The organism is Leeuwenhoekiella sp. W20_SRS_FM14, from assembly GCF_052119605.1.
Classification (GTDB): domain Bacteria; phylum Bacteroidota; class Bacteroidia; order Flavobacteriales; family Flavobacteriaceae; genus Leeuwenhoekiella.
This window is the reverse complement of record NZ_JBGQOK010000004.1, coordinates 115,344-173,014: the sequence shown is the minus strand read 5'-3', so window position 1 is coordinate 173,014 and position 57,671 is coordinate 115,344. Positions and strand designations below refer to the sequence as shown.

General features: G+C 37.2%; 57 protein-coding genes (1 of these 57 only partly in view). 21 read left to right on the top strand and 36 right to left on the bottom strand.

What is annotated here, in order from left to right; translation table 11 throughout:
• Positions 1–63: 63 nt before the first annotated feature.
• The 9 genes from ACEN25_RS09035 to ACEN25_RS08995 form a co-directional block, all read right to left on the bottom strand.
• Positions 64–981, bottom strand: coding sequence for a hypothetical protein (locus ACEN25_RS09035; RefSeq protein ID WP_441802622.1), 918 nt, complete (start codon positions 979–981; stop codon positions 64–66).
• A 170-nt stretch (positions 982–1,151) separates the two neighbouring features.
• Entirely contained in the window at positions 1,152–1,934 is a 783-nt protein-coding gene (locus tag ACEN25_RS09030) for an enoyl-CoA hydratase/isomerase family protein (protein WP_396510065.1), read from the bottom strand.
• A gap of 18 nt (positions 1,935–1,952) precedes the next feature.
• A complete protein-coding gene (locus ACEN25_RS09025; protein ID WP_441802621.1) occupies positions 1,953–3,416 on the bottom strand; it encodes an ATP-binding protein in 1,464 nt (487 codons plus the stop codon).
• A gap of 28 nt (positions 3,417–3,444) precedes the next feature.
• Entirely contained in the window at positions 3,445–3,993 is a 549-nt protein-coding gene (locus ACEN25_RS09020) for a CopD family protein (protein ID WP_441802620.1), read from the bottom strand.
• Positions 3,994–4,125: 132 nt separating this feature from the next.
• Positions 4,126–7,224, bottom strand: coding sequence for a VPS10 domain-containing protein (locus ACEN25_RS09015; protein ID WP_441802619.1), 3,099 nt, complete (start codon positions 7,222–7,224; stop codon positions 4,126–4,128).
• Between the two features lie 63 nt (positions 7,225–7,287).
• On the bottom strand, positions 7,288–8,628 hold the full coding sequence (locus ACEN25_RS09010) for an MATE family efflux transporter (RefSeq protein WP_441802618.1): 1,341 nt from the start codon (positions 8,626–8,628) through the stop codon (positions 7,288–7,290).
• Between the two features lie 53 nt (positions 8,629–8,681).
• Entirely contained in the window at positions 8,682–9,722 is a 1,041-nt protein-coding gene (gene hemH, locus ACEN25_RS09005; RefSeq protein ID WP_441802617.1) for a ferrochelatase, read from the bottom strand.
• A gap of 89 nt (positions 9,723–9,811) precedes the next feature.
• A complete protein-coding gene (locus ACEN25_RS09000) occupies positions 9,812–10,549 on the bottom strand; it encodes a ThuA domain-containing protein (protein WP_441802616.1) in 738 nt (245 codons plus the stop codon).
• A gap of 4 nt (positions 10,550–10,553) precedes the next feature.
• Entirely contained in the window at positions 10,554–11,441 is an 888-nt protein-coding gene (locus tag ACEN25_RS08995) for a helix-turn-helix domain-containing protein (protein WP_028377171.1), read from the bottom strand.
• Positions 11,442–11,632: 191 nt separating this feature from the next.
• Between ACEN25_RS08995 and hemA the strand changes: the two genes are divergently transcribed.
• From hemA to ACEN25_RS08930, 13 genes are all read left to right on the top strand, one after another.
• Positions 11,633–12,898 carry a glutamyl-tRNA reductase gene (hemA, locus tag ACEN25_RS08990; protein ID WP_441802615.1) on the top strand — a complete coding sequence of 422 codons (1,266 nt, stop codon included), beginning with the start codon at positions 11,633–11,635 and terminating at the stop codon, positions 12,896–12,898.
• Positions 12,899–12,901: 3 nt separating this feature from the next.
• Complete coding sequence (gene hemC / locus ACEN25_RS08985) at positions 12,902–13,819, top strand: hydroxymethylbilane synthase (RefSeq protein WP_441802614.1); 918 nt, start codon at positions 12,902–12,904, stop codon at positions 13,817–13,819.
• 14 nt (positions 13,820–13,833) lie between these two features.
• Entirely contained in the window at positions 13,834–14,544 is a 711-nt protein-coding gene (locus ACEN25_RS08980) for a uroporphyrinogen-III synthase (protein ID WP_441802613.1), read from the top strand.
• Between the two features lie 4 nt (positions 14,545–14,548).
• Positions 14,549–15,580, top strand: coding sequence for a uroporphyrinogen decarboxylase (gene hemE / locus ACEN25_RS08975; protein ID WP_441802612.1), 1,032 nt, complete (start codon positions 14,549–14,551; stop codon positions 15,578–15,580).
• Positions 15,577–16,068: a DUF6973 domain-containing protein gene (locus ACEN25_RS08970; RefSeq protein WP_441802611.1), complete on the top strand. Its 492-nt coding sequence runs from the start codon at positions 15,577–15,579 to the stop codon at positions 16,066–16,068. The genes hemE and ACEN25_RS08970 overlap by 4 nt, the downstream gene beginning before the upstream one ends.
• Positions 16,065–16,805 carry an EI24 domain-containing protein gene (locus ACEN25_RS08965; RefSeq protein WP_441802610.1) on the top strand — a complete coding sequence of 247 codons (741 nt, stop codon included), beginning with the start codon at positions 16,065–16,067 and terminating at the stop codon, positions 16,803–16,805. Before ACEN25_RS08970 ends, ACEN25_RS08965 begins: the two co-directional genes overlap by 4 nt.
• The gene (locus tag ACEN25_RS08960; protein WP_441802609.1) at positions 16,802–17,332 is read left to right on the top strand and encodes a GNAT family N-acetyltransferase; all 531 of its coding nucleotides are present in this window, start codon (positions 16,802–16,804) and stop codon (positions 17,330–17,332) included. Before ACEN25_RS08965 ends, ACEN25_RS08960 begins: the two co-directional genes overlap by 4 nt.
• A gap of 17 nt (positions 17,333–17,349) precedes the next feature.
• Positions 17,350–18,252 (top strand): oxygen-dependent coproporphyrinogen oxidase, encoded by a 903-nt coding sequence (gene hemF, locus ACEN25_RS08955; RefSeq protein WP_441802608.1) that lies wholly within the window; start codon positions 17,350–17,352, stop codon positions 18,250–18,252.
• 29 nt (positions 18,253–18,281) lie between these two features.
• The gene (gene hemB, locus ACEN25_RS08950) at positions 18,282–19,271 is read left to right on the top strand and encodes a porphobilinogen synthase (protein WP_441802607.1); all 990 of its coding nucleotides are present in this window, start codon (positions 18,282–18,284) and stop codon (positions 19,269–19,271) included.
• A 143-nt stretch (positions 19,272–19,414) separates the two neighbouring features.
• Positions 19,415–20,584, top strand: coding sequence for a CNNM domain-containing protein (locus ACEN25_RS08945; protein ID WP_028377161.1), 1,170 nt, complete (start codon positions 19,415–19,417; stop codon positions 20,582–20,584).
• Positions 20,581–21,054, top strand: coding sequence for a methylated-DNA--[protein]-cysteine S-methyltransferase (locus ACEN25_RS08940; RefSeq protein ID WP_441802606.1), 474 nt, complete (start codon positions 20,581–20,583; stop codon positions 21,052–21,054). The genes ACEN25_RS08945 and ACEN25_RS08940 overlap by 4 nt, the downstream gene beginning before the upstream one ends.
• A 127-nt stretch (positions 21,055–21,181) precedes the next feature.
• Entirely contained in the window at positions 21,182–21,895 is a 714-nt protein-coding gene (locus tag ACEN25_RS08935) for a 3'-5' exonuclease (protein ID WP_441802605.1), read from the top strand.
• 28 nt (positions 21,896–21,923) lie between these two features.
• Positions 21,924–23,615: an ABC transporter ATP-binding protein gene (locus ACEN25_RS08930; protein ID WP_441802604.1), complete on the top strand. Its 1,692-nt coding sequence runs from the start codon at positions 21,924–21,926 to the stop codon at positions 23,613–23,615.
• Between the two features lie 510 nt (positions 23,616–24,125).
• Here the strand turns inward: ACEN25_RS08930 and ACEN25_RS08925 are convergent.
• The 6 genes from ACEN25_RS08925 to ACEN25_RS08900 all read right to left on the bottom strand — a co-directional run bounded on the left by ACEN25_RS08925 (position 24,126) and on the right by ACEN25_RS08900 (position 30,257).
• Positions 24,126–24,782 carry a 3-oxoacid CoA-transferase subunit B gene (locus ACEN25_RS08925; RefSeq protein ID WP_441802603.1) on the bottom strand — a complete coding sequence of 219 codons (657 nt, stop codon included), beginning with the start codon at positions 24,780–24,782 and terminating at the stop codon, positions 24,126–24,128.
• On the bottom strand, positions 24,782–25,420 hold the full coding sequence (locus ACEN25_RS08920) for a peroxiredoxin (RefSeq protein ID WP_441802602.1): 639 nt from the start codon (positions 25,418–25,420) through the stop codon (positions 24,782–24,784). Before ACEN25_RS08920 ends, ACEN25_RS08925 begins: the two co-directional genes overlap by 1 nt.
• A 40-nt stretch (positions 25,421–25,460) precedes the next feature.
• Entirely contained in the window at positions 25,461–26,159 is a 699-nt protein-coding gene (locus ACEN25_RS08915) for a CoA transferase subunit A (protein WP_441802601.1), read from the bottom strand.
• A 119-nt stretch (positions 26,160–26,278) separates the two neighbouring features.
• Entirely contained in the window at positions 26,279–28,609 is a 2,331-nt protein-coding gene (locus ACEN25_RS08910) for a penicillin-binding protein 1A (RefSeq protein WP_441802600.1), read from the bottom strand.
• Between the two features lie 3 nt (positions 28,610–28,612).
• Positions 28,613–29,095 (bottom strand): gliding motility lipoprotein GldH, encoded by a 483-nt coding sequence (locus ACEN25_RS08905; RefSeq protein ID WP_441802599.1) that lies wholly within the window; start codon positions 29,093–29,095, stop codon positions 28,613–28,615.
• Complete coding sequence (locus tag ACEN25_RS08900; RefSeq protein ID WP_441802598.1) at positions 29,088–30,257, bottom strand: PSP1 domain-containing protein; 1,170 nt, start codon at positions 30,255–30,257, stop codon at positions 29,088–29,090. Before ACEN25_RS08900 ends, ACEN25_RS08905 begins: the two co-directional genes overlap by 8 nt.
• 310 nt (positions 30,258–30,567) lie before the next feature.
• Here ACEN25_RS08900 and ACEN25_RS08895 point away from each other — a divergent pair, with 310 nt between their 5' ends.
• Positions 30,568–31,686 carry a hypothetical protein gene (locus ACEN25_RS08895; protein WP_441802597.1) on the top strand — a complete coding sequence of 373 codons (1,119 nt, stop codon included), beginning with the start codon at positions 30,568–30,570 and terminating at the stop codon, positions 31,684–31,686.
• A 38-nt stretch (positions 31,687–31,724) separates the two neighbouring features.
• Here the strand turns inward: ACEN25_RS08895 and trhO are convergent, their stop codons facing one another.
• Positions 31,725–32,762 carry an oxygen-dependent tRNA uridine(34) hydroxylase TrhO gene (gene trhO / locus ACEN25_RS08890; RefSeq protein WP_441802596.1) on the bottom strand — a complete coding sequence of 346 codons (1,038 nt, stop codon included), beginning with the start codon at positions 32,760–32,762 and terminating at the stop codon, positions 31,725–31,727.
• A gap of 582 nt (positions 32,763–33,344) precedes the next feature.
• Here trhO and recA point away from each other — a divergent pair.
• The 4 genes from recA to ACEN25_RS08870 all read left to right on the top strand — a co-directional run bounded on the left by recA (position 33,345) and on the right by ACEN25_RS08870 (position 36,909).
• Entirely contained in the window at positions 33,345–34,355 is a 1,011-nt protein-coding gene (recA, locus tag ACEN25_RS08885) for a recombinase RecA (protein WP_441802756.1), read from the top strand.
• Positions 34,356–34,429: 74 nt separating this feature from the next.
• A complete protein-coding gene (locus tag ACEN25_RS08880) occupies positions 34,430–34,843 on the top strand; it encodes a hypothetical protein (RefSeq protein WP_441802595.1) in 414 nt (137 codons plus the stop codon).
• A 21-nt stretch (positions 34,844–34,864) separates the two neighbouring features.
• Positions 34,865–35,413, top strand: coding sequence for an RNA polymerase sigma factor (locus ACEN25_RS08875; protein ID WP_441802594.1), 549 nt, complete (start codon positions 34,865–34,867; stop codon positions 35,411–35,413).
• On the top strand, positions 35,410–36,909 hold the full coding sequence (locus tag ACEN25_RS08870; protein WP_441802593.1) for an outer membrane beta-barrel protein: 1,500 nt from the start codon (positions 35,410–35,412) through the stop codon (positions 36,907–36,909). Before ACEN25_RS08875 ends, ACEN25_RS08870 begins: the two co-directional genes overlap by 4 nt.
• Positions 36,910–37,010: 101 nt before the next feature.
• On the opposite strand, the gene ACEN25_RS08865 is transcribed toward ACEN25_RS08870, so the two are convergent.
• The gene (locus ACEN25_RS08865) at positions 37,011–37,757 is read right to left on the bottom strand and encodes a lysophospholipid acyltransferase family protein (RefSeq protein ID WP_028377145.1); all 747 of its coding nucleotides are present in this window, start codon (positions 37,755–37,757) and stop codon (positions 37,011–37,013) included.
• A gap of 121 nt (positions 37,758–37,878) precedes the next feature.
• On the opposite strand from ACEN25_RS08865, the gene trpS reads away from it, so the two are divergent.
• The gene (gene trpS / locus ACEN25_RS08860) at positions 37,879–38,847 is read left to right on the top strand and encodes a tryptophan--tRNA ligase (RefSeq protein WP_441802592.1); all 969 of its coding nucleotides are present in this window, start codon (positions 37,879–37,881) and stop codon (positions 38,845–38,847) included.
• Here the strand turns inward: trpS and dprA are convergent.
• Positions 38,844–39,944: a DNA-processing protein DprA gene (gene dprA / locus ACEN25_RS08855; RefSeq protein ID WP_441802591.1), complete on the bottom strand. Its 1,101-nt coding sequence runs from the start codon at positions 39,942–39,944 to the stop codon at positions 38,844–38,846. The two genes, trpS and dprA, sit on opposite strands and share 4 nt — an antisense overlap.
• Positions 39,945–40,039: 95 nt before the next feature.
• On the opposite strand from dprA, the gene ACEN25_RS08850 reads away from it, so the two are divergent.
• Together ACEN25_RS08850 and ACEN25_RS08845 are read left to right on the top strand one after the other, a co-directional pair.
• Positions 40,040–40,972 (top strand): SPOR domain-containing protein, encoded by a 933-nt coding sequence (locus ACEN25_RS08850; protein WP_441802590.1) that lies wholly within the window; start codon positions 40,040–40,042, stop codon positions 40,970–40,972.
• 98 nt (positions 40,973–41,070) lie between these two features.
• Positions 41,071–41,583, top strand: a complete 513-nt coding sequence (locus ACEN25_RS08845) for an acyl-CoA thioesterase (RefSeq protein WP_441802589.1) — start codon at positions 41,071–41,073, stop codon at positions 41,581–41,583.
• Between the two features lie 114 nt (positions 41,584–41,697).
• On the opposite strand, the gene ACEN25_RS08840 is transcribed toward ACEN25_RS08845, so the two are convergent.
• From ACEN25_RS08840 to ACEN25_RS08755, 18 genes are all read right to left on the bottom strand, one after another.
• Positions 41,698–42,954, bottom strand: a complete 1,257-nt coding sequence (locus ACEN25_RS08840; protein WP_441802588.1) for a murein hydrolase activator EnvC family protein — start codon at positions 42,952–42,954, stop codon at positions 41,698–41,700.
• Positions 42,954–43,724, bottom strand: coding sequence for a DUF4292 domain-containing protein (locus ACEN25_RS08835; protein WP_441802587.1), 771 nt, complete (start codon positions 43,722–43,724; stop codon positions 42,954–42,956). The genes ACEN25_RS08840 and ACEN25_RS08835 overlap by 1 nt, the downstream gene beginning before the upstream one ends.
• Before the next feature lie 4 nt (positions 43,725–43,728).
• Positions 43,729–45,072, bottom strand: coding sequence for a tetratricopeptide repeat protein (locus tag ACEN25_RS08830; RefSeq protein ID WP_441802586.1), 1,344 nt, complete (start codon positions 45,070–45,072; stop codon positions 43,729–43,731).
• A 10-nt stretch (positions 45,073–45,082) separates the two neighbouring features.
• A complete protein-coding gene (locus ACEN25_RS08825) occupies positions 45,083–46,093 on the bottom strand; it encodes a sugar phosphate nucleotidyltransferase (protein ID WP_441802585.1) in 1,011 nt (336 codons plus the stop codon).
• Positions 46,094–46,188: 95 nt separating this feature from the next.
• Positions 46,189–46,623 carry a dUTP diphosphatase gene (gene dut / locus ACEN25_RS08820; protein ID WP_028377136.1) on the bottom strand — a complete coding sequence of 145 codons (435 nt, stop codon included), beginning with the start codon at positions 46,621–46,623 and terminating at the stop codon, positions 46,189–46,191.
• Between the two features lie 7 nt (positions 46,624–46,630).
• A complete protein-coding gene (locus ACEN25_RS08815) occupies positions 46,631–48,070 on the bottom strand; it encodes an oligosaccharide flippase family protein (protein WP_441802584.1) in 1,440 nt (479 codons plus the stop codon).
• Between the two features lie 89 nt (positions 48,071–48,159).
• Positions 48,160–48,591, bottom strand: coding sequence for a hypothetical protein (locus ACEN25_RS08810; protein ID WP_441802583.1), 432 nt, complete (start codon positions 48,589–48,591; stop codon positions 48,160–48,162).
• Between the two features lie 117 nt (positions 48,592–48,708).
• Positions 48,709–49,581, bottom strand: a complete 873-nt coding sequence (gene atpG / locus ACEN25_RS08805; RefSeq protein ID WP_441802582.1) for an ATP synthase F1 subunit gamma — start codon at positions 49,579–49,581, stop codon at positions 48,709–48,711.
• A gap of 32 nt (positions 49,582–49,613) precedes the next feature.
• A complete protein-coding gene (atpA, locus tag ACEN25_RS08800; protein ID WP_028377132.1) occupies positions 49,614–51,194 on the bottom strand; it encodes a F0F1 ATP synthase subunit alpha in 1,581 nt (526 codons plus the stop codon).
• Positions 51,195–51,243: 49 nt separating this feature from the next.
• The gene (gene atpH, locus ACEN25_RS08795; RefSeq protein ID WP_028377131.1) at positions 51,244–51,783 is read right to left on the bottom strand and encodes an ATP synthase F1 subunit delta; all 540 of its coding nucleotides are present in this window, start codon (positions 51,781–51,783) and stop codon (positions 51,244–51,246) included.
• A gap of 15 nt (positions 51,784–51,798) precedes the next feature.
• Positions 51,799–52,299 (bottom strand): F0F1 ATP synthase subunit B, encoded by a 501-nt coding sequence (locus ACEN25_RS08790; RefSeq protein WP_028377130.1) that lies wholly within the window; start codon positions 52,297–52,299, stop codon positions 51,799–51,801.
• 88 nt (positions 52,300–52,387) lie between these two features.
• Positions 52,388–52,579: an ATP synthase F0 subunit C gene (gene atpE, locus ACEN25_RS08785; RefSeq protein WP_028377129.1), complete on the bottom strand. Its 192-nt coding sequence runs from the start codon at positions 52,577–52,579 to the stop codon at positions 52,388–52,390.
• Positions 52,580–52,626: 47 nt separating this feature from the next.
• On the bottom strand, positions 52,627–53,823 hold the full coding sequence (gene atpB / locus ACEN25_RS08780; protein ID WP_441802581.1) for a F0F1 ATP synthase subunit A: 1,197 nt from the start codon (positions 53,821–53,823) through the stop codon (positions 52,627–52,629).
• Between the two features lie 91 nt (positions 53,824–53,914).
• Positions 53,915–54,310 carry a DUF6168 family protein gene (locus ACEN25_RS08775; protein ID WP_441802580.1) on the bottom strand — a complete coding sequence of 132 codons (396 nt, stop codon included), beginning with the start codon at positions 54,308–54,310 and terminating at the stop codon, positions 53,915–53,917.
• Positions 54,310–54,525, bottom strand: a complete 216-nt coding sequence (locus ACEN25_RS08770; RefSeq protein WP_028377126.1) for an AtpZ/AtpI family protein — start codon at positions 54,523–54,525, stop codon at positions 54,310–54,312. The genes ACEN25_RS08775 and ACEN25_RS08770 overlap by 1 nt, the downstream gene beginning before the upstream one ends.
• The gene (locus tag ACEN25_RS08765; protein ID WP_028377125.1) at positions 54,494–54,898 is read right to left on the bottom strand and encodes a bactofilin family protein; all 405 of its coding nucleotides are present in this window, start codon (positions 54,896–54,898) and stop codon (positions 54,494–54,496) included. The genes ACEN25_RS08770 and ACEN25_RS08765 overlap by 32 nt, the downstream gene beginning before the upstream one ends.
• 4 nt (positions 54,899–54,902) lie before the next feature.
• A complete protein-coding gene (porW, locus tag ACEN25_RS08760) occupies positions 54,903–57,446 on the bottom strand; it encodes a type IX secretion system periplasmic lipoprotein PorW/SprE (RefSeq protein WP_441802579.1) in 2,544 nt (847 codons plus the stop codon).
• Positions 57,447–57,579: 133 nt separating this feature from the next.
• Positions 57,580–57,671, bottom strand: partial view of a hypothetical protein gene (locus tag ACEN25_RS08755; protein WP_441802578.1) — the final stretch only. Its footprint extends 427 nt past the window's final position; the window shows 92 of its 519 coding nt (coding positions 428–519); the start codon falls outside the window, past its right edge; it ends in the stop codon at positions 57,580–57,582.

Below are 57,671 nucleotides of genomic sequence, written 5' to 3'. Positions count from 1 at the left end.
TAAAAATTTGGCGACTTTCCAAATGAGCCTTAAATTCGGTTTAAGATACTGAATAGCAATGAGTTATACACGTTGTTGTAGCACGTTTTTTTCGCAACCACCACAACAGTCAAGTCCAAAATTTTCTAATGTTACATTATTAAAATCTTTATCATCAATTTTATAATTCCACTTGAAATATTCCAATAATTCCGCAATAACTTTGACTTTTAAATCTCTTGAAAACTTAAACTTTTCTTTTAGTTTTTTCATTCCATAATTTCCGATAAATTCAGGCGAAAAAACTTCACTTATTTTCTCTTCAATTTCTTGGTCTGACTTTCTCAACAGATAGTCAAACTTTGATATAATTCTTGAAACTTTACAAGAAAATTCATTGTAGTATTTAGTTTTTAGGTGAATTATTGTTTCTTGAAATGCTGTTAAGTCAAACTCTTGTTCTCGCATTACATTGTTCGAATTTGGTAAACGCTTTACAAGTTCATAATTCTCGTTTAATACAGGCACTTTATATTTCGGTGGAAATTTAACATTGTAATTAAACACGACCTTTTCTGTATCCAAAGTCCCATTGTAATATTCCTCTGCATAACCTTTGGATTTAAACCATTCTCTAAATTCGGTCACGACTTCGTTTCCTAATTCTTGAATTTCGGGTGGAATGTTGAAATCAATAAAATCCTTGTTAATAAATGCACAAGAATTATTTAAGTGATATTTTAATTTTCCAGCACGCTCAAAAACATAGGTTTGAGTGTCAACTCTTTCAGGCACTTCTTGATAATATTCTGCATAAAATTTGTCCTCGTCTTCGAGTAAAGTCCGATAGTTGAAAAGGTATTTTATTTCAAATTTATTTAAGATGTAATATATCTGTGGGTCTTCGTAAACATATTCCACAAAAAGGTCTAAATCAATATCTCGATTGATTTCCAATTTCTTGCAGAGTTTAGAAAATGTATAGTTTGTTAAATGTGCCACAGGTTTTTCTTAAATGTGCTACAACTCCTTATATCCAAACAAATATACTTGTTTACAGAAGTGATTAACGGGATATCAGAACTTTTTTGTGCTGATAATAAGGGCTTTTATCAAAATAGAAAAACCGCTAAAGAGCGGTTTTTTTAATACTTTATTTAAGATTGCCTCTTTTATTTCCCGGGAAATTCTGCCTTTCTTTTTTCTAAAAATGCTGAAGTTCCTTCTTTAAAATCTTCGGTACCAAAAGAAGCCCCAAAACCTTCAATCTCTACATCGTAACCGTTAACACCCGCTTTAAAACCTGCATTAACTGCTGTTATGGCTGTAGCAATCGCAACACCGGAGTTATCTAAAATCTTAGCAGCTAATTTTTCTGCGTGTGACATTAGCTCTTCTTGCATTGTTACATGATTCACAAGACCATATTGTAATGCTTGATCTGCATTAATCATACTGGCAGTCATAATCATTTCAAAAGCGCGGCCTTTACCTACTAACTGCGGTAAACGCTGTGTGCCCCCATAACCCGGTATTAAACCCAGCGAAGTTTCGGGCAGACCCATTCGTGCATTATCACTGGCGATACGTATGTGAGCTGCCATTGCCAATTCTAGACCGCCACCTAAGGCAAAACCGTTAATTGCAGCAATTACCGGTGTACTTAGGTTTTCGATAAAGTCAAATAATAATTTCTGACCTTTACGTGCTAAAAGAGCGCCTTGCTCTTCTTCAAAATCTGAAAACTCACTAATATCTGCGCCGGCAACAAACGCTTTTTCTCCGCTTCCGGTTAAGATAATTACTCCAATATTAGGATCGCTATCAGCTTCTGCAAACGCGTCGTGCAATTCCTGAATGGTTTCTTTATTGAGTGCGTTTAGTTTTTTAGGTCTGTTTATAGTTATGATAGCCAATTGATCATCGACTTCATAAATAAGATTTTCAAAATTCATGATTATACTATTTAGTTTTTAGACAATTGCCTGCGGAAAAGACACTTTAAAAACAGTTCCTCGTTCCGCTTTAGAAGTAAAGGTAATGGTTCCGTTATAGGTTTCCACGATATTTTTAACCATCGCCAGTCCCAGTCCCATTCCACTTGATTTTGTGGTGAATTTAGGTTCAAAAACTTTTTCTGCAAGATCTTCTGAAATACCATGACCATTATCGCAAACCAAAATACACACCATACCGTCTTCCCGCTTTACCTCAACCCGTATTTTAGGATCTGGAGTATCTTCGGTAGCCTGAGTAGCATTTTTAACAAGATTTGTAATCACCCGAATCAACTGGGTACGGTCAAATTTTGCGGTAATCTCTTCTTCTTCCGAAATAAAAGTCAAATAGGGTTCTGTAAAAATATCGAGCGCCAGCTTAGTTACAAAAACCACATTCAACGTTTCATTTTGCTGCGCAGGCATTTTAGCGAAGTTAGAAAAAGCCTCTGCTATAGAACTCATCGTGTCTATCTGCTGAATCAAGGTTTTACTGTACTCATCTAACTTTTTGTGAATATCAGGGTCTTCAGGATCAAATCTGCGTTGAAAACTTTGTACGGTTAAGCGCATAGGTGTCAACGGATTTTTAATCTCGTGTGCTACCTGTTTTGCCATCTCCCGCCAGGCTGCCTCCCGCTCGCTTTGTGCAAGTTGCGCAGCAGAGTTTTCGAGTTCGTCTATCATCCCATTATAAGACTGCACCAGGTTGTTAATTTCTTCACTGGCGTCGTCAATCTCAATACGCTGATTGCGCTTGTCAAGACGCGTCTCAATCATTTTATCACCTATGGTTTTTAAGCTACGTGTAATGTAACGCGATAGAAAATAGGATAAAGCTGTAGCAATAAGCAGCATAAACAAATAGCCTTCTGCAAGTCTACGCAGAAACTCATCGAGCTCGCGGGTTATAAAATCATCATCCTGTATATAGGGTAGATTCATTATTGCAAGCGGCTTAAACTTATTGTCGTTGATGTAGGTGTATGACGAGGTATATTTTACACCGTCTATCTCTAATTGTTCGACCCACCGTTTTGTGGGAGAATTAGCTAAACCGTCTAGAATTTTAGGTGTGAGCGCTGTTTCTAAGGTATCTGAAACAAAGCCGTCTTTAGATTTTAATAAAAGGTGTCCTTTTAGATCGTAGATATTAATAGGCAACTCGTGAACATCTGCAATGCGGTATATGTTCTGTTGCCATCTTAAAATATTAGGGAGGTTATTTGCGGTTATCTCATAAGAAGTCTGGTCCAAAACATAATCTATCTCTGCTCTAATCTGATCTTCTTTGCGCAACAAGCGATCGCGGTGATATTCTTTTGCTTCCTCTTTGTATTGTACAACACTAATAATCCCAATGAGAATCGAAGCTCCCAGAATGAGGAAAACCATCCCAAAAAAGATGCGCAGGCGTAACGAAAGCTTGTTAAATTTCATGGGTTAGAAGGTATCAAAAATCGCGCCGTCAGGCGTTCGGGTTTTTTTCGCGTATGCTTTTATATAGTTTTATTCCCAACATAAGAAGTATGGCAAGGGTTAATAACCCTGCTAAACCCCAAATCCAGTTGGTTGCACTTTTTGTTATTACTAAAAATACTACGGCAAAGAGAATAAGTGTAGGACCTTCATTCCAGATGCGCATAAATTTTGTGGTATACTTAAAATTACCGGCTTGCAACTGCTTATAAATCTGATGATTTTTGAAGTGATAGACATACAGCAAAACCACAAACCCCAGTTTAATCTGCATCCACGGAAGCTCTAAAAGTCCCGGGCTAATATGTAACATTGCCAAGGCAAAAATACTTGCTAAAATCATAGACGGCCAGGTAATAATCTTCCAAAGGCGCTTAGTCATTATGGCAAGTTGATCACCTAAAATACTGCGGTCTGGCTCCTGTTTTTCTGAAGCTTCAATCTGATACATAAACAGGCGCGGCACGTAAAAAAGTCCCGCAAACCAGGTTACTATAAAAATAAGATGCAGGGATTTTAGGTAATTGTAGTATTCCATAGGGTAAAAATAAACCTAATATATCGTTGAATAAAAAAGGGGAGCATCAAAATAGCTATAAACTAAACTGAACCCCCCCTCATTTTATTCAAAATTACTTCCCCATCATTTAAAGGAGGAAGTTCTCAAAAACTAATCTTCCTGTATAAATAAATAATTTAATTGCATCGCATTAAAGTCTGCGTTAAAGGCAGTCACCTCATCGCTTACAAGTTTATCAAACCTCGTTAACTGGGTGTTTATTTGCTGAGTAAGTTCGTTTTTAACAGCGATATCCTGATCTGTAGGTGCAAAATCACCCATACTTACCAGCGAATTTAAATGTGCCAGTTTGTTTGTTAATCTAATTGGGAAATTTAAAGGATCCTGACCGCTTCGGTTTTTAGTTTGATATAAAGCTTTCTCAATCTCTTCAAGATCTTCACGCAGCTTTTTAGACTTGTCTCGTAAATCTTTTGTTGTCTCGTTATCTTTATACTGCTTCTCAAAAGCGCTCAACTGACCGTTGATATTACGTATTTTCTTAATGCTTTGATGTGCTCGATCTACTGTTGCATTTACGTCACTAATAAAATCAAATTGTGCCTGCATATCTGCTAGTGTAGATTCGCTTCTGGGGTCTGCAATAACTTTATATGGCGCGCTATAATCTGTACCATTTACATTTAGTTTTACGGTGTAGTTTCCAGGAATTTGTTTGGGTCCTTCGGTACTTGCCCACCATAAGATCATACCATCAAGACGCTCTGCCCCTTTGTAAGTCATATCCCAGTTAAATTGATTAGCTCCTTTTTCTACTTCAAGCTTATCTTTTTTATCCTTGTTGTTATACGATTTAATAGTATCATTCTTAGCGTCAAAATAGGTAAGCGTAATACTATCTTTTTTTGCATCGTATTCCGGTAAATAAAAATAAGTCATTACTCCTGCAGGGTGATTTGTTCCTGAGTCATTAGCATTTTTACGACTTCCGCCATCCATTCTATAGGTGTCTTTCGGCTTAAATAATTTTACAGCATCAGTTTTTGAAGAACTATTTAACTGGTGTAAAACACTCAAGTCATCAATAATATACAGACTTCTACCCTGTGTTGCCACAATGAGGTTATTGTCTTTTAAGGCTAAGTCTGTAATAGGAACTATAGGCAAGTTTAATTGAAAGGGTTTCCAGTTTGCGCCTGCATCAAAGGATATATACATTCCGGTTTCGGTACCGGCGTATAATAATCCTTTCTGCTTGGGATCTTCTCTAACTACACGTGTAAAGTGTTCTCCAGCAATGCCGTTTGTAATTTTTTTCCAGGTTTTTCCGTAGTCTGTGGTTTTGTATAAATACGGAACAAAATCACCGGTCTTGTATTTTGTTCCTGCGATGTAGCAAGTGCCTTCTTCAAAATAGCTAGGCTCAATACTGTTTATCATCATCCACTCTGGCATTCCTTTAGGCGTCACATTCTCCCAATTTGCTCCACCGTCACGACTTACGTGTACTAAACCATCATCACTACCGGTCCATAGGAGTCCTTCTTTTATAGGGCTTTCATTAGCGGCGAAAATGGTACAATAGTATTCTACCGAAGTGTTATCCTGCGTAATTGGTCCGCCCGAAGATTTCTGTTTTGATTTATCATCTGTAGTTAAATCTGGGCTAATTACTTCCCAGCTTTGACCTTCGTTTGTGGTCTTATGCACTCTGTTGCTATACGTATATAAAACATCTGGATTGTGTCGCGAAAAGATAATCGGGAAATTCCATTGAAAACGGTATTTCATATCTTCTGCACCGTGCCCCATAGGGTTATCTGGCCATACTGAAACAGAACGTACACTGTTATTTTTATGATTTACACGAGTTAAAAACCCATCATAACTACCACCATAAACAATGTTTGAATCTTCTGGATCTACAGCAATGTGTGCAGATTCTCCTCCTGCGGTCTCATCCCAATCGTCTTCACCTATACTATAACCATCTGTTCGGTGCGGGATACGTACCGTAGAGTTGTCTTGCTGCGCCGCATAAATATGATACGGAAATTGATTGTCTGTCGTAACTCTATAGAATTGTGCGGTAGGTTGATTGTGATAGGTACTCCAGGTTTCTCCGCCATCATAAGTTACCTGAGCGCCACCATCATCACCCATAATCATACGTGTAGGATCTTCTGGGGCGATCCATAAATCGTGATGGTCGCCGTGCGGTGCATTATTACTTTCAAATGATTTACCGCCATCTGTACTCTTATGATAACTCACATTAAGTACATACACCACATCCTCATCCTGAGTATCTGCATATACTTTTGTATAATACCAGGCACGCTGTCTAATATTGCGATCGTCGTTAATCATAGACCAGTTTTCACCACCGTCTTCACTGCGATACAAACCCCCTTTTTCTTTATTTTCTACAATAGCAAAAACCCGTTCAGAATTTACCGGAGAAACTGCAACTCCTATAATCCCTAAAGTATCTGTAGGAAAGCCTTTATTTGCTGATATTTCTTTCCAGGTAGAACCACTGTCTGTACTTTTCCAAAGGGCAGATCCTGCACCACCACTGGTAAAATCGTAGGGTGTTCTGCGCGCATGCCAGGTTGAAGCATATAAAATACGCGGATTATTAGGATCGAAAGTTAAATCAATTGCGCCCGAGTCTTCATTTGCAAAAAGAACTTTAGACCAGTTTGCACCGCCATCTGTAGATTTATAAACACCGCGTTCTTGAGTAGGTTTATAAATATCTCCCAAAACAGCAGCGTACACGATATCAGGATTAGTAGGGTGAATACGTATTTTTGAAATATGCCTGCTTTTTGGTAACCCAGCTTGTTGCCAGGTTTTACCGGCATCTGTAGTCTTCCACATTCCGTAGCCAGAAGAAACGTTTCCGCGTAGCGTATTTTCTCCTCCACCTACATAAATAATATTAGGATCACTGTGGGCAACTTCTACGGCGCCAATACTTCCGCCAAAAAAACCATCTGAAATATTATCCCAGCTACGACCGCCGTCTTTTGTACGCCACACTCCGCCACCTGTTGCGCCAAAATAAAATAAATTAGGCTTACCAGGAACACCGGTGACAGCCGCACTGCGCCCACCTCTAAAAGGGCCTATAAGTCTATATTCTAAAGCATCGTAAAGTGATTCATCTATATCCTGAGCCTGTGTAGCAAAGGTTGAAATAAAGAGTGTTAGGCAAAAAGCGCTGAGTAAAAGTGATCGCATATTTTTAAAACTTAGTTTGTAGCTAACTAAAATACGCAATCGCATCAATACATGCGAGAAGCCTTACAATTTTGTACGTGTTTCCCGCCACAGAAAGTAAGCGGTGACGATTGTAGATAGCACGTCTGCTATGGGAAACGAGATCCACACACCCAATTCTCCAAAATAATTAGGCAAGATGAGGACCAGCGGAATAAAGAAAAAACCCTGCCTGGTTAACGTAAGTAAGAGTGCAGGAATCGCTTTACCTATCGCCTGATAGTAAGCCGAACCTATTAACTGAATGCCTATTACCGGCACAGCGGCAAAGACCCAACGCATAGCATTAGGTGTATCTCTTAAAACAGCAGCATCTTGTGTAAAAACCGAAACGATAGCTTCGGGAAAAATCATAATTAGCGCAAAAATTAAAAGTGCAACACCACAAGCGTATGTTATTGCGAGCTTTATACTTTCGCGTACGCGGTTATAATTTTTTGCCCCAAAATTATACCCGGCAATAGGTAGAAATCCCTGAGTTACTCCAAGTACAGGAAACAAAGCAAACATAAGCATACGACCTATTATTCCATAGACTGTAACAGATGCTTCGCCGCCAAGGTCAAACAGAATATTATTCATCAACAAATAGGTAACACTTACCACTGCCTGTCTCGCTAGTGTCACAAAACCTAAAGCAGACATCTCCTTAAGTATAGGCCAGTCGAGGCCAAAATGGCCGATATTAATTTTTAATTCTGAATGATCACTTAAAAAATACCAGACGATATAAAGAAAACAACAGATATATGAAGCTGTAGTTGCCCAGGCTGCGCCAGCCATCCCCATATCTAGCATATTGATTAAAATATAGTCGAGGATTAGGTTACCCACAGAAGGGATAATCATTGCGATCATAGCAAATTTAGGCTTCCCCTCTGCTCTAATAACGTTGTTACCCATCATCGAAAGCGCCAAAACCGGCACACCATAAAGAACAATACGGTAATACACTTTAGCCGGCTCAAAGATTTCTCCTTTACCCCCAAAAGCGGGAATAAGTTGGTTTATAAAAACCAACCCCAAAACAACCATTCCTACAGTGAGCAACACGGTTATGGTAATTTGGTTTCCGAAGGTTTTAAATGCTTTAGCTTTATTGTTTGCTCCTAACGCTCTTGAGATAATTGAAGAACCGCCTATCCCTATTGCCATTCCTAAAGCGGCTATAAAGAACGAGACCGGAAGAACAACATTAATAGCGGCGATGGCGATACTGCCTATCCAGTTACCCACAAAAATGGTGTCTACCAGGATATTAAGCGACATTACCAGAATACCTATTGAAGCCGGTAATGCTTGTTTTATAAGCAAGGTACTTATGGGTTCTGTACCTAAAACTTCAGATCTGTTTGGCTTTAACAAAAACGTATGTATTTAAATGAAAATTCCCCCAATTAAGAATTGAGGGAATCAAATTATGCTATTGCTTTAGAGGGTTCTACGAGTGCCCAGTCATTTATCCAGGTAGCTACTACATGCGCCCAGTCATCTCGATCATTTAAACAAGGTATGGTTGTGAATTCTTTACCGCCCATCTCGTGAAAGATCTCTTCCCCTTCCATGGCGATTTCTTCTAAAGTCTCCAAACAGTCACTTACAAATGCCGGTGTAACAATTGCCATTTTCTTTAAACCTTCTTTACCAAAACGTTCTATCGTGCGGTCTGTATACGGCTGTAACCACGGGTCAAAGCCTAAACGCGATTGAAACGAAGTAAAATAGGTTCCTTCTTTTAAATTTAACTTTTCAGCCACTTGACGCGTAGTCTCGTAACATTGATGGCGGTAGCAAAATTGATGTGCAGCAGAGGCCGTTTTACAGCATGAGCCATCTATTTTACAATGGCTTTTAGTAACATCACTTTTACGTATGTGCCGCTCAGGAACGCCGTGATAACTAAACACAAGCATCTCATAGTCAAGATCTGTAATTTTTTCTTCTATGCTACGCGAAAGCACTTCAATATATTCGGGTTTGTTATAAAATGCGGGAACATCTGAAAATCGCATATGCGGAAAATGCGCTGCACGTAACTCTTCAGCTAAAACTAAAATAGTTTCTGTTGTCGCCATCGCAAACTGTGGATATAATGGCAGTATTAATACCTCATCAACACCCTGATCATTGAGTTCCTGTAGCCCCTGCATCATAGACGGACTTCCGTAGCGCATAGCTAATACAACAGGCACGTCAACTTTATCAGCGACTTTCTCCTGAAGCATTTCACTTAATACGATGAGCGGAGACCCTTTTTCCCACCAGATTTTAGAATAGGCTTCAGCAGATTTTTTAGGACGTGTATTTAAGATAATCCCTTTCACTAGAAGGGTGCGTGCCCACAAAGGGAAATCAATCACGCGTTCATCCATCAAAAACTGCCCAAGGTACTTTTTTACATCTTTAGGGTCTGTGCTATCTGGTGATCCCAGATTAACCATAAGTACTCCTTTTTTCATTTTCTTTTTTTTGATTTACAAAACTACGACTTATCCACTTTTTAAAACCGAAAAGCTATAAGGGTTGTTAGGTGGTGTATTGATGTTTTCTATTGGTTAGAATAACTAATTAACCATTTCATTACATCTTCTAAATGCTGTCTAAATTGAGGTTCTGTGTATGATTCGTCAGTATGACCTCCTCCCGTGTAATACATTTCACCTTCCCCTACTTTATGAAACCAGGCGTGCGGGTGATACTCTCCATTTTTACCGCCTTTGTAAGAAGACTCGTCAAGTGTTAGCGTTACATGAACATTTGGATTCAGGTTTTTAAAATTGTACCACTCATCTACCCGCTCAAAAGACTCCGGAAATGCTTTAACCGTCTTATGATTTTCTATTTTTTTTATACGGGCTTTTTGAGTTTCAGGATGGCTTAAAAAATAGCCTCCTATAAATTCCCCATACCAGGGCCAGTCATATTCGGTATCAGATGCTGCATGAATACCAAAGAATTTTCCCCCGGTTTCCATATAATTCTGAAAAGCTACCTGTTGTTCTTCTCCCAGAATATCGCCGGTTGTGCTTAAAAAAACTATTAAATCAAAGTTTTTTAAATTTTCAGAATTAAATATTAATGAATCTTCAGAGTGCTGAACTGCCCAGTGATTTTCTGAAGCTATTTCTTTTAACGCAGTAACTCCGGGTTCTATCGAAGCATGTCTAAAACCATTAGTCTTTGTAAAAACCAGCACATTTTTTTTGGTCAGATAAACCCCATTTTTAGCCGAATTACAACTTAAAATCAATGAGGAAAGGAAAACTAGCAATAAAAGATTTTTCATAAAATTAGTTTAGAGATTGAATGTATTTTTTAGGCGTTGTACCGTATTGTTTTTTAAAGGCTGCTATAAAATGACTGGCGGTACTGTACCCTATTTTTAAACCTACTTCGTTTACATTATGCGAACCGGAAGCAAGTAATTGCCGGGCGACTTCCATCTTATAATCAAACAAAAAGCTGTAAACCGAGTCCCCATAGATTTGCTTAAAACCTTCCTTGAGTTTATTAATACTTAAGTTAATCTCATCTGCAAGCTCTTGTAGAGAGGGTGGCTCTGCCATACGCGCTATGATAATATCTTTTGCACGTTTTATTTTTGCAACATTATCTTCATCAACCAAAAACGGACATTGTTCTGTATCTGCTTCTGAAGGCCGGTTAAAATACAGGCTCAACAACTCGTAAGCCTTCCCTTTAAAATATAAAGCCTTGATTGAGGGATGCAAATTATAATTCATTAACTGATTTAAAACTATCGCCATAGATGGCGAGATATTTCCATCTTTATAGTATTTACGATCTCGGTTTTCATCACTTAAAAAGGTGATAAAATCTGCTTCTCGAGAAAAAAGAGAGTGAAATTTTTTAATTGATATAAATACCGAAATCACCCAGCTGTCTGGGGTAATCTCAAGATTTATGGGTAAATCCCGCTGCGGATTGTACAACAATAAAGAGTGCTCTTCTCCTAACGGAAGTTTATAATTACCTTCATTAAATTGAAAAACGGAAGAACCTTTTGCACAAAAGTGAAATTGTATATAACTGCTATCAACCTCGCGGGTTATTAATTGGTTTTCAGGAGTATCATTATTAAATTTTAAAATAAAAAAACCATCTTCAATATTGGTCTCACTATACAAACCTAGAGCGTTATTTTTTAATGCTTCCATATTCTAAAAAAGGAATTTTATTTAGATTTATTCTAAACAAAAGGGAAATCTTAAGTTTAGATTACTTCACTAAATTAGGGCATTTTGAGCATTTTATACTTAAAAACTACTTTTTGTTCGGGTATCGTTAAAAATGATACGTCTAGCGTTATTTTTTAAACAAGCTGCGGAATACTTTTGCCTGCGATATTATGAATACAAACGGCAAACGACATTTTTATCCGGCTTATCCCGGTGATTTTTTCGCCATTGGCTTAAGCTATTTAAAAGCAGATGCTGAGACGCGTGGTCATTTTAGCGTAGATACGGCAGTACAAGAACGTATTTTAGAACGCGCTCGCGAAGAAGGCATAGAGGGTCTAAGTATTATTTCTACGTGCAACCGCACTGAACTATATGGCTTTGCTCAAGAACCGCTAGATCTTGTAAAATTACTTTGTGAACATACGCAGGGAACGATTCAGGAATTTGAAAAGGTTTCTTATTCTTATAAAAATGAAGAAGCGGTAGACCATCTTTTTAAAGTAGGTACCGGTTTAGACAGTCAGATATTAGGTGATTTTGAAATCATCAGTCAGTTAAAAAATGGTTTTCGCAGAGCAAAAAAGTTAAAACTGGTTAATCCGTTTATGGAGCGTTTAGTAAACTCTGTAATACAAGCCAGTAAGCGTATAAAAAACGAAACCAACATTTCTAGTGGAGCAACTTCGGTAAGTTTTGCTTCGGTACAATATATTTTATCTCGTGTTCCTTTTATTTCAGAAAAGAATATTTTGCTTTTTGGTACGGGTAAAATAGGACGTAATACCTGTGAAAATCTCGTAAAGCATACGCGCAATGAAAACATTACGCTTATAAACCGCACCAAAGACAAAGCCGAAAAAATAGCTGGAAAATTTAATCTTATCGTTAAAGATTATGCAGATATACAATCTGAAATTGCTACAGCTGATGTTCTTATCGTAGCAACCGGGGCACAAAAGCCTACAATTTCAAAAGAGCTTTTATATACTAAAAAACCTTTGCTTATACTTGATTTAAGCATTCCTAAAAATGTGCATGAAAATGTTGAAGAGGTTGAAGGCGTTACATTAGTGCATCTTGACCAACTTTCAAAAATAACAAACGACACCTTAAATCGTCGTAAAAAGCAGTTGCCACAGGCAATAGCAATTAATAAAGAAATACAAGACGAATTTTACGAGTGGCTGACTACACGCCAGTTTGCGCCTACTATTAAAGCGCTTAAGATGAAACTTGCCCATATGAAAGATGGTGAGATTGACAATCAACGTCGTAAAATCGCAAACTTTAATGAAGAACAAGCTGAAATTATCAGCGAGCGCATTATTCAAAAAATTACTACTCAGTTTGCTAAACACTTAAAAACCGAAGATATTTCACACACCGAGAGTTTGGAATTAATTCAAAAAGTGTTCAAACTTCAAAATCATTAAGTTTTGGCAAAAACCATACGCATAGGTACCCGCGACAGCGAATTAGCGCTCTGGCAGGCACATACTGTACAGCATAAATTAGAAAATCTAGGCTATAAAACCGAACTCGTGTCTGTTAAATCTACCGGCGATCTTATTCTTGACAAACCGCTGTATGAATTAGGTATTACCGGTATTTTTACAAAAACTCTTGATGTTGCAATGATCAATGGTACCGTAGACATTGCGGTTCACTCTATGAAAGATGTGCCTACACAGTTGCCTAAAGGAATTATTCAGGGAGCTGTTTTAGAACGCGCTGCCAGTGAAGATATTTTTGTTTTTAAAGACGGAAAGAATTCTTCAAATTTTGATGCTAATGCTACTATTGCAACCGGTAGTTTACGACGTAAAGCCCAGTGGTTAAATAAATACCCCCATCATCAGGTCGTTGATTTACGCGGAAACGTAAATACCCGACTTCAAAAAGTTGCTGATAGCGATTGGGTAGGTGCTGTTTTTGCAAAAGCAGGTTTAGAACGCATAAACTTAAAGCCTGATAATCACATCGTGCTCGACTGGATGTTACCGGCACCGGCACAAGGCGCAATGGTTATTGCAGTAATGCAAAACGACTCGTATTGCAAAGAAGCCTGCGCACAACTTAATCATAAAGATTCTGAATTAGCAACTCATGTAGAACGTGAGTTTTTAAGAACTTTAGAAGGCGGCTGTACAGCACCTATTGGTGCCTTTGCAGAAATTAAAGAAGAGCGTATTCATTTTAAAGGAGTTCTATTTAGCTTAGACGGCACTCAAAAAATGGAAATAGAAGAGAGCGTTCCGGTTTCTGAATGTCAAAACTTTGGAACTCTTTGCGCACTCAAAATACTTGAAAGTGGTGGTCGCGAGTTGATGGAGTCCATTAAAAAAGAGTTGTAATACCCCATACTCTGATGAAATCTATACTCTCCACAAAAAAATTAACCCCTTCTCAAAAGAATTTAATTCTGGGTGCTGGTTTTTCTGTGGTTGAATACGATGCTATACAAATTGAGTATTTAGATTTTGAACTTTCGGATACTCTTGAATATCTAATCTTTACGAGCAAAAATGCCGTAAATGCATTTTTGAATAAAATGCATAAAGAACCCAATGAGTCCGCAGACATTAAAGGGCTCCTTTCTCTAAAGGCAGAACAGTTAGGTGTGCAAGATTACAAGTGCTTTTGCGTAGGTCCCAAAACCGAAGCTATACTTTTAGAAAACAGCTTCAAAGTGATCAACGCTTCAGATAATGCTAAGAAATTAGCTCATTTTATTGTGAATGCCTATAAAAATGAGCGATTTATCTTCTTTTGCGGTGAAAGCAGAAGAGCAGAATTACCTCAAATTTTTAAAGAAAATAATGTTGATTTTGAAGAGATTGAAGTTTACAAAACCCGTTTAAACACAAAAATCTTTAAACAGCATTTTGACGCTACACTCTTTTTTAGTCCGAGTGGTGTTCAGAGTTTTATAACTCAAAATACATTAGAAAATACGCTAGCCGTTTGCATAGGAGAAACCACTGCAACCGAAGCAAAAAAACATACTGAGCATTTTACCGTTGCTAACGCTACCACAGTAGAAAGTGTGATCGCCAGAGCAGTAAAAGCATTAAACTAACATTATGATCAAAAACGATTTATTTTTAAGAGCATTAAAAGGAGAAACTGTTGAACGACCACCGGTATGGATGATGCGACAGGCAGGAAGATATTTACCCGAATTTCAGGAAATAAAGGCTAAGTATGATTTTTTTACCCGTTGTCAAACTCCAGAATTAGCCAGTGAAATTACCGTGCAACCCATACGCCGTTATGGTATGGATGCTGCGATCTTATTCAGTGATATTTTAGTAATTCCGCAGGCGATGAATATTCACGTAGAGATGAAACCGGGTGTTGGGCCGTGGTTGCCAGATCCTATTCGGTCTCAAAAAGATCTGGATCGCGTGATTGTGCCCAATATCAACGACACCCTGGGTTATGTGATGGATGCTATAAAAATGACTAAAGAAAAACTGAATGACGAAATTCCGTTAATTGGTTTTGCCGGTAGCCCATGGACAATCTTATGCTACTGTGTGCAGGGACAGGGCTCTAAGAATTTTGATATAGCAAAGGAGTTTTGTTTTACACAGCCGCTTGCTGCACACGAATTGCTGCAGAAAATTACAGATACTACAATTCTTTATTTAAAAGAAAAGGTAAAAGCAGGGGTTAATGCGGTTCAGGTTTTTGACAGTTGGGGCGGCATGCTATCTCCTGTAGATTATCAAGAATTTAGCTGGCAGTATATGCAACAAATTATAGATGCTTTAAGAGACGAGATTCCGGTAATCGCATTTGGTAAAGGCTGCTGGTTTGCACTTGGCGAAATGGCTAAAAGTGGCGCTTCGGCATTAGGAGTCGACTGGACGTGTAGCGCACGCAATGCTCGTTATTTAACCGGAGGAAACATTACATTACAGGGAAATTTTGACCCTACACGCCTGTTTTCGCCCCCGAGCGAAATAAAACGTATGGTTACCGAAATGATTGATGCTTTTGGCAAAGACAAATATATTGTTAATCTGGGCCACGGTATTTTACCGAATATTCCGCTAGAAAATGCAGGTGCATTTATTGAAGCTGTAAAAGAGTATAAAGCCGAACGATGAAAATCTGGGCGCGCTTAAAATCATTTGATGCCCATCAGCTTTTTAAGCTTGTCAAATTATTTATTGTAAAGCCTTTTTATATCAAATTGACATTGCAGGCAACGCAACATGCAGTACAGCTGGCAAATAAACACTACGGCAATACACATCATAAAAGCAATGCTGCAAATGCATTTAGACATGCATTATGGACAATCTTATTAGCAAAAGCTGTATATGATAAGACCGGTAATGAAGCAACTGCAAAAAACTGGGCGCTAAAAGTTACTACAGCGCACGAAAATATTGCAGTTAATAAACCGCTAGAACGCGCGATGGATTTGCACAACAACAATGTAGGCATCTTATTGCTGGCAGAATTGATTAATAAAAAAGAAGACGAAATTGTACTTTTATTAATGAAGAAAGCACAGGAAGCACAGCAAATCTGTAAGCCGGAAGAGGTGGTAAATTTGAAAAATCAGCTTGTATACATTTCTGAAGAATGATAAAATCTATAGTTAAAGGACTTGCGGCTTACAAAGATTCCATAAGTTTAATTCACAAATTAAACCTCTGGAAATACTTTGCAATCCCTATGGTAATAAGCTTTGTTACCGCTCTATTAATAGGGATTACGGCATGGGGACTTTCTGATACTATAGGTGGTTTTATATCAGGTTTATGGGTCTGGAGTTGGGGAGCAGAAACTATGACAACCCTTAGTAACCTAATAGGTGCTCTAGTAATTATAGCTTTGGGGCTTTTGCTCTACAAACACCTAATAATGGCATTCTCGGCTCCTTTTATGAGCCCTGTTTCTGAGAAAATAGAAGCCTATTTACAGCCCGGAATTCATCAACATCGAGATACTTCAAATGCAAGCCAACTTATACGCGGTATACGTATAAACCTGCGTAATCTAGGTTGGGAATTACTTATGACAATGCCTTTATTGCTGTTGAGTTTAATTCCTGTTGTAGGTATCATTGCGACTTTGGTGCTATTTTTAATACAAGCCTATTACGCAGGTTTTGGTAATATGGATTATACGTTGGAACGGCATTTGCGCTACCGCGAAAGTGTTTCTTTTGTGAAACAAAATCGAGGTTTTGCGATAGGCAACGGTATTGTATTTATGCTTTTTCTTTTGATTCCGATCGTCGGAATAGTTCTGGTTTTGCCCATTTCGGTTACAGCGGCAAGCAAAACAACGCTCACCCTTTTAGATCAAAAAAACCAATGACCGAAGAATCTCAATTTGAAATTGCATTAATAAATGCAGAAGATGCTAAAGCGCTACACCTTCTTTTAAAGGATGATAATGATGCCTTTAAAGAATATTTCCCGATAACTTTAAGTGAGAATACTTCGCTTTCTGCTACTAAAAAATATATTGCGCTTAAAGAAAAGGAAGCAGCAAATAAAACAGATTTCACCTTTGCAATACATACCCTTATACATCCAGAGATTGCTGGATTGGTCATCTTAAAAGATCTTGATTTTGAAAATAATGAAGCAGAATTAGCGTATTGTTTGAGTCCGCGGTTTCAAGGAAGAGGATGGATAACACAAGCGGTATCTCAAATTGTAGATTTTGCTTTTTTAAACCACCAGATTTCAAGCTTTAAAATCATCACCCACAAAACAAATACAAAGAGTATAGCAGTCGCAGAACACAGCGGCTTTGTATGGCACAGCACTCTTGAAAAGGAATTTAAACCAGAAGGTAAAGAAGCTCAGGATATGGAGCTTTATATTTTAAAAAAATAAGAATAAGCAGTTACCCAATGAGAGAACAGTTTGTTAACTACATAAAGAATTTACAAGACACAATTACTTCAAAACTAGAAGCAATAGATGGTTCTGCAAGGTTTAAAGAAGATAATTGGGTTCGCAAAGAAGGTGGTGGCGGGCGTACGCGTGTGCTTGAGAATGGCGCTGTAATAGAAAAAGGAGGCGTCAATATTTCAGAAGTACATGGTGCCCTGGCTCCTGCTATGCAGAAGTATTTTAATGTAGGTGATTGTGATTTCTTTGCGTGTGGACTTAGTCTGGTTATTCACCCTAAGAACCCATATGCTCCTACCGTGCACGCAAACTGGCGTTATTTTGAGATGTACGAGAAAGACGGTACGCTGGTAGATTCGTGGTTTGGTGGTGGACAAGATTTGACACCATATTATCTTTTTGAAGAGGATGCTATTCATTTTCATCAGACTTGTAAAACAGCCTGTGATGCGCACGATCCAGACTTTTATAGTCATTACAAAGCGCGCTGTGATGAGTATTTTTACAACAGCCATCGTGGCGAAGCCCGTGGTATAGGTGGTTTATTTTTTGATTACTTAAAAGCTACTTCAGAGCGCTCCATGCAAGACTGGTACAATTTTGTAACTGAAGTAGGTAATAGCTTTCTAGATGCTTACGCTCCTATTTTAGAAAAAAGAAAAGCCTTGCCATACGGCGAAAAAGAGCGAGACTGGCAGGAAGTACGTCGCGGTCGCTATGTAGAATTTAATCTGGTACACGATAAAGGAACGCTTTTTGGCCTTAAAACAAATGGGAGAATAGAAAGTATATTAATGAGCCTTCCTCCTAATGTGCAATGGCGCTACGACCATCATCCCGAGCCGGATAGTGAAGAAGCAAAACTGGTAGAGGTTTTAGAAAACCCAAGAGACTGGGTTTAACTTGAAGAATAGAATTTAAAATTAATAATATGTTTCCATTAAGAAGAAATCGCAGATTACGTACTTCAGAAGCTATGCGCGCTTTAGTACGTGAAACTATCATATCGCCTAATGACTTTATTCTACCTGTTTTTGTGGTAGAAGGAAAAGCAGTTAAAGATGAAATTGCATCAATGCCGGGTTATTATCGCCTGAGTCTTGACAATCTTAAAAAAGAAGCTAAAGAAGTATGGTCGCTGGGTATTAAAAGCGTGTTACTTTTTGTAAAAGTAGATGATAAACTGAAAGATAATAAAGGTACTGAAGCATTAAATCCTGACGGACTTATGCAACGAGCTATAAAAGCAGTTAAAGATGCAGTGCCGGGTATGGTAGTTATGACCGATGTCGCCTTAGATCCCTTCTCATCTTTTGGGCACGATGGTATTGTAGGAGGTGGCAAAGTACTTAATGATGATTCTAGTGCAATTTTAGCTGAAATGGCGCTTTCTCACGCTAATGCCGGTGCAGATATGGTTGCTCCCAGTGATATGATGGACGGTCGTATTTTTGAAATGCGCACACTACTCGAAGATGAAGGGCATCACGATGTGGGTATTATGAGTTACTCAGCAAAATATGCTTCAGCTTTTTACGGGCCGTTTAGAGATGCGTTAGACAGTGCTCCTGTTGATCTTAAGGATGTTCCAAAAGATAAAAAGACCTATCAGATGGATTATGCTAATCGTGACGAAGCCATTAAAGAAACCCTCATGGATATTGAAGAAGGTGCAGATATTGTTATGGTAAAACCAGGTCTTTGCTACCTTGATATTGTACGCGATATTAAAAACACGGTAAATGTACCGGTTGCTGTATATCAGGTAAGTGGCGAATATGCAATGATAAAAGCGGCATCAGAGCGCGGCTGGTTAGATCACGACGCTGTGGTTCTTGAACAAACATATGCGATTAAACGCGCAGGTGCAGATCTAATTGCCAGTTATTTTGCTAAAGATGTAGTGAAGTTGATTTCATAATCGATCTTCAATATTATTAAATTTAAAAGAGGCTCGTTGAGCCTCTTTTTTTTCAAATAATTTTGAGTTTAACCTAAGCTTTTCTTAACCTGTTTGTAAGGTGTTTTGATTATGGTATCTTTATCTCAAATCAAACTAAACCAATGGGTCTACTAATCGCCTTTGCATTTATATCTATATTTTTCTCGTTTCTATGTTCTATCCTGGAAGCGGTTTTATTAAGTGTTACTCCAAGTTTTATACGCATTAAAACTAAGGAAGGTCATGCATACGCCAAGACATTGGCTAACTTTAAAAAAGACATAGACAAACCCCTAATTGCTATTTTAACTTTAAATACCATTGCGCATACTGTGGGTGCAATTTTAGTAGGGGATCAAGCAGGTACAATGGCTGCTGAGTCAGGTTGGGATTTTTCTGTTTTAGGACTCAATTTTGTCGCTATTGTTTCTACAATAATGACCTTATTAATACTTGTACTTTCAGAAATTATCCCTAAAACAATAGGTGCTACTTACTGGAAATCTCTGGGCAACTTTACAGCGAAGACCTTAACGCTTATTCTAATATTTCTAAAATATACCGGTATTTTATGGTTGTTGACTCAAGTAACTAAACTTGTGGGTAAATCTGCTCATGTAAGTACAATGAGCCGTGAAGAATTTTTAGCACTCACCGATGCAGCTGAAAAAGAAGGAGTTTTTGAAGATAATGAGACTACTGTAATTAAGAATCTACTGGTTTTTAAATCGGTGATGGCAAAAGATGTAATGACGCCTTTTCCAGTTGTGGTGACCGAAGATGAGACTAAAACTTTAAATCAATTTCATAAAGAACATCCACATCTTAAGTTTTCGAGAATACCTGTTTTCAGTAAAAAATCACACAACATAACCGGCTTTATTTTAAAAGATGATGTTCTCGAGGAAATTGTAGAAGAACAGGGAGAGAAATTGCTTTCAGATATAAAAAGAGATATTCTTATTGTAGATGCAGATCAACCCATACCTGCACTTTTTGACACTTTTGTCACCAGTCGTGGGCATATTGCATTAGTAACAGACCATTTTGGTAACACAATAGGTGTTGTCACTATGGAAGACATTATAGAAACGCTTCTGGGGCTTGAAATAATGGACGAGAGTGACACTATTGAAGATATGCAGGTGCAGGCTCGTAAAAACTGGGAACGCCGTGCAAAACGTATGGGAATCGTTCTAGACAAAATTCCAGAGAACTCTAAAACAGTTGAGTTATCTCCTCAGCACGATGTAAATGTAAAAAACGAGGATGTTGATAAACCTTCAGAATGAAAGAAGCCTATCTAGATTCTCCTTTGGGAACACTATTAATTAAAGGAGATCAAGAAGGATTGGTATCTGTAACGTTTTTAGATGAAAAAATTTCGCAAAGCGAGGCAATACCTAAAGAGCTTCAAGATGTAGTTTCTCAATTAGAACACTATTTTACAGGAGATTTAAAAGATTTTAATCTAAAATTGAATCTACAAGGCACCGATTTTCAAAAAAAAGTGTGGTTACAACTGGCTAAAATCCCTTTTGGGAAAACCACTTCCTATTTACAAATGGCCAAAGATCTTGGCGACCCAAAAGTAATACGCGCAGCAGCTACTGCAAATGGTAAAAACCCGATTGCTATTATTGTACCATGCCACCGTGTGATTGGCAGCGATCATTCTATGACGGGTTACGCTGGTGGCATCTGGCGTAAAAAATGGCTTCTTGAGCACGAAAGTCCGGTTACACAACAAACGCTATTTTAGAGTTTTTAAGCTCCTTACTTTTTTCATAAACTTTTGATTATATTTAGTTTACAACTAGGTTATCCTATGTGGATGATTGAATTTTTATCATTGACAGTTTTCAAAAATTGCAACAGAAATCTAAATTATGCTATCAAAAATACACTTAGAAAACATTTTATTTCTAGATATAGAAACCGTACCTCAACTCGAAAATTTTAGCGATTTAGATACAGATATGCAGGAATTATTTGCCGATAAAACTCAGTATCAGCGCAAAGATGATTTTACAGCAGAAGAGTTTTACGACAGGGCAGGTATTTGGGCTGAGTTTGGTAAAATCGTTTGTATTTCGGTAGGTTATTTTAAAGTTAAAGACGCCGTGCGTACATTTAGAACAACCTCCTTTCAAGGAGATGAACGTAACCTCCTGCTTGAATTTAAAAAACTTCTATCAGAACATTTTAATAAGCCGCAACACCTATTGTGTGCCCACAATGGTAAAGAGTTTGACTTCCCGTTTATCGCACGACGTATGATTATTAATGGGATTGCACTTCCGTTTAAATTAGATTTATTCGGCAAAAAACCCTGGGAAATTCCGCATCTTGACACCTTGGAAATGTGGAAGTTTGGCGATTACAAACACTATACTTCTCTAAAACTACTCACCAAAATCCTAAATATTCCTTCTCCTAAAACCGATATAGATGGTAGCCAGGTACGCGATGTATTTTATTTAGAAAATGATATTGCGCGTATTGTAGAATATTGCGAACGTGATGTCGTCGCCGTTGCACAAATTGTTTTGCGCCTGCGCAATGAAGCTTTATTACTAGAGACAGAGATCATTTCAGTTTAAATACTATAGGAAATTGTAAATTTAGGCTGTGAATACAACAGCCCTACTTTCAATAAAAGATCTTAGCCTCGGTTTCAAAACCGGAAAGCAAACGAATCAGGTTTTGCATAGTATTGATTTTAATATTATGCAGAACGAGATTGTAGGTGTAGTAGGAGAATCAGGGTCAGGCAAATCAGTTACAAATTTGGCTGTTTTGGGTTTACTTCCCAAGCGCATTACAGAAATTACTTCGGGAGGTATTTTATTTGAGGGAAGAGATTTACTTCAATTATCAGATAACGAACTCCAAAAAATACGCGGTAATAAGATTTCGATGATTTTTCAAGAACCTATGAGTTCCCTAAACCCTTCTATGCGTTGCGGGAAACAGGTTACCGAGATCTTAATAAGACATACAAATCTCTCTAAGAAAGCTGCGAAAGAAGAAACTCTAAAACTTTTTAATCAGGTAAAATTACCTAGACCCGAAGCAGCATTTAAAGCCTATCCTCACGAGATAAGCGGTGGGCAAAAACAGCGGGTAATGATTGCTATGGCAATTGCCTGCAAACCCAAATTATTAATAGCAGATGAGCCTACAACCGCGCTAGATGTAACGGTTCAAAAAGAGATTATCTTGCTTTTAAAAGAATTGCAGCAACAAACGGAGATGAGTATTTTATTTATTTCACACGACCTCTCTCTCGTAAGTGAGATTGCAGATCGTGTTATTGTAATGTATCGCGGTAAAATTATTGAGCAGGGCAGCGCTAAAACCATCTTTAAAGACCCTAAAGAAGACTACACAAAAGCTTTAATCTATGCCCGCCCTTCTACAAGCGAACGGCTTGCAAAACTACCTACTGTATCAGATTTTTTAAAGGGAAATGCACTTGCTAAACCAGTGACTAAGGCAGAACGGGAACTTGAACACGAGAAGATATACAGCAAAACCCCATTATTAGAAATCAAAAACGCTACAAAAGAGTATTATTCTAAGGTTTCATTCTTCGGAAAGACAGAAACTCTAAAAGCAGTAAATGAAGTAAGTTTTAAAATTTATGAAGGTGAGACCTTAGGCCTTGTTGGTGAGTCTGGCTGCGGAAAGTCAACTTTAGGAAATTTAATTCTTCAGTTAGACAAAACTACCAGCGGAGCAATTTTCTATAAAGGAAAAGACTTAACTCTGTTGTCTTCAAAAGAACTAAGAACACTTCGCAAAGATATTCAGATCATATTTCAGGACCCCTATTCTTCTTTAAATCCTAGGCTTACTGTAGGTCGTTCTATTACCGAAGCTATGCAGGTACATAAACTGTATAAATCTTCAGAAGAGCGTAAAGCAGAAGCCTTAAAATTACTTCAAGAAGTAGGTTTATTGCCTGAGCATTATGACCGGTATCCTCATGAATTTAGTGGTGGTCAACGACAACGTATAGGTATAGCACGCACTATTGCAGTAAGGCCTAAGTTTATAGTCTGTGATGAGTCTGTATCTGCACTGGACATCTCTGTACAGGCTCAGGTACTTAATCTGCTTAATACCTTAAAAACCTCATACGGTTTTACGTATTTATTTATTTCTCACGATCTGGCCGTAGTGAAATATATTTCAGACCGTTTGCTGGTTATGCGAAACGGTAGATTTGAGGAAAGCGGAGAAGCAGATGCTGTATACGAAAATCCTCAAAGCGATTATACTAAAGCCTTAATCGAGGCAATTCCTAAAGGAATTTAAAACATAAATAAAAAAACTTTTTTAAAGAGGTAGAGAATACTTCGTGTAGTTTGATAGGTATCTTGTAAAACTGCATTTAAGCCTTTAGACTTATGATTCTTAACGGGAGAAAGTGTTGGCATGGTCTTATTTCTTATTTTTCGTTAACGTGAATTTAACTTTTTTTATTTAGATATAAAAAAACCGCCGGGCTCCCCCTGCGGTTTATTAACAAATCATAACATCAAAACACTCCTGCTTTGAAATTAAGTAATAATTGAAAGGACTCCTCCTAAACTTTATATCTAAAAAATCCTGATTTGGGAGTGACTAAAGTAATTGTAATTTTCAGTTCGCGCAAGAATTTGAGTAACTAATTTTAAAAAACGTTAAAAAAAAGTGTTTTTCACCTGTTTTAACTTGCTTTTTAGCGTTGTTTTTAGTGACTTAATTCATTCAACGATTATTTTTGACACTAGGAAGATAAAAAAAAGAGCCCTAAGGCTCCTTATAAATTGATGTACAAAATCTTTAAGCGAGTATCATTTCCGGGACTTCTGCAGGGACTTCTAAATAACCTTCTGTTGCTTTAATAATTTCATCAACAGATACCCCTGGAGCACGTTCTAACAGCCTAAAGCCTTTAGGCGTAACCTCGATCACAGCAAGATTAGTAACGATTTTAGTCACACAACCTACACCCGTAAGCGGCAGAGAACAGCGTTTAAGAAGTTTAGATTCTCCTTCTCTATTAGTATGCATCATGGCTACAATAATATTTTCGGCACTGGCAACAAGATCCATTGCACCTCCCATACCTTTAACCATTTTTCCGGGAATTTTCCAGTTTGCAATATCACCATTTTCAGCTACCTCCATAGCACCTAAAATGGTAAGATGTACATGTTGACCACGTATCATTGAAAAACTTGTTGCAGAGTCAAAAAAAGAAGCGCCTTTAAGTGCTGTAATGGTTTGTTTACCTGCATTAATCAGGTCTGCATCCTCTTCACCTTCAAAAGGGAAAGGACCCATTCCTAATATTCCATTTTCACTCTGAAATTCAACTTCTATATCATCTCTAACATAATTAGCAACCAGCGTGGGAATACCTATACCCAGATTAACATAGAAGCCATCCTTAACTTCACGAGCTATGCGCTTAGCGATTCCGTTTTTATCTAGCATTATTTATTGGGTTGTGGTGTCATTCTTAAATACGGCTTAATCTCTGTATGCCCCTTCGGAAAAAATTCTGGTATTTGCTCATTACTTACGCTTGGTGAGATTACGCAATCTTCGCCATCTTTCCAGTTTGCCGGTGTTGCTACTTTATGATATGCAGTAAGTTGAAGAGAGTCTATTACCCGTATAATCTCGTCAAAATTACGACCTGTAGAAGGTGGATAGGTAAGTGTTAATTTTATTTTCTTATCTGGTCCAATGATAAATACCGAACGTACCGTAGCTTTCTCACTAGCATTTGGATGTATCATATCATATAATTCAGAAACCTTGCGGCTCTCATCACCTATGATAGGATAGTTCATCGTTGTATTTTGAGTTTCGTTGATGTCTTTAATCCATCCCATATGTTCTTCAACGCTGTCTACGCTAATTGCAATAGGCTTTACATTACGTTTTTTAAACTCTGGGTAATAATTTGCCACAGTACCCAATTCTGTTGTACACACCGGCGTATAATCTCCCGGATGCGAAAACAAAATTCCCCAGCTGTCTCCTAGCCATTCGTGAAAATTGATTTCACCTTCGGTAGTATTTGCTGTAAAATCTGGTGCTATATCTCCTAATCTTAAATGTGCCATTTTATTTATTTTTATTATTAATCGTGATTAATTTATTGGTTTATCGTTTTCTTACAGTAAGTTGTTCGATACGCTTCTCATAGGCAGATCCTTTAAAAATACGTTGAACAAAAATACCGGGAATGTGTATTTGGTTGGGGTCAAGTTCTCCAGCAGGTACGAGTTCTTCTACTTCGGCAACTGTAATTGTTGCGGCGCCACACATATTTGGGTTAAAATTGCGAGCTGTTCCCTTAAAAATAAGATTACCTGCGGTATCACCCTTCCAAGCTTTGACAAACGCAAAATCGGCTTTAAATGCTTCTTCAAGCACATACATTTTACCGTTAAACTCTCGGGTTTCTTTACCTTTAGCTACTTCTGTACCGTACCCTGCTGGAGTATAAAATGCCGGAAATCCTGCCTGAGCAGCCCGGCAACGTTCGGCCAAAGTTCCTTGCGGAATAAGCTCAACATCAAGCTCGTTACTCAACATTTGGCGTTCAAATTCTGCATTTTCGCCTACATAGGAAGAAATCATTTTTTTGATTTGCTTTTTCTGAAGTAGTAAGCCCAGTCCAAAATCATCAACTCCTGCATTATTAGAAATGCATGTTAACTCTTTTACACCCAGTTTAACTAATTGTGAAATAGCATTCTCAGGAATTCCGCTGAGGCCAAAGCCTCCAAACATCATTGTCATTGAATCAGTAACACCTTCAAGAGCTTCTGAAACTGAATGCACTGTTTTTATTATCATTTTCTGATTTTAGATACAGAAAATTACGAAACAACGCAGCCAACGGCAATTTTTTTGCAAGAATTTATGCAATTCATTTTACGCCGCAATTCTAATAAAAACTTACAACTGTATTTAAACTAAAAGTCAAGTTCGTCAATAATATCAGATTGATGCGAACTGGCTTCAGACTGAGAACAATCTATGCGTATAGAAAGATTTTCTGGTTTCTCAAATGCGCCCTGTGAAATTTTTAGTGCCTCATCTGCGTAACATTTTTTCATAAAACTCCCCCAGATAGGTAACGCCATAGTTGCCCCCTGACCGTAGGTTATAGAAGAAAAGTGAACCGATCTATCATCTCCTCCTACCCAAACACCGGTAACCAGATTAGGCACCATACCCATAAACCAACCATCACTTTGATTTTGTGTAGTACCCGTTTTACCCGCGATAGGATTTTTAAAAGCATACGGATGCCCCGTAATTACTTTTTTATAAACATCACTATTTATTGCTCCCGAGCGTAGTCTGGCACCAGAACCGTATTGAGTTACTCCTTCCATAAGGTTAACCGTTACGTATGCAGATTCTTTACTTAAGACGTCTTTAGCTTCCGGAATGCTTTGGTACAAAACCGTCCCGTTTTTGTCAACGATTGTAGAAACTATTTGCGGCTCAACGTGAACCCCTTTGTTTGCAAAGGCAGAATAAGCAGAAACCATCTCAAATAAACTAATATCTGGAGTACCTAAAGCAATAGACGGCACTACCGGTATATCTTTAGTATCTATACCTAATTTTGCTATTAAATCAATTACCGTTTGTGGCCCCACACGATGCATTAAACGGGCAGAAACGGTATTAATTGATTGTGCCAATGCACTTTTTAAAGTCACCATACCACCATATTGCCCTCCAGAATTTTCAGGGCACCAGTCACGCTGGGCTCCCATTTCTCCCGCAGGAATACAGTAAGGAATATTAGGGATTGTATCGCAAGGAGATAGGTGTAATTGATCTATGGCTGTAGCATACAGAAAAGGTTTAAATGTAGAACCCACCTGGCGCTTTCCGGTTTTTACGTGATCGTATTGAAAATGCTTATAATCTATACCACCTACCCATGCTTTTACCTCGCCGGTCTGCGGTGTAAGACTCATTAAACCAGCTCTAAAAAAGCGCTTATAATATCGTATGCTATCTTTAGGGGTTAAAATAGTATCTATTTCTGAAGCTCCATTCTTCCACGCAAAAACACGCATATCTGTTTTAATATCAAACGATGCTCTAATTTTTTCTTCTGAAATACCATTAGCGGCCATTTTTCTCCAGCGATCTGAAGTACGCATTGCACGATATAAAATTTTCTGCTCTTCGTCTTCTGTTATATCTCTAAAGGGAGCTGTTTTGTTTCTTTCATTTTGTTTATCAAACTCACGCTGTAAATTCTCCATGTGCGCAGTAACAGACTGCTCTGCATAACGCTGCATACGCGAATCTATCGTAGTGGTTATAACTAACCCGTCGCGATAAATATTATAGAACTCTTCATTACCATCTGCATCTTTACCTTTAGGATTATTTTTAATCCAGTCTGCCATAAATGCGCGTAGATATTCTCTAAAATAAGTTGCAATACCATCTGCATGGCCTTCTGGTGAAAAATTAATTTTCATGGGCATTGCCATAAGGCTATCGCGCTCCTGTATTGTAAGCTTACCGGTTTGAGCCATAAGAGCTAAAACTGTGTTACGGCGTTCTAAAGCATTGTCTTTAGAAATCTCACGATGCGGATTAAACTGTCGCGGATTTTTAAGCATTGCAGCAATTACTGCAGATTCTTCAGGACGTAACTCTATGGGTTCTTTGTCAAAGTAAATTTTTGAAGCAGAACGTATTCCCACCGCCTGAAACAAGAAATCCTGCTTGTTCAAATACATGGTGATTATCTCTTCTTTTGTGTATTGTCTCTCAAGTCGCGCAGCAATAATCCATTCTTTTACTTTCTGCACCAGGCGTTCTAGCGTACTGCCGGGTGTATCAGAAAAGAGCAATTTTGCGAGCTGCTGTGTGATGGTACTTGCACCACCTTTTGAGCCCATATAGGCAACGGCGCGTGTTGTACCTCGCACATCTATACCAGAGTGATCATAAAATCGTCTATCTTCAGTTGCCACAACTGCATCAATTAAATTTTGAGGTAAGTCGCTATATTTTACAGGAGTTCTGTTTTCATTATAAAATTTCCCTAAGGTTTTTCCATCTGAAGAAAGGATTTCTGTAGCCAGATTACTTTCAGGGTTTTCTAATTCGTCAAACGTGGGTAAACTTCCAAAAACACCCCAGGAAGCTAAAAGGAAAACAAGAACAAGCGCTCCTATAGATCCAAAAAATAAAATCCAAAATCCTTTTATATACGGTGCGTTACTGGGTGTATTCTTAGCTGTTTTTTTTGTCTTCTGAGCCATTTTTTATTCTTTAATTTTTTCGATGCGTAAGCCCACATCTACAATACCACCTAATTCTTGTACAGGGTTTACGCTACCATTGCGTCGCATTGCCTGTTTGAGTCTAAACTGGTATTCGCCTGCTTCAGTAAACCTGAAATTCTCTTTATACCAAAGTTTATTTTCTTTTAAATCTCCAAAACCCTCTCCCAGCCAGGACCCATCAGGTCGTGCCATTTTATATTCTAAAGTATCTGTAATGGTTTTCCCATTAGGAAATTGCAATTCTGAGATTAAAAATAAATTGCTAAATGCGTATTCATTTGTGTTTCTCAAAGTGATAAACAAATTATAGTTAGTCAAACTATCAAGTTTATTTACCTTAAAAACCACTGCAGTGTCGCTTTCCCAGTAATCTGGAAGACTTTTATACTCGTGAAAAACAGCCTTCTCATCACAAGCTGAACAACAGATTAAAATTAAAAGTGCATAGCAAAATTTATGCATTATTACTTGGGCCTTTTTTACGATAATTTGATTTCTTTCTTCTGCCTTTAGACTTTTTACGAGCTACTTTAGGCTTGTCAAAACGTGTTAAACTGTCTTGCCCAACAACGTTACCAAAATCTACTTTAGTATCTGAAATTAGTTCTGCTGCATATTCTTCAAGACTCGCAACAGGCACATTCTTTTTATTAGATTCTAATATCTCATTTGCCTGTGTGGTGGTAAGTTTGTGCCAGTTCATCCACTCACCTTCGTATGCATACCACAGATGTCCCTGAAAAATGTCTATTTTTTGACAAACCGCAGTTCCTTTTTCGGTCTTTAATTTTTGTTCCGTCTTCGGAAAGTCTTTTAATGCATCTAAATATGCATCAAGCTCATAATTTAAACAACATTTAAGCTTACCGCACTGTCCCGCAAGTTTTTGAGGATTTAACGATAGCTGCTGATAGCGGGCTGCGCTTGTCGTCACCGATCTAAAATCTGTTAACCAGGTAGAACAACACAACTCTCGACCACAAGAGCCTATACCGCCCAGACGAGCTGCTTCCTGTCTAAAACCTATTTGACGCATTTCTATGCGCGTTCTAAATTCTTGTGCAAACTCTTTAATAAGCTGTCTAAAATCTACGCGCTCTTCTGCAGTATAATAAAAGGTAGCTTTAGAACCATCGCCCTGAAACTCAATATCAGAGATTTTCATATGCAGGTTAAGACGAATGGCTATTTGTCTAGAACGCACTTTCATTGCTTCTTCGCGATCTTTTACACCTTGCCAGATTTCTACATCTTTCTGATTTGCCTTTCTATATATTTTTAAAAATTCTTCGGTGTCATAAGGCACCTTTTTCTTTTTCATTTGAATACGTACTAGCTCGCCAGTAAGCGAAACAATACCTATATCATGACCAGAAGCAGCCTGTACAGCTAATACCTCACCTATATTAATCTGAAGATTATCTACGTTCTTAAAAAACTCTTTACGCCCGTTTTTAAAACGAACTTCTACAAAATCAAAAGGTTCTTGCCCATCTGGTAAGCTCATATTTGCTAACCAGTCAAAAACCGTTAATTTATTGCAACCATCTGTACCACAGGTACCATTATTTTGACAACCACGTGGCTGACCGTTAACGGTCGTACCACAATTTCCACACGCCATGAGATCCTATATTTAGTAAATCTCTAATTTAAAGTAAATTAGGATTTTTTGATTTGTATTCTTTAAAACGAAATTTTTTCGTTTTAATTTATGCTAAAGATAACATTTTAGACAGGCAAAAATATAGTAATTCTTATTGTCAGAAAATGTTATCTCAAATACATTGCTATATGACAAATTCAAAAAACCTAATTAAGCTTCCCTTAAAAAACGAGCATAAAAGGCTTTTGTGTTAAAATTTTTTAAATGTTGGTGGTTATCTACCTAATCTTTAAATTGTCTGAAATAATATTTAAAAAACAGCACGAATATGATTAAGAATTATTTAAAAATGTTAGCCATTGGAAGTCTCGTATTAACTTCTTGTAGTCAAGATGAAACTTTAGAAACTTCGGTGGAAATGAATTTAACAGCTACCGCTAATACAGAAAGTACCAATTTAGATGTTTTAGAAACTCCTGCTTTTTTCACACACAACGATTTTAAATTTAAGATTTCGAGTCTCGTAGAACCTACCAGTTGTGCGACAACACCATTTAATGATGTAATTAACGCTTCAGTAAGTAGTAATATTGATGCTTTAGGCGCTCAGTATTACGATATTTATACACAGATAGCTCAACTATATACTTTTATTGACACAGATTCTCAATATTTTGGGGCAGATGGGGAATACACAAACTATGTAAATAATAGAACCCGTAGTCTTGAAAAATTTTGGGACATGTCTAATTTAATTACAGTAAGAGGTCAACACAACGCGACCTTAAATGATCGCGATAAAATTGCAAGTGTATATCTTAATTTTTCTACATTAACAGAAGCTCAGGCTTATGGTAATGCAGATTTTTTTCTTGCAGTAAATGAGGCTAGCACATTCTTAAATGAAAGCCCTTTATTGTCTTTTGACGGTTTTGCATCTTCTGCAGATCTTATTGTTATAGGTGATGGTCTTGTTCAACTTGCTTCTGAAGCAGGTGTTGAAGATAAGATTGTATGGTCTGGTATTTTAGCTCACGAATGGGCACATCAAATTCAGTTTGATAATACAGCGGTATGGTATCCTAATGGGGCTGCTGACAATGCTCCAGAAGCGACACGATTTACAGAACTTGAAGCAGACTTTTTTGCTGCATTTTATATGACTCATAAAAGAGGGGCGACTTTTAACTGGAAACGTGTTGAAGAATTTAATGAATTGTTATTCAACATTGGAGATTGCCAGTTTACGAGTCCTGGTCACCACGGAACTCCTGCACAGCGTATGCGTGCTGCAGAGGCTGGTTATGATTTTGCACAAAGTCTTCAGAAAAACGGAAAATTACTTTCTGCAGATGAAGTGCACCAAAGTTTTCTTCAGTATTTAAATACTACTATTTTAACTGCTCCTATTAACCCACCTGCTAATAACGCACAAGTAATAAGATAAATATATAGATAAAAAAAGCCGGCTAATGCCGGCTTTTTTTATGCTTTCCGTTGAAATTTCAACTTCTCTGATCTTCCTTTTTTAAAGATTTTATTACTGTTAGGAATTCCCTTTCGCAGTTCTTTTTGTTCTTCATAAGGCAGCGCAATAATCGCTTTACATTCATCAGAACACGTTAGACTCATCGCGTCTGAGCATTCTTCACATTGTATAAATAACAAGTGACACGCTTCATTAGCGCAATTTACGTGTGTGTCACAAGGTTTTCCGCACTGGTGGCAATTAGAAATCACATCATCAGATATACGCTCGCCACGACGGTGATCAAAAACAAAGTTTTTTCCTTTAAACTTGTTTTCCAGTTTTAACTGCTCTACCTGCCGCGCATATTCAATAATCCCTCCTTCTAATTGATATACCTGTTTAAAACCTTTGTGCTTATAATAGGCACTCGCCTTCTCACAGCGTATACCACCGGTACAATACATTACCAGCTTTTTATCTTCTTTGTGATCTTTTAAATCTTCTTCTATAAGGTCTAAACTATCACGAAAAGTATCTACATCTGGAGTAATAGCATTTTTAAAATGTCCTATCTCGCTCTCGTAATGGTTACGCATGTCTACCAGCACCACATCGTCACTTTCTATAAGTTCGTTAAACGTCTGTGCATCTACATGTATTCCTTTATTAGTTACATCAAAGGTGTCATCATTAAGACCATCTGCTACAATCTTATCACGCACTTTTACTTTGAGCTTTAAAAAGGATTTTGCATCCTGTTCTATAGCAATATTTAACCGAACATCTTTGAGAAAATTAATATTATCTAAAAAAGATTTAAAGGCTTCAAAGTTTTTTGCAGGGACTGAAAGTTGGGCGTTTATTCCTTCGTGAGCTACATAAATGCGCCCCAGTACCTCCATATCGTCCCAGGCAATAAAAAGGTGATTTCTAAAAAGATGTGGATTGCCTATTTTGGCATATTGGTAGAACGAAAGAGTAAGACGGTCTTCGCCGGCTTCATCAATAAGTGCAGCTCGTTCTTTCGCACTTAATTTATTGTACAGTTGCATGCTATACTAATTTTAAGGTTAAAGAATGCGCAAAAATAAGGTTTTAAAAGAGATAGCAACTCTATCCTGTATTAGAATTTTGCAGGTGAAAAGTTTAGAACATAAAAAATGCCTTCAATTGTATTGAAGGCATTTTTCTGAACGGCTAATTCATTAGTAAAATTATTTGAAATCAATCAAAGAACTTAGCTAACCACCGTCCAGCCTAATACTGCAATGCAGGCAACCCAACAAAGACCCCATATAGTCGCAGTATAAAAGATTAATATTATATTTCATAAGTAGAGATTTATAATGTAGTTGCAGCTCTCCTTAAAAGGTTGCGTACATATATGTTAAAATATAATCTTTAAACTAGGATATTTTCCTATTTTAAAGATTAAAAGCGCGCCGAAACTATTATTTAATGGAATTTTTCCAGTATTAACTTCTCATTTCATTGTGTCCATCAAAAAGAAATGGTACTTTAGCATCCATAAAAAAAATTAAAACGTAGAATACTAAGTATTTGATTTTTACACCAATCAAATAACTTATAAAGATTATAAAAGCATCATAATGGCAAAAAAAGAAGAAGTTGCAATGGGTAAAGAGCAAGAAGCAAAACTTAAAGCTCTGAAACTCACCCTTGATAAAATGGATAAAACCTATGGGAAGGGAACGGTTATGAAAATGGGTGATAATGCTATTGTAGAGGTTGAAGCTATTTCTACAGGCTCTTTAGGTCTTGATATTGCATTAGGCGTAGGAGGTTTACCTAAAGGTCGTGTAATTGAAATTTATGGTCCAGAATCTTCTGGTAAAACGACACTTACCTTACATGCAATTGCAGAATCACAAAGAAAAGGAGGTATCGCAGCATTTATTGATGCAGAACACGCTTTTGACCGGTTTTATGCAGAAAAGTTAGGAGTTGATATAGAGAATCTTATCATCTCACAACCAGACAACGGAGAGCAGGCATTAGAAATTGCAGATAATCTTATTCGCTCGGGAGCAATTGATATTATTGTAATTGACTCTGTTGCCGCCTTAACTCCTAAGAGTGAGATTGAAGGAGAAATGGGAGATTCTAAAATGGGCTTACATGCACGCTTAATGTCTCAAGCATTAAGAAAACTTACCGGCTCGATTAGTAAGACTAATTGTACAGTTATCTTTATTAACCAGTTAAGAGAGAAAATAGGTGTAATGTTTGGCAACCCGGAAACTACAACCGGTGGAAACGCACTAAAGTTTTACGCTTCGGTACGTTTAGATATACGCCGTTCTACACAGATTAAAGATGCTAACGGTGAAGTACAAGGAAATAAAACCCGTGTAAAGGTGGTTAAGAATAAAGTTGCACCACCTTTCCGTCAGGCAGAATTTGATATAATGTACGGTGAAGGTATTTCTAAAGTAGGAGAGATTCTTGACATAGGTGTTGAGTATGAGATCATCAATAAAAGTGGTTCCTGGTTTAGCTACCAGGATACTAAATTAGGTCAGGGACGTGATGCTGTAAAAGCAATACTTAAAGACAACCCAGATCTTTTAGAAGAACTAGAAATTAAAATTAAAGACGCTATAAAAGTAGCTACCTCAGCGTAGTAAGATCTTTTTTATTAAACGTCACGCAACCTTTTTCATCATTAGGTATCTACTTTAAAAAGAAGATATTTATAATGATGAAAAAGGTTTTTTTATTACTCGCTTTACTAACCCTGGTTGTTAGTTGTTCATTAGATGATGATGGAAGAAACGTTAGCTATGAGTTTGTGCCTATTACAGATTACGAGTTGCCCGATTCTTTAGTATTAGGTCAGAAATATCAATTCCCCATTAGGTATGTTTCTCCTACAGATTGTAATGCTTTTTATGGTTTTGAGTACGATCGTAGAGACAGTACGCGTTTTGTATTTGTTGTAAATCAGGTTTTTGAAAATGAAAATTGCACAACTACAACAGACACGTTAGAAGCTACACTTAACTTTGAGGTGTTATATAATTACACCTATGTATTTAAGTTTTTTAAAGGGTTTGATGCAAATGACGAGCCTACTTATATTACTGAAGAAGTGCCGGTAAAGCAACCATAAGAATTTAATAAATCAAAAAATGTGAGTTTAGAACAGCTCATTATTGACTGCAAACGTCAAAAATCAAAAGCACAGGAAGCGTTGTACAGGCAATTTGCCGCTACACTTTTTCCTGTTGCTTTAAAATATGCCCGCAACTACAGCGAGGCAGAAGATATCTTGCAGGAAAGTTTTATTATAATATTTGAGAAAGTCACCCAATTTAAAAATAAAGGCTCTTTTGAAGGCTGGCTTAAACGTATCGTAATCAATACCGCATTACAACGTTACCGAAAACAAGCAGTATTTGAAATAATAAATGAAGAAAATATTGAAGAAGCAGCCGTAGAAGTTGATGATGACGAAATCTCGCTTCAGTTTTTACTTCAAATTGTACAAGAACTCCCCGACCGGTATCGGTTGGTTTTTAATTTATATGCATTAGACGGTTATTCTCATAAAGAAATCTCTAAAATACTAGAAATTAAAGAAGGTACTTCTAAGTCTAACCTTGCTCGTGCCCGAATGATATTAAAAGAGAAAGTACAAGACTTTCAGGCTAATGCTCACCTACAAGCTTCAACGCAGTGAAAGAAAAGAAAAACATAGACCGCTTATACCAGGAAAAGTTTAAAGACTTTACCATAGAACCCAGTGAACATATCTGGGCAGGTATTGCTGCGCGACAAAATCAAAAGAAAAAAAGCATTCTTCCGTTATGGTTTCAATTAAGTGGAGCTGCAGCAATTCTAGTACTCTTACTTTTAGCAGGTACATTTTGGTTTAATACGGAAAATGATTTTAAGACACCTCAACTTGTAAATCAAGAGCAGGAAAATACTATAGATTCTCTTAAAAAGGAAGATAAAACCATTTATGCCACTACCCCTTCAGAAACTATAAATACTAATCAAGAGGCGATTACTTCTACAACTACTAAATCTTCTGAAGTTTTAAACACTGAAAATATTTCGGTTAAAAATAACACTAGAGAAACAATTAAAAATACCTCAACTCAACATCGATCTGCTGTAGTAACTAATGGTCAAAACTCTTTAAACAATGCTTCCGTAGGAAAAAATGGAATAGGACAACCTATTGAAAAAATGACAGCAACGTCAAATATTCTTAACGAGGATTTAAAACCGAATGAACCCTTAAATACTACAGCTGCGTCATCCCTTAAAAAACCGGCTGTTGAAACAGCAGTTGTTCAAAACGATATAGAAAACACAACTCAAGATAAACAAACTCCTACAGAAATTGACCCCAATGCTTTAGAAAAACTGGCAAATAAAACTAAAGAGGAGGCTATTGCTACAACAGATGATCCTAATAAAGCAGAAATGATGCGATGGGGGATTACACCTATGGTTGCGCCTGTTTATTACGACAGTTTTAGTGGTTCTGGTATAGATCAACAGTTTGCTAATAATACAAAACGTGCCGATGTAAATCTCAGTTATGGGGTGCAGGTTAGTTATGCAGTTTCAAAACGTATTACGGTACGTTCTGGAATTAACAAAGTAGAACTGGGCTATAGCACCGAGCAAATAGGATTCACGCCCAGTATTAGTGCCAGAAATCCTAACACGATGATTAGCAGTATAGACTTTAATGACAATTCGCAAATCATACAACTTGACAACAATAACAACTCGGGTTTACCCAATTTACCTAGTGGTAATCAAACCGAATTTGCTACCAGTATAAGCGCTAATAAAAATACATCTTTACGACAGGAATTGGGTTACATAGAGATTCCTGTTGAGGCAGAATATACTCTGCTAGATAGTAAAATTGGTTTACAGGTGATAGGTGGATTGAGCTCAATGTTTTTAAATACAAACTCTATTTCACTTGAGGAAGAAGGCAATTTAGTATCTGAATTGGGTAAATCAAACAGTCTTAATAATACCAGTTTTAGTACTAACGTAGGACTTGGTATTGATTATAAATTCACTGAACGAATTCAATTTAAACTAGAGCCTATGTTTAAATATCAACTTAACGCATATACAAAAAGCGTAAGTGATTTTAAACCTTATTATTTAGGTCTATACACCGGTTTGAGCTTTAAGTTTTAAAATATTAAAGAGGGAAGGTTAGGTTATTTTTTTAGTTGGTTAGGTAATTATTGCACAGCAATAATTAGAAAACCGCCCCTGGTTAGGGCGGTTTTTTTGGTTTACATACTAAGATCTTTAAGAAGTTCTTTATGTATGACGCAATAAGTTTGATCTCTTAATTCTCTACGGTCTTTTGCTTCTTTCCCTTTTGTTTCTATAAATGGTAAAATTTTAACGCGCATTTTACCCGGTGAACCCGAAAAGAAATCATACGAGAACCGTTTTTTATTATCGTAAAAAACCATAGGTACAATGGGTACCTGATGATCTATTGCTAATCTAAAAGCCCCATCTTTAAACGTGTCTAAAACTACTGAAAGATCGTCAGGAACGCCACCTTCTGGAAATATGCAAATACTTAAACCTTGATTTAATCTGCGCTGCGCACTTTCAAATACAGCCATTCTACTCTTTGCGTCTCCTCTATCTACTAAAATACAGGTTTGTTTATAGAAATATCCAAATAGCGGAAACCGTGCTAATTCTTTTTTACCTACAAATACAAAAGGGTTGCGTACTACGTGCAGCATCAACATTATATCTGCCATTGAGGTATGATTTGCGACAAACATATAGCTCTTGCCGCGTTTAGTCTTTTCAAGACGTTTTATCTGTGGCCAAAAACCCATCCCAAATAAAATAAACCGGGCCCAAAATTGAGCCATTCTAAAAAAGTAAGGATACCACGTGTCTTTTGCAACAGATATTACAAGAAAAGGAAACAAGACAATTATAGGAACTACTAAAAGTATATAAAACCATATACGCCAAAGCAGTGTAATAATCTTACGAAAAATGTGAATCATATGTGGTTAGGTAATTTGGCTGTGCTAAACTATAAATGAAGTTGTAACCATTCAAAAATAGGCATTTTAAAAGGAGTTAATTAGCCAAAAGGGGTAACTTTACGCAAAATTATAGTTATAAATGTCACGAATTTTAACCGGAGTTCAAAGTACAGGAACTCCTCACTTAGGAAATTTATTAGGCGCTATTATTCCCGCAATACAAATGGCGAATATGCCCGAAAATGAGTCTTACCTGTTTATTGCAGATATGCATTCTCTTACTCAAATTAAAAACGGAGAGACATTAAGACACAATACCTATTCTACAGCAGCTACCTGGCTGGCCTGTGGTCTTGACATTACTAAAACTGTTTTCTACCGTCAAAGTGATATCCCACAAACAACAGAATTAACCTGGTATTTAAGTTGTTTTTACCCCTATCAACGCCTAACCCTTGCGCATAGTTTTAAGGATAAAGCAGACCGTCTAGATGATGTAAATACCGGTTTATTTACCTACCCAATGCTCATGGCCGCAGATATTCTTTTATATGATGCAGAGATTGTACCCGTGGGTAAAGATCAATCGCAGCATCTAGAAATGACACGGGATGTTGCTTCTCGTTTTCATGCGCAAATGGGAGAAACATTTGTGATACCACAACTTAAACTGCATGAAGAAACCATGTACATACCGGGTACAGACGGTGCTAAAATGAGTAAAAGTAAAGGCAATACCATTATTTTGTTTCAGTCTGATAAAGACTTAAAAAAACAAATAATGAGTATTGAAACAGATAGTACTCCATTAGAAGAGCCTAAAGACACAAATACATGTAATGTTTTTGCAATTTATAAACTGTTAGCTTCTGCAGAAGATGTTGCTGCAATGCGTGCTAATTATGAAGGTGGTGGCTACGGTTACGGTCACGCTAAAAAGGCGCTATACGAACTCATACTAACTAAATTTGAAAAAGAACGCGCACTTTACAACCATTATATGGCAAATCTTGATGAGCTTGATGAAGCCTTGAAAGTAGGTGCCGAGAAAGCTCAGGTTGTGGCGCAGTCTGTATTAAAGCGTGTACGTACAAAATTAGGGTATTAAGCAAGTTCAAACTGCTTACCCGGAAGTGGGCGTATAACCCCTTTTAATTCCATATTTAAGAGAATGCCAGCCACTTTAAAGGTTGGCATTTTGCAATTTAAAGCGATTAAGTCGAGCTGCTCTTTTCCTTGATTGGTTAAGTAATTAAATATTGCTTTCTCTTCAACATCAAGTTCTATAAAAAGTTGTTTTTGCACGGGTTTGAAAGAATCTTTTACGCTCCAATTCAACATATAAATTAAATCTGCAGCACTGGTAATTAACTGGGCTTGCTGAGATTTTATAAGATTATTACACCCTAAACTTTGTAGATCGTCTGGCCTGCCAGGAACAGCAAATACATCTCTGTTGTACGAGTTCGCGATATCTGCCGTAACCAGCGAGCCTCCTTTATCTGCACTTTCAATTACTACAGTTGCCTCACTAATTCCTGCAATAATACGATTGCGTCTTAGAAAATTAGTGCGATCAAAATTATCTGAACTCCAGAAATCGGTGATAAATGCGCCCTGAGCTTCTAAAGATTTTGCATACTTGTGGTGAACTTTAGGATAAATTTGATTGAGGCCGTGCGCTAAAACTGCAATTGTTTCTAAGCCATTATCTAGTGCTGCCCTATGTGCTGTGATGTCTACACCATAAGCAAAACCCGATACAATTACAGGTTTTAATGGCGCAAGATCTTCAATAAACCGCTTTATAAATTCCATGCCGTAAGACGTGACTTTACGGGTACCTACAATAGAAATCATTTTAGGGTTTGCATAATCTGAGTTTCCGCGCTTGAAAAGTAAAATAGGACCGTCTATGCAATGTCTTAGTCGTTCAGGATATTCAGCATCTAGAAAACACGAGTATTCAATATTATTAGTCTCTATAAACTTGAGTTCTTTTTCGGCTTCAATAGCGTGTTCTTTATTATAAAAATCTTTCAATTTATGCTCTCCTATTCCATCTATATCTAAAAGCGTTGCCTTTTTTTGAGCCAAAACATTTTGAGGCGTTTCAAACTGATTGATAAGTCTTTTTATAGAGGTGTCCCCAAGATTGGGAATACGTTGTAAGATTAGAAAAGCGTGTAGTTGGTCCTGAGTCATCTTTATAGTTAGCTGGTTCTAAAGATATTATAAAATTGTTGACAATTCAATGCTCCCATTTAAAGGGCGGTCGCATTTTTTTTTATTTTTACGGTATGCATTACTCTACTTACATAAGCGATTTGCTTTACCGTTACGAGTGCGTTATCATTCCCGGGTTTGGGGCATTTTTAGCGCACAAAATTTCTGCATATCACGATGCCGAACAAAATGTTTTTTTTCCTCCTAAGAAGCGTATTTCATTCAACGCACAATTGAAGGAAAATGATGGCCTTTTATCAAATTACATCGCTACGGCAGAAAATATAAGTTATACAGAAGCTTTAGGTAAACTTCAGTCATATGCATACACGCTGGAGACGCGCATACTTAATGGAGAAACTATTTTACTAGATAAAATAGGTACGCTATCCCAGAATGAATCGTCACAAATCAAATTTGAACCGGTTTCTGCTACAAATTATCTAACAGAAGCTTTCGGTCTATCTTCTTTTGAGACTAAACCGATAATGCGCGAAGTTCACAAACAGGAAGTAGAAGCTTTAGAAGAGAAAGCACCTATTCACATAACAACTGCACGCCGCAACAATACCTGGTTAAAATATGCTGCTGTGGGAGTTCTTGCAATTGGACTTTCAGGAACATTTGGTTTTTTACATTTTAAAGATATTGCAGATTATAACTTTGCTCAAGAACAAAAAGCAAAGAAGCAGGTTGAAAATACCATCCAACACGCAACATTTACGATAGAAAATCCGTTGCCCGCTGTTACCTTAAATGCTTTTAAACCTAAAGGAAGCTATCACATTGTAGCCGGTGCTTTTAGAGTACCTGAGAATGCAGAAAGCCGTGTGAAAGAACTGCGAGAAGCCGGATATAAAGCACGCACTTTAGGCGAAAACAAATATGGTTTACATCAAGTTGTTTACGGAAGTTATACAGACCGTACTGAAGCACTAAACGATTTACGAAAAATACGTACTAACGATAATTCTAACGCCTGGATGCTAATTCAGGAAGTAGATTAACGTTAAAGAAACTATATAATATTGAAAGCCTCCTATTTGGAGGCTTTTTCATTTCTCAATCGCTTTAATTCTTGTTACTTTTGCGCAAAAATTAATCTATGGATACCAAGACGCCTTCACAATCGCGCACAATGCAAACAGATCTTGTTTTGCCCAACGAGACTAACCCACTTAATAATATGTTTGGTGGTGAACTGTTAGCGCGAATGGACCGTGTTGCCAGTATTACCGCAAGGCGTCATTCTCGTCGAATTGTTGTTACTGCTTCAGTAAACCACGTTGCATTTAACAAGGCTATACCTCTAGGCAGTGTTGTAACCGTAGAAGCGGCTATTTCCCGAGCTTTTAAAACCTCTATGGAAGTTGTTATAGATGTATGGGTTGAAGACCGTGAAAGCGGCTTAAAATCGAAAGCAAACGATGCCATATATACTTTTGTAGCTGTAGATGATACCGGTATGCCAGTACCTATACCCCAAATTAAGCCAGAAACCGAAGAAGAGATCGCTCGATATGATGCAGCTTTACGCAGAAAACAGCTGAGTCTGGTTCTTGCAGGTAAGATGAAAGCTTCAGAAGCCACAGAACTTAAAGCCTTGTTTCAGCAATAAATCTATTATAATTTCAGCTTAGATAAGCTTCACCTTATATAGAAACCCCTGTTAAGTAACAAGGGTTTTTATTGATTCTTATATCTCGAAGTTGAAATGAGTTATATTTAAAATTTACATGTTATAAACCCAATCTGCGGGATTTAAACGTTCTGAATCTTTATACACTAAAAACTTTAGGATGGTTTTGCCATTAAATGAGTTTTCAGCAATTTCTCCCAGTGCTTGTTTTGTAGAAATTTGATCGTTTACTTTAACTTTTAAGTTTTTTAAATTCTGATAAACCGTCAAATAGTTTCCGTGGCGAATTAAAACCGTATATCCCCCACCTCGTATTAGTTGTATTTGTTGAACTGTTCCTTTAAACGCTGCACGTGCTATACTACCGGGGGCAGTCTCAATTTCAACACCACTATTATACGTTGTAATATTAGGTAGTGTTGGGTGTTTTGAGGTACCAAACTTTTTATAAACCCTACCGCGTTCTACAGGCCAGTCCATACGACCTTTATTTGATGCAAAATCGCTTGCTAATGCTTTTGCTGCCGGTGTTAATGAGAACGTAGGCATTTTACTCACATTTGTAGCCGCTTCTTTAGTAGGCTCTGCTCCTGTTTCTTTTTTAGAAGCTGCAATTGCCTCTCTAATTAAACGGTCTATCTCACGATCTATTCGGTCTGCTGCCTTTTGCTTTTCTTGTATTTGCGTTACATAAGTAGACTCTTGTTTTCTAATTTTTGAAATCAACTCATCTTGTTGCGCGCGCTCCCCTTCTAATTTCTCCTGTTCAATTTTATTTTGGGCAACCAGCTTTTGTTTTTCTTCTTTTTGTAAGGCCAGTTTCTTATTTGTCTCCTGAAGTAAAGCTGTACGTTCTTTAATCTGATCTCCCTGCTTTTTTCGGTAATTGCTGTATTGCTTCATATACTGCACCCGCTTGTAGGCTTGTAAAAAGCTTTTAGAAGAAAGTAAAAACATGATGCGGCTCTGGCTACTTTTACTCTTGTAAGACTTTTGCACCATACTGGCATAATCGTCTTTCAGTTTTTCTAGTTCGTCTCTTAGCGAGGAGAGTTTATTTATATTTTGGTTGATTTTTTGCGTCAATAAATTTGCCTGACTATTAGTAACCTTAATAAGATTTTGACGTGTTTTTATTTTAGAATCAAGATCTTCTACCTGACTCAATACGTTAATCTCTTTCCTCTTATTACTTTGACGCAGTTTGCTTAATTCTTCAATCTGACCCATTAACGCTCGTCGTTGTCGCTCAAGCTCTGCCTGCTTGTCGTTTTGAGACCACAATGCAGTGCTTCCTGCAAATAAAAGCGCTACTACTAAACCAAATTTATAAATCTGCTTCAATTGCATTAAAGTTTTATTTCTTTTAATCCCCCGGGAATACTAAACGGAAAACTCACCTCTGTATTAAAATCTACGCCTTTGTACTCGATATCTACACGGGTTTCTTTGTTCTCCTCCTGAGCACTTATGCTAATTGCTGTAGGGAAATAACCATTTTGCTCCTTTATGTAATCTGCATATTTAATCGTTAAATCTCTTTGTTCTTTAGATTGAGTAAGGCGCTGCTCCTGCAGTGTAAACGCACCTGCATTTAAATAGAAAAATAGGTTAAATAAATTCTGTTGCTGACGCGGTGCCACCAGATAGCGCGTTCCCGTTGCTCCTGCGCTAAAACCACCATTACGCAAATCATAGATGGGTTCTCCCAGTAATAAAGCTTCTACCTGCTCATAATTTAATTCGGTGCCTAGTAAATCACTAAGAAGTTTAAAATCACCATCAAAATACGTTCCGTCAATTTTCTCATAAAACTGAACGCGATCTTTAGTAATCATCGCTTTCGCAAGTGATATGCCCAATACTGAAGCACTCATCCAGATGGTTTCATCTTTTTGCATACGCAAACTTACCGTTACACTTTGTGTACGATCGGGGTCTGAATATTTTATTTTTAATCGTGCAGCCAGAGTTTCAAACTGCGGGTGTGTCTCGTAATGACTCGCTATTATTTTAGCAGAAGCTAAATCATCATTAGTAGAAACTACTTTTTTTGTTGACTTACAGGCGGTAAGACTTATCATCAATAGTACTACAAAACTTTTAAAATATATACGCATCGTGTTAATTCAAATTATTAATTAGCTCGCGATACTTAGTCGCTTTGTTTGCATCTCCCAGCGTAACATAAGCGCGTACCAACTCACTGTAAAAATCTGCAAGCATTTTAGAATCTTCAACTATATAGTCTAAACCCATTTCTAAATATTCTGCAGCATTCTTAGATTTACCCAAATTGTTTTGAGCAACTCCATAAACCAAATAAAACAAGGCTTGAGCAGGATACAAGCTCAATGCTTCCTCACTAAGGTATGTGGCATTTTCAAACTGTTTTGCTTCAAGCTGAAGCATAAGCAAATTGCGCAATACACCTAAATCTGAAGGATTCTTTTTATATGCATTCTCGTAATAAGACAATGCCTTGTCGTTTTCTTTATTCTTTAAATAATAAGCTCCTAATTCTTCATTTACATCTGTATTTTCTTCGTTAGAAAATAATGTAATTGCTTGCTCCAGTTCGGGCTCAAACTCAGGATTACGATCTACAAAAATCAAAAAATCATTTAAAACACTGTGTTTTGCCTTCGCTTCAATCTTTGAACTTCGCATCACTCTCTCAAGGGAGGCAACCGCTTGTTTAACATTACCACTTTCTAAATAATATTTGTACAACGCCATGTGTACAATCTCTGCCTTTGGGTTTACTTTTAATAAGCGTTGAGCCGTTTCATAGGCCTGTTGTGTCTTACCCTGCTCACTGTAGACGTAAATAAGATTGAGATAATGCTGTTCATTTTTAGGACTAGCAGCTATTTGTTTTAAAAGTGCTTTTTCCTGAACATCTCCTCCACTTAAGGCTAGCGCTTGCTGGCGTATTTGATTGCGATAAGCATCTTTGCCTAGTTTCTCATCAAGCTCATCTATGAGGCTTATAACTTCTCTGAAAGAACCCTTACGCAAATAAATACGCGCTAAGTCTTCTTTATATCTAATATCAAATTTTACGAGTTGTTTTACAAGATCTATAGCTTTCTCAAAGTCCTGACGCGCATAATAAACATCATATAGACTTACCATGATATCGCGTTGGTTTGGCTTTAATTGTAGCGCCTTTAAATAATTATTTTCGGCCTCCTGCACATTGCCTAATAATGCTTCATTATTTCCTTTCTCAAAATAAAGAATGGCTTCCTGCGGTCGTAGTGAGATGCATTTATCTAAAGCGATTATAGCCCGCTCGTAGTTTTGTATGCCTTTTTGCTTTAGCGCTTCAAAAAAATACTCTTGAAAATCGTCTGTTACATCTTCAAGATTGTCAACATTTACGTCTTTTAAGGTAGCAGGCTCCTGTGCTTCCGCCAACGGCGAAAACAAAGAAAATACGAGTAAACACGTAAATAATTTCATTGTATAAAAGCTATATCAATTCTGAATAGTCACCAATACTAATTTCGGTAAAATTACCATTGTATTGGGCGTAATTACCTATCATGGCGTTTTTTAATTGTGCATTTTTAATAGTGCTGAAATTCTGAATTAAACTTTGCTCAATGGTACTGTTTTCAATAACGGTTCCCTTACCTACGGAAACGTTAGGGCCTATTGTTGAATCTTTAATCACCACATCATCACCCAGATATACCGGCGGAATAATCGATGCGTTCTCTAGTTTTGCCGAAGGAGAAACCAATTTTTGCTCTTCTGTATGCAAAAACTGAAGCATTCTTCCGTTAGTTTCTACCGTAACATTTTTATTACCACAGTCCATCCACTCGTCGATTTTTCCAGGTTTAAAGACATAGCCTTTAGCTTGCATTTGTTTAATACCATCGTTAATCTGGTATTCGCCACCATGCATTAAATTAGCGTCGAGAACAGCTTGCAATTCTTGTTTAAGAACACTGCCCTCTTTAAAATAATAAATACCTATAACGGCTAAATCTGAAACAAATTCTGTAGGTTTTTCTACAAGACCAGTAATTTCTTTGTTTTCATTTAAAGAAACCACACCATAGGCCTGCGGGTTTTTAACCTGCTTTACCCAGATTACACTATCTGTTTCTTTGTCTAACGTAAAATCTGCCCTAAAGAGTGTATCTGCATAAGCAATCACACACGGGCCGCTCAAAGATTCCTGAGCGCACATAATCGCATGACCTGTTCCCAGCGGTTTATCCTGATAGTAAATAGTACCTTTTGCACCTAGACGTGCAGCAATTTGCTTTAAATTTTCTTCGGTTTCTGAGCCAAAATCTTCTGCAATGACGAAAGCTATTTCTTCAATTTTCTCTTCAAGAACAGCGGCTATATCTTCTACCAGACGTTGTACTATAGGCTTGCCGGCTATGGGAATTAACGGTTTAGGGATTGTTAACGTATGTGGTCTTAGACGAGAACCCCGCCCTGCCATAGGAACTATTATTTTCATTTTTTATTTCTGGTATTTTTCCTGTAAAGTGTTTTGCACAAAAGCTCTTCTGGTAAAAAAGCAATTGAGTTAATATTTCCGCTTTTGCGAAAAAATTATTTGGTTCCGGTACTGCCAAAGCCACCAGCCCCACGAACGGTTTCACTTAGAACATCGACTTCATTCCAGTTTGCACGCTCATGTCTTGCGATAACCAATTGTGCTATGCGCTCCCCATTTTCTATAGTAAAATCTTCATTAGATAAATTAACGAGGATTACGCCTATTTCGCCGCGGTAGTCTGCATCAATAGTTCCCGGCGCATTAAGTACGGTAATTCCGTTTTTTGCAGCCAGACCGCTTCTAGGTCTTACCTGAGCTTCTATTCCTACCGGCAACTCTATAAACAATCCTGTTTTTATAATAGTGCGCTCCAAAGGTTTTAAGGTCACGGGAGTCATAAGTTCTGCTCGTAAATCCATACCTGCAGAAGCTTCAGTCTCGTAATGTGGTAGCGCGTGACTCGATTTATTAATAATATTGATTTGCATAATTTAGTTATTGATTTGTATTTCGGTTTAAAATTCCAACCAGCTCCTTTTTTTCAAGCATAAATACCAGTAAAGCAAAAGCTATTAGAAACCCGAAATTCACAATATAAGATTCTCTTAAGTAATAAAATGAAACCATAGCAATTGTGGTAGCTACAGTAAGATACATCGCAATACGTGCGGTATTGTAAGGTATCCTGTAGTGTTTTTGCCCGTAAAAATACGAAATCATCATCATCACACCATAAGCAACCACAGTAGCATAGGCCGAAGCCATAAAACCAATCTCAGGTATTAGTAATAGGTTTAATCCTATCGTTAGCGCTGCTCCTATTATTGAAAAATACATGCCGTATAAGGTCTTATCTGTTAGCTTATACCAGACTGCTAGGTTGTGGTAAATACCCAGAAAAAGATTTGCCAAAAGAATGTATGGTACAATTTCCAAGGCCTTAAAATATTCGGCATCACGAATTAGAATATCCTTAAAGAAATCGATAAAACAAACGATAATCATTAAACCTAAGGCTCCTGCTATCGTAAAGTATTTAAGGATTGTTGCATACGTTGCAGGCGCATTTTTTGACTGGGCGTGATTAAAGAAAAAGGGCTCTGCTCCTAACCGAAAAGCCTGTATAAAAATTGTCATAAATACGGCAAGTTTGTAACACCCGGAATACGCACCCATAATCTCCTTATCGAGCATATTCCCAAGGAGCAACTTGTCTAAATTCTCATTAATTACAAATGCCAAACCGGCAACTAAAACCGGCCAACCGTATTGCCATAATTGTTTAAAGAGTTGCCTGTCAAAAATAAGTTTAATGCGGAAAAAGTCTGGAGCGATGAGCAAGAAGGTTACTGCACTTGCAGCAAGATTTGCGATAAATATATATACGAGAATATTTTCGGAATTATACCAGGAAAACTTGAGATCAAAATATGGGATTGCCCAAAGGAAAAAGAGATTGAGCACCACATAAATAGCCAGATTCACTAATTTGATACCTGCGAATCGCAATGCCTTACCTTTGGCTCTCAAATATGCGAAAGGAGCGACTACGAGCGTATCTAATATAGTTAACCCTATCAAATACCCGAAGTATTCGCTGCGAAGCTCTAAAGCTTCCGAAATGGGATTTTTAAATACGAATAGGAGTCCGAACGCGACAATTGCTGTAGTGGTTAGAGCAATTAAAACCGTACTATACACCCGATCTTTATTTTCTGATTTCGAAAAAAAGCGGAAAAAAGCGGTTTCCATACCATAGGTAAGGAGAACATTTAGAAAAGCTGCACCAATGTAGAATGAAGTGTTCTCTGCGTAGTTAACAGGATCCAATACATCTGTATGCAAAGGAACCAGTACAATATTCATTATACGAGGCAAAATAGTAGCAAGACCATATACCGCAGTATCCTTTACAAATCGCTTTAATACACTCAAAGAGGTTATTTTTTAAAATTCAAAAATAGGTTATACACATCAATCTATAAAGGGTGTCCTATTCACCTTTTAAATACTAGTCTTGCGCTCTAATTGGTATCAAAATTAAGCACCTTATACTTATCTTCTTCACCTAACAAATAGCTCAATAAAGCCTGAGACTTTTTAATTTTAACCGGTGCCTTTACCGGCAATGATGGGAGTGTATTCTTAGATTCTTGAGACATATCGAGGGATAAAATGCGATCTTCAGAATTCAATTTTAAAGCAGCAAAATGAGCTGAGTAGATACCCGGTGAAGAATGGGTAACCCGAGCTTTTTGATTTTCAAAATACAGATAGTTTAACGTGATTGCAGGATTTAGCGCGTCAACTTTAAAGGTTACTTCAAAACTTTTATCTTCAAAGTCAATTCGTTTTAAATTTTCAACCACAAATTCTTCATTTTCTGAAATTTTACCACTACCGCAAGAACCTGTAGCTAGTGCTATTAGAATAAATATTCCCAATTTTATATGCATAGTAATTTTGTATTAAAAGGATTACACAATAATTGAAACCTCAATATTTTTAAAAAATTGTACAAATAAAAAAAGCCTTGCAAATGCAAGGCTTTAATATATGAATTTAATCTACTATTAATTGTTTAATGCTTCTGCACCACCTACAATTTCTAAGATTTCATTTGTAATTGCTGCCTGACGCGCTTTGTTATACGTCAACTTAAGCTGATCTCTTAATTCAGTTGCATTATCAGTCGCCTTATGCATTGCTGTCATACGCGCACCATGTTCACTCGCTACAGAGTCTCTAACTGCCTTAAAAAACTGTGTTTTTAAAGCTTTAGGTATTAATTGCTTTACAATTTCTTCTTTTGAAGGCTCAAATATATAATCTACACTAGGAGCTTCAACGTTTTCAAATTGCTCTTTTAAAGGTACAATAGGTAAGAATTGTTCTCTGGTAACGATTTGTGTAGCTGCATTTCTAAATGAGTTATATACTAACTCTACTTTATCATACTGCCCATTCACAAATAAATCCATCACCTGTTCTGCAATAACTTCTATATTCTCAAAAGTTAAATCATCGTAAACTGCATTATCATTAGATATGATTTTTGCAGATTTCTTCAAGATATCATTTGCCTTTTTACCTACGGTCAAGAAATGAACTTCTTTCCCAAAATAAACCGCATGTTGAATATTCTTTGATTCTTTAACAATGTTTGAGTTAAAAGCACCAGCCAATCCTCTGTTTGATGAGATAGCTACCACAAGTACTTTTTTAACCTCGCGTTCTTCGGCAAAACGGCTACCGCTGTTGCCTTCCATAGAAGCGCTAAGACTTTGTAAAAGTTCGGTTAATTTATCAGAATACGGGCGCATAGCTGTAATAGCATCTTGAGCCCTTTTCAACTTAGCAGCAGACACCATTTTCATAGCGCTGGTAATCTGCATCGTTGAGGATACTGATGAAATCCGGTTACGTATTTCCTTTAAATTTGCCATTCTTTAATTGGTTTTTTCGCTTTGCGAAAAAATTACTTAGTATATCTAGATGAAAGATCTTTTGCTACAGTAGTTAACGTGTCAATAACTTCGTCTGTAAGCTTACCTGCTTTTAAAGTATCAAGCACATCTCTATGCTTAGCATTTAAAAACTCTAAGTAGTCTCTCTCAAATTCTTTAACCTTATCGATAGGCACATTACGTAGCAAGTTTTTAGAACCTGCATAGATAATAGCAATCTGATCTTCTACGGTAAACGGAGTATTTTCTCCTTGTTTAAGGATTTCTACGTTACGTTTTCCTTTTTCAATTACACTTAATGTTGCAGAATCTAGATCTGAACCAAACTTTGCAAACGCTTCTAGTTCACGGAAAGCCGCCTGATCGAGTTTTAAGGTACCTGCAACTTTCTTCATTGATTTAATCTGAGCGTTACCACCTACACGAGATACCGAAATACCTACGTTAATTGCAGGACGTACACCTGAGTTAAATAAATCACCATCTAAGAAAATCTGACCATCTGTAATCGAGATTACGTTTGTAGGTATATACGCCGAAACGTCACCAGCCTGAGTTTCTATAATTGGAAGTGCAGTTAATGAACCACCACCTTTTACGATTGGCTTCAAAGTATCAGGAAGATCGTTCATATTCTTAGCGATATCATCATCTGCAATAATTTTTGCAGCACGCTCTAACAAACGAGAGTGTAAGAAGAAAACGTCTCCAGGATATGCCTCACGTCCCGGTGGACGGCGTAATAAAAGAGACACCTCACGATATGCTACAGCTTGCTTAGATAAATCATCATAAATGATTAGAGCAGGGCGACCTGTATCTCTAAAATATTCACCAATAGAAGCACCTGCAAAAGGAGCATATACCTGCATAGTTGCAGGATCTGATGCATTTGCAGCAACAATAGTAGTGTATGCTAAAGCACCTTTTTCTTCAAGTACATTAGCAATGTTTGCTACGGTAGAAGCCTTTTGGCCTATCGCAACATATATACAATATACAGGCTCCCCTGCATCGTAAAATTCTTTTTGATTTAAAATGGTATCAATACAAACAGTAGTTTTACCAGTCTGACGGTCACCAATAACAAGCTCACGTTGACCACGACCTACAGGAATCATTGCATCAATAGACTTAATACCAGTCTGTAATGGCTCTGTTACCGGTTGACGATAAATTACACCAGGAGCTTTACGCTCTAATGGCATCTCATACGTTTCACCTTGTATAGCACCTTTACCATCTATAGGCTGACCTAAGGTATTCACAACACGACCTACAATACCTTCTCCTACATTTATAGAAGCGATACGTTGCGTGCGTTTTACGATAGCACCTTCTCTAACTTCTTTAGAAGGACCTAAGAGTACAACCCCTACGTTATCTTCTTCTAAGTTCAATACAATACCTTCAAGACCTCCGTCAAATTCAACGAGTTCTCCGTATTGTGCGTTAGAAAGACCGTAAACACGGGCAATACCATCACCTACGGTAAGTACTGTTCCTACCTCATCTAATGAAGCTGATGCTTCAAAGCCTGAAAGTTGTTTCTTTAAAATTGTTGAAACTTCAGCTGGTTTTACTTCTGCCATTTTGTTTGATATCTAATAAGCCTCAATTTAACTCAAGACTTAGTTGTAATTATAAACGTTTACTAAACTCTTTTTGTATTTTATCTAATTGATTTGCAACCGTTGCATCGTATTGCACATCACCTACTCTCAATATAAATCCTCCTATTAAATTAGAATCTATATGATGTTCTAAGGTTACTTCTTTACCATCTGTAATCTCTTTAACCTTTGCAAGAACTTTTGCTTCTAATGAAGCGTCAAGCTCTACCGCAGTTGTTAAATGAGCTACTACAATACCCTTAGATTTATTATAAATGTCAACATAGCTTGAAGCCACATCTCCTAAAATTGCAGTTCTTTTTTTATCAACAAGCAATTCTATAAGACTTATTGTACTCAAGTCATATCCATTAAAAATTGCAAGTAATGAAGCGCGCTTATCATCAGATTTTATAACCGGACTTTTAAGAACATTTCTTAATTCTTTACTTGCGTTGAGGGTCGCCTCAATAGATTTCATATTACCAAAAACAACTTCAGCAGTACCCTTTTCACGGGCCTGTTCTAAAATTGCTTTTGCATAACGTATTGCTGCTCTTGAAGACATGAACTACTTTTTTTATTAATTAAGGGTAGCGTCTTGCAGCATCTTATCTACATACTGCATTTGTTTACTTTTGTCTGAAAGCTCTTCTTTCACCACTTTTTCTGCGATCTGTAAAGAAAGTTCCGCAACCTGACTTTTTAATTCGGCAACAGCAGCGCGCTTTTCTGCAGCGATAGCTTCCTGAGCCTGAAGAATAATCTTGTCTGCCTGAGATTTAGCATCACCTTCTGCTTCAGCGATCATTTTTGCTCTAATCTCACGAGCTTCCTTAAGCATACCGTCGCGCTCTTCACGTGCTTGCTGTAGTGCTCTTTCATTATCTGCCTGAAGATTTTGCATATCTATGCGAGCCTTTTCAGCAGCTTCTAACGCACCTTGAATACCTTCTTCACGATCATCTAATGATTTAAGAATAGGTTTCCAGGCAAATTTTACCATTAGTAAAATAAGCACTAACAATAAGACTGTTTGCATTATAAACAGTCCTGGAGAAAAGTCATTTAATAATTGATCCATAACGTGACCTTGTTTATTGTTTGTTTAATTAAAACTCATTTCCTGCAACCAACCGTTACAGGAGAATGAGTTTTGATTTTTATTTGGATTATTTTCCTAAGAAAAGTGCACCAAATGCTAAACCTTCTAAAAGTGCAGCGATAATAATCATTGCAGTTTGGATTTTACCGGCAGCTTCTGGCTGACGAGCGATACCTTCCATAGCGCTACCACCAATTTTACCTAAACCAATACCAGCACCTAATACGATTAAACCAGCACCTACTAAATTTGGAACCATTGCTTCCATAATTAAAAAATATATAAATAATTAAACAAAAATTAATTTTAAATAAAGTCTGCTCTTATATCTTCTGCATCAACCTCATCGTGACCCTTTGCATCGTGCGCGTGGTCATGATCGTGATCGTGTTCTGCAACAGCCATCCCAATAAATAAAGCGGAAAGCATGGTGAAGATATAGGCTTGTAGAAATGCAACAAGCACTTCTATTAATGTTATAAATAAGGATAATACAAATGATAAAAGTGTTGATCCCGCAGGTGTCAATTCTCCCTTAAGGGTTATCATAATTGCAATAAGGCTCATAATTACAATATGTCCCGCAGAGATATTTGCAAAAAGTCGAACTAATAATGAAAATGGTTTTATTATGAACGCTCCCACTAACTCAATTACCGCTAAGACAGGACGTATGAGATACGGTACTCCCGGCATCCACAGGATGTGCATCCAGTAATCTTTATTACCACTAAAAGTGTAAATTATTAAGGTGAATATCGCAAGAGCTGCAGTTACTGCTAATTGCCCTGTAACGTTAAATCCAAAAGGAGTTAATCCTAATAAGTTCAAAATCCAGATAAAAAAGAAAACCGTTAATAAAAATCCTGTGAATTTTCGATATTTCTTTTCTCCAATGTTTGGTCTTGCTAACTCGTCTCGTACATAAATTACTAGAGGCTCTAACACTCTTCCAAAACCTTTTGGAATTGTTCTTTTCTTGTATTGACGGGCTAAAGATGAAAACCAAATAAGCATAAGCAAACCTATTACCAAAATACCTACAACACTTTTTGTGATTGATAAGTCTAAAGGCATATGTGCATTTACAGGATGATGATCTTCACCCATCTCGACTGCAGTTGCTCCTTCTTCCAGCTCATAAATTTTATCGTGAAGATTTACAAAACGGCTCCCGCCTGCTTCAACAATAACTTCACCATTAATATCATGATGAAAAGCTGATGACATAAATGCTGCAGGCCCATTAGATCCCCATACAATTACAGGTAATGGTAAACCTACAGAATGACGCACACCATCATCTCCCGTATAAGAATACAAATGAAAATCGTGAGAATCTTTTATGTGATGTTGAATATACTCATCTATCTCTTCCTGAGTGTCTAAAGTACCAGCATCATTACTTTCTGCAACGCTGTGTTCCTGAGCCGTGGCCGCGTTTCCAATAGTTAGAAACATCAAAACGGTTAAAAATTGGATAGGTAATTTTGCTATCTTCATTATTATAATTTCAAAAATAAGGCTTGCTAAAATTTGCTGCAAAACTAAACATTTTATTCAGAATAAGAATCATTTTAAAATAAATATACCGCTAAGCATTTCTATTTAAGATTTTTGTAATCACTATCACCTCATAAAACAGGTAAATAAATATGGGTATCAGCAAACTAAGGCTGTCTGGTTTTGTTAAAATTATATCTGAAAACAAGATGTTATTAAACACTAAACAGAACAATCCTATTTTACCAACCATCGTTGCAAGGTAAATAAAGCCCAATTGCTCTGCAAAACGCTTTGAGAAAGTTGCGAGAATCTCAAAACTTCCACAAATAATTAAAGTTGCTATAGCTTGAAACAAATAAATATGTAACAATGAAAAAGGATGCGATAGGTCTTTAGCTTCGATAATATAGCTATGTAAAAAGTATCCTAGAAAAAATAGAACTGCTATAATTACAAAATAGTTAAGTAGACGCTTTATAAGCATTATTTATTGAGTTGTTTTACTCCTCTTATAACGATATACATCGAAAGAAATACGGCAAGTAAAGTGATTGTAGATTCTAAATAGGTGGTTTCAAATTTTTTGTCTAACCAGCCGCCAAAGAGGTTTCCCAGAAATATGGTTCCTCCCATTTGTATGGCTATAGTAGAAAACCTTGCCCAGGTACTAAGCTGATTTTCCGGCTTCTTTTCTGACATCGCTAGTTAAGTTTTTTACACCATTACCCATCACACAACTTGCATTAAAACCGGCGCCCGGTTCTACTGCCAATCTTCCGGTTGCAACTTCCCCATTAATCACCGCACTGGCTCTTAAGTTTAAAAGTTCGTCTACCTTTAATATCCCCTCTACAGTACCTTCTACATCTGCTTCTTTACAAATAAGCGTTCCTTTTAAAAGACCATTTTTTCCTATAACTACTTTGCCGGTACTCTCCATCTTTCCTTCAAGTGTGCCATCTAACCTGAAGTCTCCCTGAGATTTTACATCTCCTATGATAGACGTACCATCACTTATTCTATTTTGTTTGCTTCCCTGGTCTAAATTGTTAGCTACTTTGTCTTTTCTCATAATACTATTCAACTTCTCGATTTTTATAAGCTTCTAAATTCTTATGTATTTGTACGATTCTATAATTGTCTGTACTTATTAAAACAGGTTCTCTAGTTAAAGTTGACGGCTCTACCTCTTTCAAGTTTTCTGCAAAAAACAAGGCTTCAACAGTATTTTTAAAACCATGTACTACCAGGTAACTCGTGGCTGCATCGTAAACATCTGCAGAGGCTGTAATTGTCGCAGGAGCTTCCTCTTTTAAATATGCCGTAAGTGTATCTTCTGTGTTCTTCATTAAGTCCTTTTCAGAAGTATTAAAAACATACAGTAACTTAAAACTTAATGCTTTTGAGTCTGCTTCAAACTCATCACTTTTTAACTGAGGTAATGCCTTATCTATGAGCTCTTTTGCTCGTTTACCTTCTTCCTGATTGGGGTAATTAAGCGCTACATAGTTTAAAGCTTCTTCATAGGCTTCAAAACCTTTGTACCTCCCAATTGCTGTAGCTTTCAGCAATTCAAATTTAGGGACAAAAGCATCGCCTGCAAACTCATCTATATATCTGTCTGAATTTAAAAGTACAGTCTCATACTCTTGATTTTCAAACATTCTATACAATTTGTTATACAGCACTTCTGGGCTATCTTCATCCTGAGTAAGCGCTTTTTCAGGATTTTTTATAATACTTGCATAACGCGTGTCTGCATAGTTTATCAAGATATCATTTTTAAATTTATCTCTGTTAAACGCATCATTTTGATCTAAATACAATTGATACAAATTATATTTTGCCGGTAAAACAAGTCGTTCTTCAGGATTATTATTTAATAAGGTCTCAAGACGCTGTATGGCAAGCTGCGGTTCTTTTAGTTTTTCTTTATAAATAAGTCCTAGCTGATAATACGCAAAATTGCGCGCCGTAGAAATACTGTCTATGACCGGTTTTTCTGATGGAATTTTAGACAGATAAGTTTTTACGTTATAAAGTCCGTTTTCTGACGTTTCCAGCAGGTCTTTAGAGCCGGAAGCTGTGCTTTGTTCCTGAAAGGCTCCCTGCTTGTTAGAAATGCGCCAGTTATCTTCATTAGGCCGGCTACCCCAACGCGATTTAAAATCTAATTTGCCCTGTGCAATTTGAACCGGATTGTAAAAATAAAAAGTGCTCCCTGCAGGTGGCTGATTAGTGGCATCAGCAACAAAAAATTCATTATTTGCAATCGTAGCTTCAGCAATTGCTGCTGCTACAGAATCTTTTGCGCGTTCTTCCTTCAACTGAGTAATATATTCCTCAAAATAAGTGTTCCGCTCTGCGGAACTCATATTTACTAATTTTAAAATACTATCGTTGCGTTTTGAAATACCCTCATATAAAATTACATCGTTGAGATTAGTTCGTTTTTTATGTATGTCTCTAAACTCTCTCGATTTTTCGGGTATAAACGCTAAAGTACTGTCATAATAAGCCCCTGCAGCGAGGTAGTCTGAATTGTCAAAATTGAGTTCTCCCAGACTTAGGTAGTTTCTAGAAACGAGAAATTTATCTGCACTCTTAGATGCAAGGGATTTATTAAAATAGGCAACAGCCGAATCTTGCCTACCTACATTCTGGTAAAATTGAGCAAATTGATAATTTATAATATCTAAATAAGGCCTGTTTTCTCTATTGTTCTCAAGATCTGTCAGGAGTTCAAAAAGTTGCTCCTGATCTTGAGTCTCATAATCAAAATTTGCAATTTTATTTACATAGGCATTAATCATATAACGCCGCGGTGATTTGCGGTTTAGCGCGATGACCTTATCATAGTTTGCATTTGCCAGTTGTGGCTGATTTATTAAATCGTATAACTGGCCTTTAATGAAATAATACCTGCCCTTTTCTTCATTTTTACGCGTTAAAAAGGCTGCCTTCTCTATGTAAACAAGTGCGCTATCTATACGGTTTTCAGTGATGTATCCCTGTGCCAACATAGCTGAAGCGTCTGCATAATCCTGTGCGTCTAGCTTTTTTTCTTCCTCCAGAAGTTTGTGTAGCCGCTCAATTGCAATTTTTGTATTATCTAACCGAAGGTTTGTTTTTTCTTTCCAGATTTTTGCCTGTGCGATGTTATTACTGGCGGGATAATAAGCGAGAATATAATTAAATGCCTCAAGTGCGCGCACAAAACGCATATCGTAGTAGCGTGATTTTCCTAAAAGCATAAACGCCTCGTCCATTTGTGGATTACGCTCTGTGCCATTAATCTGCATACTGTGCTTTTGTATAGCTTTTATAGCTTTTTCTTCGGAAAGTTTAAAACTGGGGTCAACAGCATCGCCGGGTAAAGGCACAAACTCCGGATTTTCTAAACGCTCTACAGGCAAAATTGCCCAAAAATTATCTTGATAACTGTCTATAAGCGCATCACGACCCTGCTCAAAGGCTTGTCTACCATTAAACAGCGTGTTATATTCTGTAGTAAGTGCGTGAAAATTTCTGCTTAGAAATTTATCTTTCTTACGGGAGCATCCCATAAGAACTCCCACTAGCACCGCTAAGATGAGTATTTTTTGTACCTGAGTTTGCAAATCTAATTAAGTATAAAGCAATAACTGCAAAGTAGCAAAATTAGTATGAACGGGTTAAAAAGCCGTTGAAATTAATTTTAGACTAATGAAATCTATCTTCTAATGAATAAAAAAAGAATCTTTCTAAAAGATACTAATTCTTTTCAGGAATATTATAATGTTTCACATCATTAATATTTAACATCTCAACATTAGTTAGTTTGTTTTCATTTATAAGTTCTAATA

Coding starts and splice junctions, on each gene's coding strand:
- ACEN25_RS09030 (WP_396510065.1), bottom strand. CDS start 1,934: ATGAATTTTGAAAATCTTATTTATGAAGTCGATGATCAATTGGCTATC.
- ACEN25_RS09025 (WP_441802621.1), bottom strand. CDS start 3,416: ATGAAATTTAACAAGCTTTCGTTACGCCTGCGCATCTTTTTTGGGATG.
- ACEN25_RS09020 (WP_441802620.1), bottom strand. CDS start 3,993: ATGGAATACTACAATTACCTAAAATCCCTGCATCTTATTTTTATAGTA.
- ACEN25_RS09015 (WP_441802619.1), bottom strand. CDS start 7,224: ATGCGATCACTTTTACTCAGCGCTTTTTGCCTAACACTCTTTATTTCA.
- hemH (WP_441802617.1), bottom strand. CDS start 9,722: ATGAAAAAAGGAGTACTTATGGTTAATCTGGGATCACCAGATAGCACA.
- ACEN25_RS09000 (WP_441802616.1), bottom strand. CDS start 10,549: ATGAAAAATCTTTTATTGCTAGTTTTCCTTTCCTCATTGATTTTAAGT.
- ACEN25_RS08995 (WP_028377171.1), bottom strand. CDS start 11,441: ATGGAAGCATTAAAAAATAACGCTCTAGGTTTGTATAGTGAGACCAAT.
- hemA (WP_441802615.1), top strand. CDS start 11,633: ATGAATACAAACGGCAAACGACATTTTTATCCGGCTTATCCCGGTGAT.
- ACEN25_RS08980 (WP_441802613.1), top strand. CDS start 13,834: ATGAAATCTATACTCTCCACAAAAAAATTAACCCCTTCTCAAAAGAAT.
- hemE (WP_441802612.1), top strand. CDS start 14,549: ATGATCAAAAACGATTTATTTTTAAGAGCATTAAAAGGAGAAACTGTT.
- ACEN25_RS08970 (WP_441802611.1), top strand. CDS start 15,577: ATGAAAATCTGGGCGCGCTTAAAATCATTTGATGCCCATCAGCTTTTT.
- ACEN25_RS08965 (WP_441802610.1), top strand. CDS start 16,065: ATGATAAAATCTATAGTTAAAGGACTTGCGGCTTACAAAGATTCCATA.
- ACEN25_RS08960 (WP_441802609.1), top strand. CDS start 16,802: ATGACCGAAGAATCTCAATTTGAAATTGCATTAATAAATGCAGAAGAT.
- hemF (WP_441802608.1), top strand. CDS start 17,350: ATGAGAGAACAGTTTGTTAACTACATAAAGAATTTACAAGACACAATT.
- hemB (WP_441802607.1), top strand. CDS start 18,282: ATGTTTCCATTAAGAAGAAATCGCAGATTACGTACTTCAGAAGCTATG.
- ACEN25_RS08945 (WP_028377161.1), top strand. CDS start 19,415: ATGGGTCTACTAATCGCCTTTGCATTTATATCTATATTTTTCTCGTTT.
- ACEN25_RS08940 (WP_441802606.1), top strand. CDS start 20,581: ATGAAAGAAGCCTATCTAGATTCTCCTTTGGGAACACTATTAATTAAA.
- ACEN25_RS08935 (WP_441802605.1), top strand. CDS start 21,182: ATGCTATCAAAAATACACTTAGAAAACATTTTATTTCTAGATATAGAA.
- ACEN25_RS08925 (WP_441802603.1), bottom strand. CDS start 24,782: ATGCTAGATAAAAACGGAATCGCTAAGCGCATAGCTCGTGAAGTTAAG.
- ACEN25_RS08920 (WP_441802602.1), bottom strand. CDS start 25,420: ATGGCACATTTAAGATTAGGAGATATAGCACCAGATTTTACAGCAAAT.
- ACEN25_RS08915 (WP_441802601.1), bottom strand. CDS start 26,159: ATGATAATAAAAACAGTGCATTCAGTTTCAGAAGCTCTTGAAGGTGTT.
- ACEN25_RS08910 (WP_441802600.1), bottom strand. CDS start 28,609: ATGGCTCAGAAGACAAAAAAAACAGCTAAGAATACACCCAGTAACGCA.
- ACEN25_RS08905 (WP_441802599.1), bottom strand. CDS start 29,095: ATGCATAAATTTTGCTATGCACTTTTAATTTTAATCTGTTGTTCAGCT.
- ACEN25_RS08900 (WP_441802598.1), bottom strand. CDS start 30,257: ATGGCGTGTGGAAATTGTGGTACGACCGTTAACGGTCAGCCACGTGGT.
- ACEN25_RS08895 (WP_441802597.1), top strand. CDS start 30,568: ATGATTAAGAATTATTTAAAAATGTTAGCCATTGGAAGTCTCGTATTA.
- trhO (WP_441802596.1), bottom strand. CDS start 32,762: ATGCAACTGTACAATAAATTAAGTGCGAAAGAACGAGCTGCACTTATT.
- recA (WP_441802756.1), top strand. CDS start 33,345: ATGGGTAAAGAGCAAGAAGCAAAACTTAAAGCTCTGAAACTCACCCTT.
- ACEN25_RS08880 (WP_441802595.1), top strand. CDS start 34,430: ATGATGAAAAAGGTTTTTTTATTACTCGCTTTACTAACCCTGGTTGTT.
- ACEN25_RS08865 (WP_028377145.1), bottom strand. CDS start 37,757: ATGATTCACATTTTTCGTAAGATTATTACACTGCTTTGGCGTATATGG.
- trpS (WP_441802592.1), top strand. CDS start 37,879: ATGTCACGAATTTTAACCGGAGTTCAAAGTACAGGAACTCCTCACTTA.
- dprA (WP_441802591.1), bottom strand. CDS start 39,944: ATGACTCAGGACCAACTACACGCTTTTCTAATCTTACAACGTATTCCC.
- ACEN25_RS08850 (WP_441802590.1), top strand. CDS start 40,040: ATGCATTACTCTACTTACATAAGCGATTTGCTTTACCGTTACGAGTGC.
- ACEN25_RS08845 (WP_441802589.1), top strand. CDS start 41,071: ATGGATACCAAGACGCCTTCACAATCGCGCACAATGCAAACAGATCTT.
- ACEN25_RS08840 (WP_441802588.1), bottom strand. CDS start 42,954: ATGCAATTGAAGCAGATTTATAAATTTGGTTTAGTAGTAGCGCTTTTA.
- ACEN25_RS08835 (WP_441802587.1), bottom strand. CDS start 43,724: ATGCGTATATATTTTAAAAGTTTTGTAGTACTATTGATGATAAGTCTT.
- ACEN25_RS08830 (WP_441802586.1), bottom strand. CDS start 45,072: ATGAAATTATTTACGTGTTTACTCGTATTTTCTTTGTTTTCGCCGTTG.
- ACEN25_RS08825 (WP_441802585.1), bottom strand. CDS start 46,093: ATGAAAATAATAGTTCCTATGGCAGGGCGGGGTTCTCGTCTAAGACCA.
- dut (WP_028377136.1), bottom strand. CDS start 46,623: ATGCAAATCAATATTATTAATAAATCGAGTCACGCGCTACCACATTAC.
- ACEN25_RS08810 (WP_441802583.1), bottom strand. CDS start 48,591: ATGCATATAAAATTGGGAATATTTATTCTAATAGCACTAGCTACAGGT.
- atpG (WP_441802582.1), bottom strand. CDS start 49,581: ATGGCAAATTTAAAGGAAATACGTAACCGGATTTCATCAGTATCCTCA.
- atpA (WP_028377132.1), bottom strand. CDS start 51,194: ATGGCAGAAGTAAAACCAGCTGAAGTTTCAACAATTTTAAAGAAACAA.
- atpH (WP_028377131.1), bottom strand. CDS start 51,783: ATGTCTTCAAGAGCAGCAATACGTTATGCAAAAGCAATTTTAGAACAG.
- ACEN25_RS08790 (WP_028377130.1), bottom strand. CDS start 52,299: ATGGATCAATTATTAAATGACTTTTCTCCAGGACTGTTTATAATGCAA.
- atpE (WP_028377129.1), bottom strand. CDS start 52,579: ATGGTTCCAAATTTAGTAGGTGCTGGTTTAATCGTATTAGGTGCTGGT.
- atpB (WP_441802581.1), bottom strand. CDS start 53,823: ATGAAGATAGCAAAATTACCTATCCAATTTTTAACCGTTTTGATGTTT.
- ACEN25_RS08775 (WP_441802580.1), bottom strand. CDS start 54,310: ATGCTTATAAAGCGTCTACTTAACTATTTTGTAATTATAGCAGTTCTA.
- ACEN25_RS08770 (WP_028377126.1), bottom strand. CDS start 54,525: ATGTCAGAAAAGAAGCCGGAAAATCAGCTTAGTACCTGGGCAAGGTTT.
- ACEN25_RS08765 (WP_028377125.1), bottom strand. CDS start 54,898: ATGAGAAAAGACAAAGTAGCTAACAATTTAGACCAGGGAAGCAAACAA.